Source organism: Paraburkholderia sp. J69-1 (assembly GCF_905220255.1).
In the GTDB taxonomy this organism is placed as follows: Bacteria; Pseudomonadota; Gammaproteobacteria; order Burkholderiales; family Burkholderiaceae; genus Paraburkholderia.
Window position 1 is genome coordinate 57,277 of the sequence record NZ_CAJMZG010000018.1, and the last position, 55,391, is coordinate 112,667.

The following is a 55,391-nucleotide window of genomic DNA, read 5'->3' on the forward strand; positions in this document are numbered from 1 at the left end:
TCGGCGCGGCGATGGCGGCGGTGCTGATTGCGCTTGCCATCGTGCGTCGGCATATTCCTGCCGATCAGGCGCGCTGAAAGCGGCCGCGCGCCCGTGCTCTGGCGAGACGGGCGCGCGGCGCTTTGAAGCGTGGCGCCTACGCCGCCAGTTCCACGCGCTTGATTTCCTTCACGATCACGAGATAGCTGAACACCGTGATCGCCGCATTCACGCCTACGAAGGCGAGCGCGCTGTCGAACGAGCCGGTCTTCGCCACGAGGTAGCCGATCACGATCGGCGTGACGATGCCGGCCACATTGCCGAACATATTGAAGATCGAGCCGGACAGGCCGATCGCTTCCTTGGGCGCCGTATCCGCCACCACGGCCCAGCCGAGCGCGCCCAGACCCTTGCCGAAGAATGCCAGCGACATCAGCGCAACCACCAGCCAGTCGCTATGCACATAGTTGCAGCCGACGATACACGCCGACAGCGCCATGCCGCCGACAATCGGCGCCTTGCGCGCGAGCGTGAGCGAAGCGCCGCCGCGAATCAGCGAATCGGACAGCACGCCACCCAGCACGCCGCCGAGGAAACCGCACACCGCCGGTAGCGACGCCACGAGTCCCGCCTGCAGGATCGTCATGCCGCGCGCCTGCACGAGGTAGATCGGGAACCACGTGAGGAAGAAGTAGGTGATGACGTTGATGCAGTACTGCGCGAGATAAACGCCCAGCAGCATGCGGTTGGTGAGCAACTGGCGCATCAGCTGCCAGCCGCCATTCGCCTTGCGTTCTTCCTGTGTGCGGCGCTGATGGCCGTTCACGAGGCCGCCGCCTTGCTCGATGTAGTCGAGTTCCTGGCGGTTCACATGCGGATGGTTGGCCGGATTCTTCATGACCTTGAGCCAGACGACGGCAAGCACCAGTCCGCCCACGCCCATCATCAGATAGACGTGATGCCAGCCGTAGGCGTGCGTGACCCATGCCATCAACGGCGTGAACACGACGGCGGCGAAGTATTGCGCCGAATTGAAGATCGCCGATGCGGTGCCGCGCTCTTTGGTGGGGAACCAGCTTGCGACCACCTTGGCGTTGGCCGGGAAGGCCGGCGCTTCGGCCGCGCCCATCACGAAGCGCAGTGCGAACAGCGCGGCCACGGCGGCCGCGGCGCTGCCGAGTACGCCAATCGCGCTTTGCAGCAGCGTGAACAGCGACCAGAGGAAGATGCTGGCCGCGTAGACGCGCCGCGCGCCGAAGCGGTCGAGAATCCAGCCCGCCGGCAGTTGCGAGAGCACATAGGCCCAACTGAACGCGGAAAAGATATAGCCCATGCGGATGGCGTCGAAACCGAATTCGGCGCGCATGGCGGAACCGGTCACCGACAGCGTGGCGCGATCCGCGTAATTGAGCGTGGTGATGATGAAGATCAGCGCGAGGATGACGTAGCGGACTTTCGTGCGCGTCGCGGCATCGGCAGCGGCCGGATTGGCGGTACGGCTCAACGGCATGGTGATGAACCCTTCGGTGTGCGGGAAGCTGGGCTTCCCTGTCTCAATACTGCACTTGTTGTCATACGTCTTTGCAACTTGTAAGAGGCAATCGTACCGCGCCTGTCAGCGCAGGATCAATCGAGTTGCACGCTATTTCGTTGATATTCAGGGTAAACGTGGATTTGTGCGGGCTGCACGCGTGTGGGATCGTCGCGAAAGTTGTTCGACAACATGGGCGCCATGGCCGATGCGGCAGACGCAACTGCACATGGCGCGACACGGAGAAGAAGGCAAAACATGAACAGAAAGGTGGTGCAGGGGATGGTGGGCGCGATGATCGGACTCGCAGGCGCGGCGTTGACAACCCAGGCGGCGCAGGCGGCGACTTACGTCTATGTGTCGAACGCGGATAGCCAGGATATTTCGGTGTTCCGCATGGACGAGGGCAATGGCGCGCTGGCCGCCGTGGAAACCGTGCCCGTCGGCGGCACGGTGATGCCGATGGCGCTGTCGCCCGATCATCGGCGGCTTTATGCGGGGCTGCGCTCGCAGCCGTATCGCGTGGTGAGTTTCGCGATCAATCCGCTCGACGGACGCCTCGACGAACTGGGCCGCGCGCCGCTGGCGGAAAGCATGGCGTATCTCTCGACGGATGCGACGGGGCGCTATCTGCTGTCCGCGTCCTATGGCGGCAACCAGCTTGCGGTGAACCGCATCGGCGCGGATGGCGTGGCGGGCGCGGTGCAGCAGACCATCAAGACCGGGCCGATGGCGCATGCGATTCGCGTGTCGGCGGATAACCGTTACGCGTTTGCTTCGGTGCTGGGTTCGGATGCGTGGCTGCGTCTGCGCTTCGACGCCACGACGGGCCAACTGACGGAAGACGCCGCGCCCGCTTACGCGCTGCCGGAAAAATCCGGCCCGCGCCATTTCGTGTTCGCGGCGGATGGGCGCTTCGTTTATCTGATCGACGAACTCGACGGCAAACTGCACGTGCTCGCCTTCGACCGCACGCACGATACGGTCAAGCCGATCCAGACGATTTCGATCCTGCCGGCCGATTTCCACGGCGACAAACCGTGGGGCGCGGATCTGCATCTGACGCCCGATGGGCGCTTCCTGTATGCGTCGGAGCGCACCTCGAGCACGCTGGCGGCGTATCGCGTGGATGCGGCCACGGGCAAGCTCGAACGCATCGGCACGTATGCCACGCAGAAGCAGCCGCGCGGCTTCAATATCGATCCTTCGGGGCGTTATCTATTCGCAGTTGGCCAGTTGTCGCCGACGATGAGCGTCTATCGCATCGACGCGAAGACGGGCGCGCTGCACGAGACCGGGCAGGCTCCGGTGGGCAAGGGCGCGAACTGGGTCGAGGTGGTGAACTACGCGGGATCGAACGAGTAAGTCCGGGCGATCCCGCCTGTGGCTAGCGCTCGCCGCTCAACTGGGTGGCGAGCACTTCCATCCACACCGCGCCGACGGCTTCGAGCGCGGTTTCAACGGACGTTCCGGCGTCCAGCGCCACGAGCCGGCACGGATGGCCCGTGACCGAACCGAGCCAGTCGAGTTGCTCCACGTGCGCGCTGCACAGCGCGAGCAGACAACCCGGCGGCAGCGGCGCGAGCAGGCGATCGGCATCGGCGTGCGCGCGTTTGAAATCCGCGCCCGGCTTGCTGAACGACGCCAGCCAGTCGGCATGCAACTGCGCGACATCGTGCAACTCGAGCACGCAACACTGCGGCGCGGTGCCAAAGCGCTCGCACAACGCGCGGGCGATCGCCGGCGGCGTGGTGCCGTCGATGACCGCGCAAACCTGCGTCAGCGAACAGGGCGCGCGCAGCCACGCCCAGCGCGACGAATCGACTTCGATGGCGGCGCGCATGGCGATCAGCCGTCGCGGAACAGGAAGCTGTACGCATTGAGCGCGGGCACGCCGCCCAGATGCGCGTACAGCACCTTCGAGCCTGCCGGAAACTCGCCCAGCCGCACCTTGTCGATCATGCCGTGCATGGATTTCCCCTCGTAGACTGGATCGGTCAACATGCCTTCCAGGCGCGCGCATAAGCGAATCGCCTCCAGCGTGCCGTCGTTCGGCAGACCGTATTCCGGGCCGCCGTAGCGCGTATCGAGCACGATGTCCGTATCGCGAATCGGCTTGCCTAGATCGACGATCTCCGCCGTATGGCGCGCGATGCGGGCGATCTGGTCGCGCGTCTGCGCGGGTTTGGCCGAGGCGTCGATGCCGATCACGCGGTCGGCGCGGCCGTCGTGCGCGAAACCCACCACCATGCCCGCCTGCGTGCTGCCCGTCACCGAACACACGACGATGTAGTCGAACTTGAAACCCAGTGCCTTTTCCTGCTCGCGCACTTCCTCGGCAAAGCGCACGAAACCCAGACCGCCGAGCGGATGTTCCGAACAACCGGCCGGAATCGGGAACGGCTTGCCGCCTGCTTGGCGCACGCTTTCGAGCGCGTTTTCCCAACTCGGACGAATGCCGATATCGAAACCGTCCGGCACCAGCCGCACATCGGCGCCCAGGATGCGCGACATTTCGATATTGCCGACGCGGTCATACACCGCGTCGTGATAGTTCACCCAGTTCTCCTGCACGAGCACGCACTTGAGACCGAGATGCGCGGCGACGGCCGCTACCTGGCGCGTCTGGTTCGACTGAATTCCGCCGATCGACACCAGCGTGTCGCAACCCTGGGCGAGCGCTTCGGGAATCAGATATTCGAGCTTGCGCGTCTTGTTGCCGCCGAATGCCAGGCCGCTGTTGCAGTCCTCGCGTTTCGCATAAAGCTCGACCTTGCCGCCCAGGTGCGCGGAAAGCCGGGGTAGCGGCTGGATCGGGCTCGGGCCGAAAGTCAGCGGATGGCGGGGAAATCGATCGAGATTCATGCGGCGCTCCTTGATGTCGATGAGGGTTCGTACTGTCGCGATAAAAGAATGATAAAAACGTGCGCAAAAAATGAGCTTGCGAAATAAATATCGATTACTTACTTTGACTGCGTGAGATGTTCTGCGGAAACACTTTTTGTTCGTCTAGCTGGAGCAACACGCAATGAAATTAAGCCGAAAGACCGACGCCGGCGTGCCAGCCGCGCCTGCGCTGGATCGCATCGATCGGGCCATCCTGCGTCAGATGCAGACCGATGCGTCGATCTCGAATGTCAGCCTGGCGGCGAAGGTGAAGCTGAGCGCGCCCGCCTGTTTGCGGCGCGTGGAACGGCTCAAGGAGATGGGGCTGATCCGCAGCGTGGTGGCGCTGCTCGATCCGAAGGCGCTGGGCGCGGGGATGGTGGTGGTGATCGGCTTCGTGCTCGATCGCTCGACGCCGGAGGCTTTCGCGGAATTCGAGAAAGCCGCGCGCAAGGTGTCCGGCTGTATGGAGTGCCACGTGGTCACGGGCGAATTCGATTACTTCATGCTCGTGCGCACGCGCGACAGCGAGAGCTTCAACCGGCTTCATGCCGAGCAGTTGCTGTATCTGCCGGGCGTGCGGCAGGTGCGCTCGTTCATGGTGCTCAAGGAGATTCTGTCGACGCATGCGCTGCCGATATGAAGCGGCTATGAAGCGGCCGCGCATGCGTCGTGGAGGCGTCAGCGCAGCGAGCAGTTGAGCCAGTGCGAAATGCGCTCGCCATCGAGACGCGAACCTTCGGCGCTCGCGCTATCGAGCATCGTGACGATCACGGGACGGCGGCCGTGGACCATCACGCGCATCACCATGTTGTGCCCCGACTCGTTGATAAAGCCGGTTTTCTGCACGCTCGCCTGCACGCGGCCATAACGCACGAGGCGGTTGCTGCTCACATATTGGAGCTCGCCGTGGCCGGTCGGTACGAGTTGTTCGTTGTCGGTCGAATAACGACGGATCAGAGGATAACCGTTGGCCGCGCGCACCAGCGACGCCAGTTCGCGCGCCGTCGATACGTTGTGCGGCGAAAGCCCCGTGGCGTTGACGAAGTGCGTGCTCGTCATGCCGAGCTGCCGCGCCTTGGCGTTCATCGCCGCCACGAATGCGGGGCGGCCGCCCGGATAGTCGCGCGAGAGCGCCGCCGCCGCGCGATTCTCCGACGACATCAGCGCGATATGCAGCATGTCGGCGCGCGTGAGGCGCGAACCGACCGTGAGGCGCGAACTGGTGAACTTGAGCGTGTCGAGATCGGCGCTGGTTACGCCGATGCGTTGCGCGTAAGCGGAGTGGTGCTGGTCGAGCCAGACCACGGCCATCATCAGCTTGGAAACCGAGGCGATGGGCGCGACGTGATCGGCGTTGCGGGCATAGAGCTGCGTGTGCGTCTGTTCGTCGACGACATAGACGTTGCGCGAAAAGAGCCGCGTGCGCGAAGCCATCGTGAAGCCGCAGCGCGCAAGCAGGTGCGGTTTGTTCGCGGCTGTGGGCGTTGCCGTTGCCGTGGTCGTGGCGCGAACGGGCGCGCGCACCGATGCATGAACCGACGCCCGCGAAGGCGGCGCGCCATGCGGCGTGTGCTTCGATTTCGTGCGTCGGGCCTGTTTCGCGCGCCGTTTGGCCTCGGGCAGTTTGCTGGCGGCGACGGCGGGCGTGGCGCGATGCACCGAACGCGGCTTGCGCGTGAGCTTCGTTTTCTTCGCCGTGACGTGCGTATGCGCGCGCGCAGTAGCGTGATGCGCGTGCGATGTGGCGGCGAAACTGGTGGTCGCCGTGACGCTGGCGAAGAACAGGGCGGAAAGGGCGATCGAAATTCGGGAAAGGGAAATCACCGGCAGAGGCAGTTGAAGCAGGTACGAATGGACTGAATGCGCGGCGCACGCGCGGGCGGACCTCCATATTACATGTCATGTAAGGCGCGGAGCTGGTTCTTGTAGGATGAACGGGGAGAAAGTGCTGAAGCTCGGCGCAGGCGCATGCGTGTTACCGGTCTCAGGGTTATCGCGGATGCTTGTGTCAGGAGGCGCTTTTAGAATGTTTTTCTACCGATACTGCGTAATTACGCTTGTTCCTGGAGTGTTCGATGCCTCGCTTTGCCGCCAATCTTTCGATGATGCATACCGAGCACGCTTTTCTGGACCGCTTCGAGGCGGCGGCGCGTGACGGTTTCGAGGCCGTCGAATATCTGTTTCCCTACGAGCACACGCCCGCAGAACTGAAGGCGCGTCTCGACGATGCGGGTCTTGCGCAGGTGCTGTTCAACGCGCCGCCCGGAGACTGGGCGAGCGGCGAGCGCGGGATCGCGTCGCTGCCGGGCCGCGAGGACGAATTCCGCCGCGGCATCGACACCGCGCTGGGCTACGTGCGCGTGCTCGGCAATCGCAAGTTGCATGTGATGGCGGGCATCGTCGCATCGCCGGACACTCGCGCCGCGCAACGCGAAACGTATCTGAAGAATCTCGCGTTCGCGGCGCAGGCCGCTCAGGCCGAAGACGTCACGATCCTGATCGAGCCGATCAACCCGCGCGACATGCCCGGCTATCTGCTCAACCGTCAGGACGACGCGCAGGCCATCTGCAAGGCCATCGGCGCGCCCAACCTTCAGGTGCAGTTCGACTGCTATCACTGCCAGATCGTCGAAGGCGATCTCAGCGTGAAGCTCGAACGCGATATGGCGAACATCGGCCATATCCAGATCGCGGGCGTGCCCGAACGTCACGAGCCCGATCGTGGCGAGCTCAACTATCCCTGGTTGTTCGAGCGCATCGACGCGCTTGGCTATAACGGCTGGATCGGCTGCGAGTATCGTCCGCGCACGACGGCGTCGGCGGGACTCGACTGGGTCCGGCCTTATCTGCCCGCGCGTGGCTAAACGCCCGTCGCCGGGCGTCGTCGCGCAGGGCCATAACCAGTTGTCGCTTTCCCACAGGCATGAACGGAGCAATCGAACATGAAAGTGCTGATTACCGGTGGTGCGGGGTTTCTGGGTCAACGTCTTGCGCGCGATCTGCTCGCGCGCGGCGCGTTGCGCAAGACATTGCAGGGCAGTGGCGGCACGCCCGAGCCGATTACCGAGCTGGTGCTGCTCGACACCACGCCGGCGGCCTCGCCGGTACCTGACGATGCGCGCGTGCGCGTCGAAACCGGCGATGTGGCGGATCGCGCGGTGCTGGAGCGCCTGATCGACACGGATACCGCCGTGATCTTCCATCTGGCCGCCATTCTCAGCGCCGAAGCGGAAGCCGAATTCGATCTGGGCATGCGCATCAATATCGACGGCACGCGCGCGCTGCTCGAAGTGTGCCGCGCGCGCGGGCACCGTCCGCGTCTGGTGTTCACGAGCTCGGTGGCCGTGTATGGCGGCAATCTGCCCGAAGAAGTGCAGGACGATACGGCGCTCGATCCGCAATCTTCGTACGGCGTGCAGAAGGCGATGGCCGAACTGCTGATCGGCGATTATTCGCGGCGCGATTTTGTCGATGGGCGCGTGCTGCGTCTGCCGACTGTCGCGGTGCGGCCGGGGCGTCCGAGCGGCGCGGCGTCGTCGTTTGCGAGCGGCATTGTGCGCGAGGCGCTCAACGGCGAGACCGCCGTGTGCCCCGTGAGCGGATCGACCAGCATCTGGCTGCTGTCGCCGCGCAAGGCGGTGCAATGCCTCGTGACGGCCAGCGAAATGGAAGGCGAGGTGCTGGGTACGCGACGCATCGTCAACCTGCCGGGCGTTTCGACGACCGTCGACGAAATGATCGAGGAGCTGAGCAAGTTCGGCGGCTCGAAGGCGGTCGGCCGCGTGGAGTGGGTGCCGGACGACGTGATCGAGCGCATCGTCAGTAGCTGGCCGTCGAGCTGGAACGTCACGCGCGCGAAGAAGCTGGGCTTTTCGGGCGACGCGTCGTTTCACGCCATCGTCAAGGTCTATGTGGAAGATGAACTCCCTTGGGCGGAAAAGAAGCGCGCATGAATCGCCACGACTACGAAGTGCACGATGCGCGCTTTCGCTCGCTGATTCAGGCGAACGCGCCGCTGGAAAAGATCGCCGGCGATTGCCTTTGGACCGAGGGGCCGGCGTATTTTCCGGCGGCGGACATGCTCGTGTGGAGCGACATTCCGAACAATCGCCTGATGCGCTGGGCGCCCGGTCTGGGCGCGGGCGTGTTTCGCGTCAACGCCAATTTCAGCAACGGCAATACGCGCGATAACGAAGGGCGGCTCGTGAGTTGCGAGCATGGGCGGCGCTGCATTTCGCGCACCGAGCATGACGGCAGCGTGGTCGTGCTGGTATCGCACTACGAGGGCAAGCGCTTTAATTCGCCGAACGACCTGATCGTCGATACACAGGGCACGATTTGGTTCTCGGACCCCGACTACGGGATCATGAGCGACTACGAAGGGTTTCGGGCCGAAGGGGAAATCGGCGGCTGTCACGTCTATGCGCTTGCGAGCGGAGAACGCGAAGCGCGCCGTGTCGCCGACGATTTCGTGAAGCCGAATGGGCTGGCGTTTTCGCCGGACGAGTCGCGGCTGTATATCGCCGATTCGGGGGCGTCGCACGTGGAAGGCGGCCCGCACCATATCCGCGTGTTCGACGTCGAGCGCGGCGCGCTGCGCAATGGCCGCGTGTTCATCGAGATGACGAACGGCGTGCCGGACGGTTTTCGCGTGGACGAGCACGGCAACGTCTGGACCAGCGCCGAAGACGGCGTGCACTGCTATTCGCCGCAGGGCGAACTGCTGGGCAAGATCCTGCTGCCGGAAGTGGTGTCGAACCTCACGTTCGGCGGGCTGAACCGCAACCGGCTGTTTATTACCGCGACGTCGTCGGTTTATTCAGTGTACGTTGGCGTGCGCGGTGCGGGGCGCTGAGCGGCGCCCGCTACCTTTTCCTTTGCCTTACGCGGTGGTCGAGATCAGGCCAGTGGTTTGACCGCTGGCCAGCATCAATTGCACGAGTTCGGCCTCCGCGGTCTGCAGCGACGATTCGATCTGGCTGGCCTGCGAGAGCTTCGCGCTCTGCTGCGCCGAGGCGTCCGATTTCGCCGTGGTCGCGGCCGCGTTGCCGGTCTGGCTGCCGTCCGACGAACCTGACGTGCCCGATTGCGAAGCCCCCGACGTTGCCGCCGACGACGATCCGCCCGAATTCTGCACCTGCGCCAGTTGCGCTTCGAGTGACTTGATCAGCGCCTTGAGCTTGTCGATGGCGGTCGTGGTCGCATCGCTCGTCGACGATGACGAACCGCCGCCACCTCCGCCTCCACCGCCGCCCGATTTTTTCGCGCTCGACGTCGATGTCGTAGACGTGCCCGACGAAGTCGAACTGCTGCTGGACGTGCCGCTCGTGTCCGTGCTGTTCGTGCTGCTGGTGCTGCTGGTGCTCGCGGTCGAATTCGATGCGCTCGTGTTGCCCGTGGTGCTGGCGTTGCTATTGGCCCCGGCAGTACTGGTGCTGGTCGTCGCGGTGGCGTAAGTGGCCGCGCTGGTTGGCTGGATCTGCATGGATTCCGGTCCTTGAAATGGTGCGGCGCCGCTGGCGAGCGCGATAAATACCCCTGATCCGGATTACGGCCGTGTAAGAGCAGGCCTTGAGCGCTAATATGTTACGGGTGTTTACCAGAAGTTGTGCGCGAGTAAGGTTGAGGTCGTGCCTCCCCGCATTCGGTTCCGGCCCCACTCCGGCGTATGATTCGATGTCGCGCCTACGCGCCCAACCGAACGCTTTCGCCACGGTATCCGCCGGGCTTTCTCAGGCATGCAACTTCCCGGCTCTACCGTTCCGATCTCGCTCGTTGCAGGTTTTCTCGCGGCTGCGCGCGCGCAGCCCGAAGTCGTCGAGCGCTATCTGGAGGAGGCGGGCATTCCCGGCGAGCTGCTGGACGAACCCGGCGCACGCGTGACCGAGGAGCAGTTCTCCACGCTCTACCGCATGCTGGCGATCGAGATCGACGACGAAATGCCGGGCGTTTTCAGTCGTCCGTTTCGCAGTGGCACGCTGAAGTTTCTCTGTTTGAGCCTGCTCGATGCGCGCAATCTGGAAACGGCGCTGCATCGCTTTGGCCAGTTTTTCCATATCGTTCTCGACGATTTCCGGCTCGAATCGCGACGCAGCGAATTGCTGGCCCAGGTGGAACTGCGCCCGCATCCGGCCTTTGGCGCGCTCAGCCCGCTCGGTCAGGAACTGATGCTCAAGCTCGCGCATGGTGTGTCGTCCTGGCTGATCGGCCAGAAGATTCCGTTTCTGCAAGTCGATCTGGCCTGCGAGCGGCCGGCGCACGCGCACGATCATCGCTACTTCTTTTCCGGGCCGGTGCGCTTCGGTTGTGAAACGGCGTTGTTCCGCTTCAGCGCCGCCTATCTGGACATGCCGATCCGGCAGAGCAAGCGCAATCTGCGCCAGTTTCTCGCGCGCTCGCCCGGCGACTGGATTTTCGAATCGTTCAGCGAGCAACTGGTCAGCCATCAGGTGCGTCAATATCTGGCCAGCACGCTGCCGGAAATGCCGACCATCGAAGCCGCTTCCGATCATCTGCATTGCTCGGTGCGCACACTCTGCCGCAGACTGGCCGCCGAAGACACCTCGTTCCAGGCGCTCAAGGACGAACTGCGCCGCGACGTGGCGATCCAGCGCCTGACCGATACGCAGGACACCATCGCGGCCATTGGCGCCGATATCGGCTTCGACGACCCCAGCGCCTTTCACCGCGCGTTCCGTCACTGGACCGGCAGCACGCCCGGCACCTATCGCGGCCGCGATTGACGCGCACCCCCTCATCTGGGTGGGGCAGGCGGCAAACACACCAGGATGAACCCTGGTCACCCTTTTAAACACGCGTTCTTCAGGCAGAGTGTGGCCAGATTTGTCACTAGATGGGCCGGTTTGGACAGTCCATCTGCGCGCCTTTGCCGCTACGATGGGTCGGACATTGCCCCTGTCGCTGCGCTTATGCCGCGCAGCTGCAACCGGATAACCGGCTGCTGGCAGGGCTTCCCCGATCTACCGCGTGATTGAAAGGTTCGCCATGAGCTTTACTGCCCCCGTCAAGGACATGCTGTTCGTATTGAAAGAGCTGGCTGGCATCGACGCTGTCGCTGCGCTGCCCGGCTACGACGATGCCGGCTTCGAAACCGCCCAGGCGGTGCTCGAGGAAGCGGCGAAGCTCTGTGGCGAAGTCATCGCGCCGCTGAACGTGGAAGGCGACCGCGCGCCCAGCAGCTGGCGCGACGGCGAAGTCACGGCCACGCCGGGCTTCAAGGCCGCGTTCGAGCAATTTGCCGAGGGCGGTTGGCAAGGTTTGCAACATCCGGTCGAATACGGCGGCCAGGGTCTGCCCAAGCTGATCGGCACGCCTTGCAACGAAATGACCAACGCGGCGAACCTCTCGTTCGCGCTGTGCCCGCTGCTGACCGACGGCGCGATCGAAGCGCTTCTCACGGCCGGCACGGAAGAACAGAAGCAGCGCTATGTGCCGAAGCTGATTTCGGGCGAATGGACCGGCACGATGAATCTGACCGAGCCGCAAGCCGGCTCCGATCTCGCGCTGGTGCGCTCGCGCGCCGAGCCGCAGGCCGACGGTTCGTACAAGGTGTTCGGCACCAAGATCTTCATTACCTGGGGCGAACACGACATGGCCGATAACATCGTCCATCTCGTGCTGGCGCGCGTGCCGAATGCACCCGAAGGCGTGAAGGGCATCTCGCTCTTTATCGTGCCGAAGTTCCTGATCAACGAAGACGGCACGCTGGGCGCGCGCAACGACGTGCATTGCGTGTCGATCGAACACAAGCTCGGCATCAAGGCGAGCCCGACCGCGGTGCTCCAGTACGGCGATAACGGTGGCGCGATCGGCTATCTGATCGGCGAACAAAATCGCGGCCTCGAATACATGTTCATCATGATGAACGCGGCGCGCTTCGGCGTGGGCACGCAAGGCGTGGCGATCGCCGAGCGCGCGTATCAGCAGGCTGTGGGTTATGCGAAGGAGCGTGTGCAGAGCCGCCCGGTCGACGGTTCGGCGAAGCAGTCGGTGACGATCGTGCATCACCCCGACGTGCGCCGCATGCTTGCGACCATGCGCTCGATGACCGAAGGCGCCCGCGCGCTCGCCTACGTAGCGGCCGGTCACGCCGATATCGCCCACCGTCACGCCGATGAAGCCGTGCGTGCGCGTCATCAGGCGATCTACGAATTCCTCGTGCCGATCGTCAAGGGCTGGAGCACGGAGATGGCCAACGACGTCACGAGCCTGGGCGTGCAGGTGCATGGCGGCATGGGTTTCATCGAGGAAACCGGCGCGGCGCAACACTATCGCGACGCGCGCATTCTCGCGATCTACGAAGGCACCACGGCGATTCAGGCGAACGATCTGATCGGCCGCAAGACGGCGCGTGACGGCGGTGCGGTGGCAAAGGCGCTGCTCGACGAGGTGGCGCAAACCATCGAAGCGCTCGGTCAGGCTGAAGGTGCCGCCGCGGCATCGTTGCGCGCGCAACTGGAATTCGGCGTGCAGGCGCTGTCGCGCGTGATCGACTTCGTGCTGGAAAACGTCAAGCGCGATCCGAACGCGGTGTTCGGCGGCAGCGTGCCGTATCTGAAGCTCGCGGGCATCGTGCTGTGCGGCTGGCAGATGGCGCGCGCCTTGCTGGCGGCGCAGCGCAATCTCGCCGACGATCCCGCGTTCTACGGCGCGAAGATCGCCATCGCGCAGTTCTACGGCGAACACGTGCTCTCGCAGGCGGGCGCTCTCGCGACGGCAGTGCTGACTGCGCGCGGCGATCAAGGCATCCTCGCACTCGCCGAAGACCAGTTCTGATGTTCTGATTTGCCCGGCGCGGCGGCCACAGACGCCGCGCCGGAAGATGGGGGAGACGCAGTATGAATGCGAACAACGTAAACGAATTGATTGCGCAGTACGGTCCGCGCGAATCGATGGAATATGACGTGGTGATCGTCGGCGGCGGGCCTGCGGGTTTGTCGGCGGCGATTCGCCTGAAGCAACTGGCCGCGGAAAAAGGCGCCGAAATCGGCGTGTGCGTGCTGGAAAAAGGCTCGGAGATTGGCGCGCATATTCTGTCGGGCGCTGTCATGGACCCGCGCGCGATCACCGAACTCTTTCCCGACTGGAAAGAGCAGGGCGCGCCGCTGAATGTGCCGGTAGCCGAGGACAAGTTTTTGTTCCTTTCGGAGAGCGGCGCGAAATCGGTGCCGAACTGGGCGCTGCCCGATAACTTCAAGAATCACGGCAATTACGTCATCAGCCTCGCGAATGTGACGCGCTGGCTGGGTCAGCAGGCCGAAGCGCTGGGCGTTGAGATTTTCCCGGGCTTTCCGGCCGCGGAAATTCTCTATCACGACGATGGCTCGGTGAAAGGCGTGGCCACCGGCAATATGGGCATCGGCAAAGATGGCGAGCCGACCGAGAATTTCCAGCTCGGCATGGAATTGCACGCGAAATACACGCTGTTTTGCGAAGGCGCGCGCGGGCATCTGGGTCGTCAACTGAATGAGGCGTTCAAGCTTGGCAAGGACGCCGATCCGCAGGTGTATGGCATCGGCATCAAGGAGCTTTGGGAGATCGATCCTGCGAAGCATCAACCGGGGCTCGTCGTGCATACCGCCGGTTGGCCGCTGGAAAACGATACCTATGGCGGCTCGTATCTCTATCACACGGAAAACAACCAGGTGATGGTGGGTTTTATCGTCGGGTTGGCGTATACAAATCCGTATTTGTCGCCGTTCGAGGAATTCCAGCGTTACAAGACGCATCCGGCGATCCGCAAGTATCTGGAAGGCGGCAAGCGTGTTTCGTATGGCGCGCGCGCGATTACGGCGGGCGGTCTGATGTCGCTGCCGAAGCTGGTTTTCCCCGGCGGCGCGCTGGTGGGCGACGATGCGGGTTTCCTGAATGTCTCGCGTATCAAGGGCAGCCACGCGGCAATCAAGTCTGGCATGCTGGCAGCCGAAGCGGCATTCGAAGCAGTGCAGGCGGGCCGTCAAAGCGATGAACTGACTGCTTACCCGCAAGCGTTCAAGCAGTCGTGGCTGCATGAAGAACTGCATAAGGCCCGTAATTTTAAGCAGTGGCTGAGCAAGGGCTTGTACCTTGGCACGCTGATGGTCGGTCTCGAACAGAAGGTGCTGGGCGGCAAGGTGCCCTGGACGCTGCATCATCAGCATCGCGACCACGAGACGCTCAAGCCCGCGTCGCAATGCAAACCGATCGTCTATCCTAAACCTGACGGCAAGCTCACATTCGACCGGCTTTCTTCGGTGTTTATTTCGAACACGAATCACGAAGAGAATCAGCCCGCGCATTTGACGCTCAAAGACGCGAATGTGCCGGTCGGCATCAATCTCACGACTTACGCCGGACCGGAAGCGCGTTTCTGCCCGGCAGGCGTTTATGAATTTGTGAAGGACGATGCGGACGCAGACCGTTTGCAGATCAACGCGCAGAACTGCGTGCACTGCAAAACCTGCGATATCAAAGATCCGACGCAGAACATTGTCTGGGTCACGCCCGAAGGCGGCGGCGGTCCCAACTATCCGAACATGTAATGCCCGCCGCGCTCAGGCGCGGGGACCATCGAACGAGGAGTGCATATGAGCAAGGAAGTCGTAGTCGTCGGCGGTGTACGGACCGCCATCGGTAAGTTCGGCGGCAGCCTGAAGGACATGGCGCCGACTGAACTGGGCGCTCTGGTGCTGCGCGAACTGCTCGCACGCAGCGAAGTGAAGCCCGAAGACGTGGGCCATGTGGTGTTCGGCAATGTGATCGCGACGGAGCCGAAGGATCTGTATCTCTCGCGCGTGGCGGCCATCGACGCGGGCATCCCGGAATCGACGCCCGCTTTCAACGTGAACCGTCTGTGCGGTTCGGGCCTGCAGGCGATCGTATCGGCCGCGCAGACCATCATGCTGGGCGACGCCGGTGTCGCGATCGGCGCGGGTGCCGAGAACATGAGCCGCGCGCCCTATATCACGCCCGATGCGCGTTTTGGTGCACGCATGGGCGATGTGCGTCTGGTCGACATGATGCTCGGCGCGCTCAACGATCCGTTCCATACGGTGCCGATGGGCGTGACAGCCGAAAACGTCGCGCGCAAGTTCGATATCTCGCGCGAGCGTCAGGATGCGCTGGCGCTCGAATCGCATCGCCGCGCGGCGCAGGCGATTGCCGAAGGCCGTTTTGCTGGCCAGATCGTGCCGGTCAAGCGCACGGTGAAAGGCCGCGAAGTCGTCTTCGATACCGACGAGCATCTGCGCACCGACGCAACGATTGAAGATTTTTCGAAGCTCAAGCCGGTGTTCGCGAAGGAAAACGGCACGGTCACGGCGGGCAATGCGTCGGGTATCAACGACGCTGCCGCCGCTGTGCTGCTGATGTCGCGCGAAGCCGCCGAGCAGCGCGGCATTGCGCCGATGGCGCGCCTCGTGGCCTACGCGCATGCGGGCGTCGATCCGCTGCATATGGGCATCGGCCCTGTGCCGGCCACGCGCATTGCGCTGGAGCGTGCTGGTCTGCGTATCGAAGACCTCGACGTGATCGAATCGAACGAAGCGTTCGCAGCGCAAGCCTGCGCCGTGACGCAGGAACTCGGCCTCGATCCGGCCAAAGTGAATCCGAACGGTTCGGGGATTTCGCTGGGCCATCCGATCGGCGCGACGGGTACGCTCATCACGGTGAAGGCGCTGCATGAACTGCAACGCGTGAATGGTCGCTATGCGCTGGTGGCGATGTGTATCGGCGGCGGTCAGGGTATTGCAGCGATTTTCGAGAATCTGCGCTAAATCGGTTAGCGTTGTACGGCACGAGACTGGAGACACACATGCAACACGAGGCGATTCAAGCGAACGACGCGGATGATGTGAACGAGGACGCGTCGTCGGCCTATGCCTATCCGCTGCTGATCAAACGCCTCCTGCAGACGCCGCTGTCGCATGCGCGCGACCAGGAGATCGTCTATCGCGGCAAGGTGCGCATCACTTATGCGCAGATGTTCGAGCGTATCGCGCGCCTCGCGAATGGCCTGCAAGGGCTGGGCGTGAAGAAGGGCACGACGGTGGCGGTGATGGATTGGGACAGCCACCGTTACCTGGAGTGTTACTTCGCAGTGCCAATGATGGGGGCGGTGCTGCAGACCGTAAACATCCGTCTTTCGCAGGCCGAGATTGCCTATACGATCGATCATGCTCGTGCCGAAGTCGTGCTGGTGCATGCAGATTTTCTGCCGGTGCTGGATGCGATCCGCGAAAAGCTGCCGCGTGTGCACACCTTCATTCTGATCGACGATGAAGGCAACGTGACGCCGCAGCCGGGTATCGAATTCGCCGACGAATACGAGCGTTTGCTCGCATCCAGCGGCACGCATTTCGATTTCCCCGACTTCGACGAAAACACGCGCGCCACCACTTTCTACACGACCGGCACGACCGGTCTGCCGAAGGGCGTGTATTTCTCGCATCGGCAACTGGTTTTGCACACCATCACGGTGATGGCGGCGCTCACGAGTCCGGAGAGCGGCCAGCGCGTGCATCGCGGCGACGTCTATATGCCGCTTACGCCGATGTTCCACGTGCACGCGTGGGGCATGCCGTATATCGCCACGTTGATGGGCGTGAAGCAGGTGTATCCGGGCCGTTATGTGCCGGATCGTATCGTGGAGTTGCTGCGCGACGAAGGCGTGACTTACTCGCATTGCGTCGGCACGATCCTGCATATGCTGCTGAGCTGCCCGCAGGCCAAAACGGCTGATTTCAGCAAGTGGAAGGTGGTGATCGGCGGCGGCGCGCTGCCGCATGGTCTAGCGCGCGCGGCGCTCGAACGCGGCATCGACATTTTCACGGGCTATGGCATGTCCGAAACGTGCCCGGTGCTCACGCTCGCGCAGTTGATGCCGTCGCGCGAACCGCGCAGCCTGGACGAAGAAGTGAGTCTGCGTTGCCGTACGGGCTTGCCGATTCCGCTTGTCGATCTGCGTATCGTCGATACCGAAATGCGCGACGTGCCGCATGACGGCGTGGCGAGCGGCGAAGTGGTGGTGCGCGCGCCGTGGCTCACGCAAGGGTATCTGCACAATCCGGAAGCATCGAAGGTGCTGTGGGAAGGCGGTTATCTGCACACGCAGGACGTGGCGCGTATTGGCACGGACGGCTATCTGCAGATAACGGATCGTATCAAGGACGTGATCAAGACCGGCGGTGAATGGGTGTCGTCGCTCGATATCGAAAGCCTGATTTCGCAGCATCCGGCCGTGGCCGAAGTGGCGGTGATCGGCATCAAGAGCGAGAAATGGGGCGAGCGTCCTGCTGCTGTGATCGTGCTGCGCGAGGAGCGCGACGCACCGGTCAGCGCCGAGGATATTCGCACGCACGTGATGCAATTCGTCGAGACCGGCAAGATCTCGAAGTATGCGGTGCCGGAAGTGGTGAAGTTCGTCGACGCACTGGAGAAAACCAGCGTGGGCAAACTGAACAAGAAATGGCTGCGTGAGAATTTCAATTGATGTAGCGGCAGGGTTCCGGCGCCACGGTAGCAGGCCACGGTGGCGCCGGAGAAGTGCAGCGATCGTTCATGCGCGCCTTGGGCGCGCTTTTTTTTCGTCCGTACTTGACTTAAGTCGGACGCGCCTGGCGTGCCCACGGCAGGCGGCGTTTCGCCGACGTATCGAGACGCGGCCACTGCATGCGCTCCACGGTGATCTGGCGACGCGGCGCATCGGCGATAAAGCGGTCGAGCGTTTCGCGGATATCCCGGTCGACGAAATCGGCGCGCTCGGCGTCGATCAATACGGTCGCGCGATCGGGAATGCGTGCGAGGCAGCGCATCAGCATAGGCTTCGCAAGAAATGAGGCATCCTTACGAAATGACAGCAGGTAGTGGTCGTCATGTTCGGCGAGCGCGAAGGTATCGTCGAGATTGGCGCGCATCGCCAGCAGCATGCTGACGGTAATGCCGATTCCGATGCCGATCAACAGATCGGTCATCAGCACGCCCACGATGGTAGCGATGAAAGGAATCAGGCGCTCCACGCCTTCGCGCATCATCGCCACGAACAGCGCGGGCTTCGCGAGCTTGTAGCCGGTCTGGATCAGGATCGCCGCGAGGCAGGCCAACGGGATCAGGTTCAGCACGCTCGTGAGCGCGAATACGCTCACGAGCAGCAGCACTCCATGCACGAAGGCGGAAAACCGCGTGCGTGCGCCCGCGTTGAGGTTCGCGGAGCTACGCACGATCACCGCTGTGATCGGCAGGCCGCCCAGCGCGCCGGCGATCATATTGCCGACGCCCTGCGCCTTGAGTTCGCGGTCGGGCGAGGCGCGGCGGCGTTGCGGGTCCATCTGCTCGACGGCTTCGAGGCTCAGCAGCGTTTCCAGGCTCGCGACCACGGCGAGCGTGAGCGCAACGCGCCAGACATCGGCATCGACGAACTGGGTGAAATCCGGCAGCGCGAGTGCGCCTGCCAGCGCATCGAACGAGGCGAGCGAATCCAGCGCGACGCGTTGCTCGACCGGCAGCGCAAATGCGGGCGCGAAGGCGTCGAGCAGAACCGTCACGCCGATACCCAGCGCGACCACGGCGAGCGGTCCGGGCACCGCGCGCACCAGCGCAAAGCGTTTCGCACGCGGCGATTCCCATGCGAACAGCAAGGCGACGGAAACGACGGCGAGCACGAGTGCGGGCACAAGCACCGGGCCGAACGCAGTATCGATCGCGGCGGAAGCGTGGGTGGTAGAAGCGGTGGTGGAAGCGGCGTGCGCGCCGACACCCATCGCCAGCGGCACCTGTTTGACGATCAGCAGCAAGCCAATCGATGCCAGCATGCCCTTGATGACGGGCACCGGCACGAAGCTCGCCAGTTGCCCGGCGCGCAGCAGACCGAACACGACTTGCAGCGAGCCCGCGAGCAGCACCGCGCACAGAAACGCCGAAAAACTGCCGAGCGTGCCGATGGCGGACACCACGATCACGACGAGACCGGCGGCCGGGCCGCTCACGCTCAGATGCGAACCGCTGAGCAGCGCCACCACAAGGCCGCCGACGATGCCGGACAGCAGGCCGGCGAACGGCTCGACGCCGGACGCCGTGGCGATGCCGAGACACAGCGGCAGCGCGACGAGAAAGACCACGATGCCAGCGAACAGATCGCTGCGCAGGGTCGCGAAGTCGATGGAACGAGATTTCGGCATGGAAATTCCAGAGTGGGGAGTTCGGTCCAAAGGTCTTTCAGGCGGCGACGGCGGCGTTGTGCGCGTCGTGCAGTTGCAGCAGCCGGCCTTCGCGCAGGCCGAAAACCCAGCCGTGCACTTGCGGCCGGCGTTTGGCGTCGCGCAGGATCGGCGAGGCTTCGAGGCGCGCGACCTGCTCGATCACATTGAGTTCGGCGAGACGGTCGACGCGTGCATCCATGTCGCCGATGGCGTCGAGTTCCGCGCGATGTCGCGCGGCCAGTTCGCGCAGCCCGGCGATGCGGCGGTTCACGAGCGGCAGCGCGGGCGAGGGCGCCGAAAGCGCGGCGCGCACGCCGCCGCAATGGTGATGGCCGCACACGATGATGTGTTCGACTTCGAGTGCATGCACGGCGTATTCGACCACGCTGGAGGCGTTGGCGTCATCGGCGGCGAACAGGTTGGCAATATTACGGTGTACGAACAGTTCGCCCGGCCGGGCGTTGATGATGCGCTCGGCGGGCACGCGGCTGTCCGAACAACCGATCCAGAGTACGCGCGGCTGCTGGCCCTGTGCGAGTTGGGTAAAGAAGTCCGGTTCTCGGGCCGCTATTTCGCTGGACCACGCGAGGTTGGCGAGCAGGAAGCGTTTCGGAGGGTTCATCGTTTCAGACTCCAGGTCGGCGGGGGAAGTGAGTTTACGAATAGCTTTCGATAGGATGGTTCCGAAAATAAATCGCGTGCGACGAAAAAAAATCGAAAAATATTCAGCTTGGATGTTTTGTTAAATTCGCATGCGCGGGATGGCGTTTGGGGCATCGAAACCTGGCGTATCGACGCTCTAATCGATTTCCTTTTATGCCTCTTGTAGATTTAACAATTTGACGTTATATTTTTTATAACAATAGAACCTGAGAGAGCACCGCAGCGACGCGGCGCGCCTGTGTATCGTTCTGGCGCGCCGCGATCGCCCGGATTGTCGTATGGCTTCATCCGATATCTGGTTGGTCCGTTATCCGTTATTCCGTGAAGCGCTGTTTCATGGCGCCATGCCGCTTGGCGCGCTGCCGCCCCAGGCGCGCGCGGTCATCGCCCAGCGCGTGTTTGCGGGAGGTGCTGCGGGAGACATTGCCGGGAGCACCGCCCGGCACGTTGTAAGCGATGTGCGCGTGGCGTACGTCGAACTGCCCATGACGCTCGTCGACGAGGCAGTGCGCGCTCATTGCGAACTCGGTGAGGGCGAGAATCTGGACGCCGCGATCGGCGAAACCCGTTTGCACTATCCGCGCGTGGCGCGTCCACCGTGTCTGCTGATGCCCGGGCAGGGCGTTTTTCTCGATAGCTGGATGCGCTTTCTTGCCTATCGGGCGCGCGGCGATATCACCGTGCCCGTGCTGGCCGTCGACTGGTTCACGCTTTACGAACGCATTGCGCGGATGCTCGAAGGCGAGCAGGCCGCAACGCCTTACTCGCGCCTCGCGGCCGATCGTTGTGAAGCGCGCGAGCCTGGTTTCATCGAATAGACACAATTAGAAGAAAGCCTGCGGGAGATCGGCGCCAGATCGCCGGAGCGAAAGCGGTTATGGGTTTATCGGCGCGGTAAAATGCATCGCATTCCCTTGCGCACGACGTGTTGGGAATGTCCGAGCAGTCGACGATAGGCGAATTTCCCACCATGACGCGCCCTGCTGATATCTACTTCCGTTTTCTGCAATTGGCAGACGCGCTGCGAGGTCTGCCCACGCTGCCGGCGCTCGATCCGCTCGAGCAACGCATCCTCGAATGCGTGGCGCGCGTTGCGCAGACGAACGAGCGTCTTTCGGTGCGGGACATCATGGCCAAAAGCGAACTGGGTTCGCCGGCCACGCTGCATGCGCGTCTGACTTCGATGCGCGGGAAAGGCTGGGTGCGTCTGGGCGATACCGAGGACGCGCGCCGCAAACAGGTCGAACTCACGCCCGCCGCGCTGCGCCACTTCGATAAACTCTCCGAAGCGTTTCTGCGCGCCGCGAAAGACGAATAACGCGCGGCTGGCGCTTTTTCATCGTCTTCTCGCCGTCTCCTTCCATTTCGATGATTCACAAAATTCTAGTCAGCGCGTGTCTGCTCGGCAGCCCGGTTCGATACAACGGCGCGGCGAAGACGCTGGCGCATCCGCTGCTCGACGCATGGCAGCGCGAAGGGCGCATCGTCTCGGTGTGCCCGGAGCTGATGGGCGGATTTGGCGTGCCGCGGCCGGCGGCTGAGATCGCATTCGCGCGGCAAGGCGCCGATGTGCTGGCGGGCGGCGCGCAGGTGGTCGATCTTTCCGGTGCGGATGTTTCGGCGTTGTTCGTGGCTGGTGCGCAGGCGGCGCTGGCTGCCGCGCGCGAGCACGACTGCCGCTTCGCCTTGCTGATCGATGGCAGTCCCTCGTGTGGGAGCGGATTCATCTACGACGGCAGTTTTTCCGGGCAGCGCCACGCCGGGGCAGGGGTGACGGCGGCCTTGCTGCGCACGAACGCTATCGAAGTATTCGCCGATTCGGAAATCGAAGCGCTGGCCGAGCGGTTGGCGCGCGAAGAAGGCTGAGATCGATTGAAACGGTTCGTGCCGCCGGATTCGAAAGCGCACGTTGTTCTCTTCCGCGCTTCACGTTGATATCGGCTCGCGCTCCGCGAGCATCGAAAATTCCTGATTTTCCAACCTCGGCACGTTCTCAGCGATGCTTCACGGCTGAAATACGAACATTATAAAAGTAATGTCAAAATATGAACTCTGCGAGGTAGAAAATAGACGGTTTACGTTGTAATATTAACGAATCAAATATGCACGCAAATACCATGTCAGACGTCGCCCCCGAAGAAGTCCGCATCAGCGCTGAAATCGAGCGTCTCAAGGCTGAGTTCCCCAAGACGCGCGAGCTCTATCGCGAGGTGTGCGCTCTCTTGTTTTTCCGCTTCGGCATAACGCCTACCGCGAACCGTCTTTATCAACTGGTTCATCGCGGCAGCATGGGCACGCCTACGGCGGTGCTGTCCGAGTTCTGGGCGGAATTGCGCGAAAAGAGCCGCGTGCGCATCGAGCATGCTGACCTGCCGGAAGAGTTGCAGGGCGCGGCGGGCGAACTGGTCGCCGCGTTGTGGACGCGCGCCACGGCGGCTGCGCAGGCTTCGCTCGAAGCGTTGCGCGTGGAAGTCGAAGCGGTGCGCCACGAAGCCGAAACGCGCGTCGCGACCTTGCAGAACGATCTGGTGCGTACGGAAACCGCGCTGGAGCAACGCACGACAGCCTTGCTGGCCGCGCAGGTGCGCATTCACGAACTGGAGCAGGTACAGGCCGCAGGCGAAGCCACGCGCGTGGCGCTCGAAGGGCAGGTTACGGGCTTGCAGCAGGAAGGCCGCGAGCGTGACGCGGCGCTCGTCCAGGCGCGTGCCGATTTCGCCGCCGAACTCGACAAACTGCGCGCAGGCGCCGAACTGGCGGAAACGCGTTTGCAGGCGTCGGAAAAGCGTGCGCTGCTGGAAATCGAGCGCGAGCGGGCGACGAGTACGCGCCTGCAGCGCGATCTGGACGCCGCCACGAAGCGAGCGACACAAGCGGAAGAGTCCGCCCGCGCCGAAGCGCAGGCACTACAGGCGCAACTGGGCGATCTGCGCCATCAGGCCGGGATGCTCGAAGGCCGTCTGGAAGCGCAGCGCATCGCGCACGCAGCGCAGACGCAGGAAGTGGAAGCATTGCGCACCAGGGCTAGCGCAGCGGCGGCGGCCAATGCCGTGCCCGGCACGCGTCGTACGCCGCGGCGTGCGGCAAGATCGGTGGAAGTCGCTGCGAAGCCTTTGCGCGTGCCGCGCAAGAAAGCGGTGCAAAACTGATCGACATCGACGCGCCCCGTGGCCCTACACATCCTTGCCATGCTGGATCTACTCATGGGGCCACGACTTCGCTAACGTAATCGGCTTTCCCCCACCAGAAAGCAGGAGAAGCCGAGGATGTCCGAGAGCGAGAACAACAATAACAACAACGAAACCGATTCCGTCGCCCGCCAAAGCGTGCCGACGCCGCGCACGCGCGTGCGCCGCATCGCCGAGCGCGCGCAATACGATCGCGACACGCTGTACGCGATTCTCGACGCCGCGTACGTCTGCCACGTCGCCTTCGCGGACGATCATGGCGTGCATTGCATTCCTACCGCATGCTGGCGCGAAGGCGATCATCTCTACATCCACGGCTCCAATGGCAGCCGCATGCTCAAACTCGCCGCCGATGGCGCGCAGGTCTGCGTGACGATCACGCATCTCGACGGCCTCGTGCTCGCGCGCTCGGCCTTCAATCACTCGATGAACTATCGCTCGGCGATGATCTATGGCGCGTTCGAAGTGGTCGCGAACGAGCACAAGGCGGCTGCGCTCGACGCGTTCATGGAGCACATCGCACCCGGGCGCCTGCACGAAGCGCGCGCGGGCAATCGCAATGAACTGGCCGCGACGACCGTGCTGCGTCTGCCGCTCGACGAATCGGTTGCCAAGGTGCGTGCGAAAGGCCCGGAAGACGACGAGGAAGATCTCGATCGTCCGGTCTGGGCAGGCGTGTTGCCGATGGCGCTCAAGCCGCTCGCGCCTGAACGGGACGGCGCGTTGCCTGAAAGCGGCGAACCCGCCTACGTGAGCGAATGGGCGAAACGCGCCGCAAGCTGATGGTTTTCGGCCGCGCCGCCGGGTTGCCCGGCGGCGCAGAATCTCATTGCGTGATCGCCGAAGTCGATTTAGCAGGCTGCGGCGCGAACGCCATCTCCCGGATCGCATCGCCTTCGACGCGATAGCGAATCCACTCGCTTTGCGCCTTCGCGCCGAGCGATTCGTAGAACTGGATCGCCGGTTCGTTCCAGTCCAGCACGCTCCATTCGAAGCGTCCGCAGCCTTTTTCCCACGCAATCGCCGCGAGATGCTGCAGCAGGCGTTTGCCTGCGCCAAGTCCGCGCGCGTCGGGAGAAACGTACAGATCTTCCAGATACAGACCGGCTTTGGCCTGCCACGTCGAATACGAGAAAAAGTACACCGCGTAGCCGATTGCCTTGCCGTCGAGTTCGCAGATCAAGGCCTTCGAAGGCGATTCCGCACCGAATAGCGAAGCGACGATGCTTTGCGTCGTCGCGGCAACCTGGTCTTCGGCCTTCTCGTAGATGGCGAGTTCGGTAATGAAATGGAGGATGAGCGCCGCGTCGTCAGCGACGGCGGGTCGGATAGTCAGTGCCATGATGATGATTCGGTTCCAGGGAAGCAAGGGAGTAGCAGGCTGACGATGTTAGTCGAAATGCAATCTGCGTATACTGCATTTTCCTCATTGCCGAATGAACGTTATGCATCATGACCTGCGTCGTCTCGACCTGAACCTGCTGCTGGTATTCGACGCGCTCGTGCGGCACCGCTCGGTGACGCTGGCGGCCGACGAGTTGTCCATGAGCGCATCGGCGTTGAGCCATGCGCTGGCGCGTCTGCGCGATGCGCTCGCGGACGAACTGTTCGTGCGCGTCGGCAATGAAATGCGCCCGACGGCGGCCGCCGAACGCATCATGCGACCGGTTGGCGAGGCGCTCGATCTGCTGCACGCAGGGCTCGCGCCGGTGCGTCAGTTCGATCCCGCCGCGAGCGAGCGCACATTTGTGTTCGCCGCGACCGACTACACGGCGTTCGCCATCCTTCCTGCCTTTATCGCGCGGATGCAGCAGGCCGCGCCGAGTTTGCGTTTCAAGGTGGTGTATTCGCGCGGGCGGGAGTCTGCCGACGAACTCGCTTCCGGGCGCATCGATTTTGCGCTCGGCTATGACGAAGAGGCGTTGCCGTTGCCCGCCGGTGTCGAAAGCGCGGACTGGTTTTCCGATGAATACGTGGTGATCGCCAGCCGTCAGCATCCGTCGATTCGTCGCAAGCTGAGCATGGCGCAATATCTCGCCGCGCAGCATGTGGTCGTGACGCCGTGGGACGAGTCGCGCGGCTCGATCGATCTCGTGCTCGACCGCCTGGGCGTGGCGCGCGACGTGGCGGTGCAATTGCCGTCCGTGCTCGTCGCGCCTTTTATCGTCGCGAATTCCAGCCTGCTGATGACGGTGCCGCGTCACGCCGCGCGCGTGTTGCGCGATGCCGCGCCGGTGACGATCTATCCCACGCCGTTCGCGCCGCCGCGTTATACGCTGAAGATCTATCAACACAGGCGGCACGCGGGGACGCCCGCGCATCAATGGATACGCGATCAGTTGCTGCGGTCCGTGCCCAGTCGGGTGGGCTAAAGCTCATCCGTTTATTGCCGTTAACTGCTTATTGTTCGCAAGAAATGAGAGGTCGGGGGAGTGGGTTGCAATAGCAATAGCAATAGAACGAAAAAAACGGGAATTAACGCGATAGTCATGATCATGGGGTGTTCGCTGGCAACTCAGGCAGCCCATGCGATCGCGCAGACCAAGGTCCATCACGTCCAGCAAACGCATCATTCGAAAGTCGCGGCGTCGTCGCACGAACATCACCTGCCTGAGCGCTTCCAGCACGTTGGGCACTCGAAACACGAGGAACGGGCGAAACATACGCGTGGGTTGATGGCCCATCCAGAGGCACGCCGATATACGCATCGCGTGCGCTTTCACCAGCACCCGATTCACCACGGTCCATGGGCGCCCCGCGCGGTTCACCATATTCATCGGGCGCGATCCGAGCAGGAAATGTGGCCCACCCAGACCACACACGCTCCCACGTGGGTTCTCCCTCCCGTCTGCGAGCAGGTCGTGAACTACACCGGCGCGTGTCAGCCAGCGGTGCTGGAAAGTCTTCGCGTTCTCGGTGTCCAGGCGCCGAATGTGGAAGACCGTGAGCGGATGGCCCAGCATCTCCAGTCGATGCTGGATCGCGAGGGCCTGGACCGCGTGCAGGCCGAATGCCAGTCTTTGTTGGCGGAGGATCAGCGCAAGATCGGCGGGCTTCAGACGCTGCTGGCTCGCGCCCATGTCGTCCCCTCGGATGACTGCTCCCAGGCGGTTCAGAATCTGGCCGGCGAGCAACTGACGGCTCAGGCCAACGCGGCACAGGTTCAGTCTGCGTCCGCTGCCGCGGGTGCGTCCGGCGCTGCGCAGGCGCCCGTGGCCTCGTCCGAACCGCAGAACGTGCAGCCGTAGAAACGGTGCTGTTCACCAATCCTGGCGGGTCTCCAGTGCCCGCAACCGGCTGCCTGCTTCCCCGATCTGCGGGATAACGCGTAGGCACGCCCGACTTGCACCCGTGAAATTGCCGTGCTAATTTTTCATGAAATTTGCACGATAAAATTTCACGGATGCCGCCATGTTCGTCGAGTCGACCCAGCATGTTGAGAGCTACTACGCCCAAACCCTGCCAGCCGCCGCGCCTGCGCGCCCGGCGCTGGAAGAGGATTGCGATGTCGATGTCCTGATCGTCGGCGCGGGGTTTAGCGGCTTGCATACGGCGCTGCGGCTGGCGCAGGCGGGCAAGCGCGTCGCCGTGGTGGAAGCCAGCCGCGTGGCGTGGGCCGCATCTGGCCGCAACGGCGGGCAGGCGCTGCTCGGCTGGTCGTGCGATATGGCGCCGCTCGAGCATTCGCTGGGCGTCGAGCGTGCCCGCGAGCTATGGGACAGCATGCGCTGGGCTGCGCGCGAAGTGCGCGAGTTGCCCGCGCGTCATGGTTTCGATATCGATTACCGGCCGGGAAGTCTCTGGGCCGCCGTGAAACCCAGCCGTGTTGCCCTGCTCGACGAAGCACGCGACGAAGCCGCGCAGAAGTGGGGCTACGACGCGCTGCGCGTGATTGAACAACGCGATATGCCAGAGTGGATCGGTAGCCCGCGCTATCGCGCCGCGCTCTACGATCCCGAGGCAGGGCATCTGAATCCGCTCAAACTCGCGCTCGGCATCTCGGCTGCCATCGAACAGGCTGGCGGCAAGATTTTCGAGCAGACGCGTGTGCAGTCGTGGCGCGAAGCGCCGTCCGGGTTTATCGCGACCACCGCGCAAGGCACGATTCGCGCCGATACGCTCGTACTCGCCTGCAACGCCTATATCGATCGCCTCGATCGCGAACTCGCGCGTCGCGTGCTGCCGGTCGGCACGTATCAGGTGGCGACCGCGCCGCTCGATCCGGCGCTCGCGCAGTCGCTGCTGCCGCGTAATAGTTGCGTGATCGACAATCAGTTTGTACCCGACTACTTCCGCCTGAGCCCTGATCATCGGCTGCTGTTTGGCGGCGCATGTACGTATCTGGGCGGCATCCCGAAGGATATCCGCGCGGCGATTCGCCCGAGCCTGGACCGGGCGTTTCCGCTACTGCGCGATGTCGCGCTCGAGTTCGCGTGGGGCGGCCATATCGATATCAGCATTCGACGCACGCCCGATCTCGGTCACGCGCGCGGGCGCTATTGGTTGCAGGGGTTTTCCGGGCACGGCGTATTGCCGACGCTTGCAGCGGCGCGCGCGGTCTCCGACGCGATCCTCGGCGATACGCGCTTGCTCTCGCACTACGAGGCCATCCATAATCCGCGTTTTCCGGGCGGCGACGCGCTGGCCGCGCCGCTGGAGGCGCTGGGCAAGCTCTGGTATCGCCTGCGCGACGTCGTTTGATGGAGTAAAACCGGCATGGACAGGCAGGAAGAGATCGAAGGGCTCGCGATCCTGATTCGCGATCTGCGCAAGCACAAGAAGGTCACGCTGGCGGAACTGGCGGAGCGCATCGGGCGCTCGGTGGGTTTTCTTTCGCAGGTCGAGCGCGGGCTGTCGCGGCCGACCGTGGCGGATCTCACCGCGATCGGCGAGGCGCTGCAGACGCCCACCACGTATTTTTACAGCGTCAGCAAGCCGCGCGCGTTGCCGTGGGTGACGCGACCGGCTGAGCGGCGCACGCTTTATTACGGCGGCGGCATTACGGACGTGCTGGTGTCGCCGAGCATGTCGTCGGGCTTTTCGATGCTGGAAAGCCTGCTGGAACCGGGCGCGACCAGCGGCGAGCGCCCGGTGGACGATAGCGACGAACAGGGCGGTTTCGTGCTCGACGGCGAACTGACCATTTGGCTCGACGCCGATGGCGAAGCCGTCACGCTCAAGACCGGCGACAGCTTCCAGCTACCTTCGCGCTGCCGCTTCAGCTACGCGAATCTTTCGGAGCAGCCTGCGCGCGTGCTCTGGGTTTTCACCTGATCTAGCCGTTTCAGCGCGCATCGCACTGCATGCGTTTTTTCTTGATGATCTGCATTCCTGATTAAAAAAATTCACTCGCGCCAACAAGGACCCTGACGTGACAGCCATCGCCTCCGATCTCCTGAGCGAAGTACGCGCCTTTCGAGCGGCGCATCCCGACGTGCAATACGTCGATCTGATCAGCCTCGATCTGCCGGGCCATTTCTACGGCAAGCGCTATCCCATCGGCATGCTCGAAAAAGTGGCCGCGGGCGCGATGCTCAAGCTGCCGCAGAACACGATCCTGCTCGGCGCGCAGGGCGGCGTGTATCCGATCGGCGATTATTGCTTTCACGACGGCGATCCAGACGCGGCGCGCCGGCTCGTGCCGGGCACGCTCAAACGGGTACGCTGGGAGCCGCAACCGCTCGCGCAGATGCTCATCACGTCGGACGGCACGGCGGCGCCCATCGGCTTCGAGCCACGCGAGGTGCTCGCGCGCGTGCTGAAGCGTTTCGCGCGGCGCGGGCTCAAGCCGGTCGTCGCGTTCGAGCTGGAGTTCTATCTCTTCGATGCGAAGCTGCGCGAAGGTTTGCCGCAACACGCGCGCGACACGCTGAGCAACGACGCCGACGATCAGCCGAACATGCATATCGAACGGCTTGCGCGTTTTTCGCCGGTGCTGCACGAGATGGTGGAGGCGGCGCGCGAACAGGGTGTCGACGCAACGGTCATCACCGCCGAACTCGGGCCGGGGCAGTTCGAGATCAATTTCGGCCATTGCGACGATGCGTTGCGTGCCGCCGACTGGTCTGCGCTTTTCTGCCGCAGCACGCGCGGCGTAGCGATGCAGCACGGCTATCGCGCGAGTTTCATGTCGAAACCCTGGCTCGACGCGCCGGGCAGCGGCATGCATGTGCACGTCAGTCTTTACGACGAGGCGGGGCGCAACGTGCTGGCGGCGAATGAGCGGCGCGGCTTGCGTCATGCCGTGGCCGGATGTCTTGCGCTGCTGCCGCATTGCATGCCGATTTTCGCGGCGAATCACAACGCGTTTCGCCGCTACGGAGCGATGGTCAACGCGGCGAGCCGGGCGAGCTGGGGCTTCGAAGATCGCGACGCCTGCATCCGCATTCCAGAGTCGGACGAGGCGAATCTGCGCATCGAACATCGCCTGGCGGGCGCCGACGCGAACCCCTATCTGGTGCTCGCGGCGATCCTCGCGGGCATCGAATCCGGCCTCGACGCGGGCCGGGAACCCATCGCGCCGCTCAACGAAAACCGTGCAAGCGGCATCGATTTTCCCGGCGATATGCTGACCGCCGTCAGCGCGATGCGGGGCCACGCAGGGGTGCGCGAAGCGCTCGGCGAGGACTTTGTGATGGTCTATTGCGAAAATAAACGTCAGGACCATCTCGATTTTATGCACGCGATTGCCGCACGCGAATACCGGTGGTTTTTGTAAAAATACGCGAAATAGTCACTAAATAGGCGAGAAAATCGCCTTGCATGAATCATTCCCGGTGCTCGCAACCGTCTGTAAGCCCCGTGCGTGTTACGTTTCGATATGCAACGCGATTTGCCTGTTTTGCCCGCGTGAGGTAGGGTATGCAGGTTTTCTCAACTCAACACAGGTAGCAGATGAACAAACAGGAACTCATTGACGCAGTCGCCGCAAGCACGGGCGAGACCAAGGCAGCCACGGGCGCGGCAATCGACGCGATCCTCGAAGTGGTCACCAAGGCGGTCACGTCGGGCGATTCCGTGCAGCTCGTCGGCTTCGGTTCGTTCTCGACCGGTCAACGTGCAGCACGCGTCGGCCGCAACCCGGCCACCGGCGCTGAAATCCAGATCGCCGCTGCCAAGACCGTGAAGTTCACGGCTGGTAAGGCCTTCAAGGACGCAGTCAACGCGTCGTGATGCCGGCAGCCGTCGCACGGCGCGCACGCTGGATGGCATGACAGGGGCGGCTTCGCGCCGTCCTTACATGTGATCTGACGTGCGCCTTTCGCGTGGCCGCAAGCTGCGCACGTGCGTCGGCATGACGTATCACAAGCCGGGAGCGAGGCGCTTTGCGTCGCGCTCCCGGTTGCCGTTTACGTCGGAATTCGCTTGCTATTGGCGCGGCAGCCGCGCTTAAAGCTCGCCCTTGCGCGGCTTGTTGCGCAGATCCACCGGCTCCGCACCATTGCGTGCGAGTTCGTTGCGCCGGCGCTTCGCCTCGTACATCGCCGCATCCGCGGCACGCAACATCAGTTCCACACTTTCGCCTTCCGCACAGCTGTCCCAGCCGAGCGAAAAGCTCAAACGCGGGCCGCCATAGAACTGGTTGTTCAGTTCGACCAGCTTGCCGAGGCTATCCGCGACAATTTCCGCGTCGCGCGCGTCCGCGCCCGGCATCAGCACCGCGAATTCGTCGCCACCGATGCGCGCCGCGTGATACGGCTTCTGGATGGCTTTCGCGAGCACTTCGCCTGCACGGCGCAGCAGCGCGTCGCCAGCCGCATGACCCAACTGGTCGTTGACGGCCTTGAGGTTGTCCATGTCCAGCACGATCGCGCTGACCGGGAACGGCCCTTTGCGTTGCAGACGGTTCAATTCATCGACGTAAAACGAGCGGTTCTTGAGCTTCGTCAGCACATCATGTTTGCCGAGGAATTCGAGGTAGGCTTCGGCTTTCTTGCGCGCCGTGATGTCGGTGAGCGCGAGCAGCACGAGATCCCAGCGCTCCTCGTGGCCGGGAAAAACCGAAAATTGCAGATGGACGTTGAGCTCGCTGCCGTCGAGCGCGTAGTTGATCACCTCGCGCTGCTGGAACAGGCGGCCTTCCCATAGATCGAGCAACTGCTCGCGAAAATGCGGGCGCATTTCGTCGCGGAAAATCTGCGGCAGGCGCGCGAGCAGGGTGGCTTTGTCCGGCGCGCGATACATCCCGAGCGTGTAGTGATTGACGTCGAGCACCTGGATTTCGCTCATGCAGCGCTCGACGAACTCGGGATGCACGTCGGTAAAAGTGCGGAAATCGACGATACCCTGCATGCGCACTTCGTCCAGCAACTCGCGGATCGCCGAGAAATTCTCGACCCAGAGCGACACCGGCGCGTGTTCGAAAACACCCAGCGCGTATTGTTCGCTGGCCGTCGCGCGATGACGGGCTTCTTCGAGCGCCGAAACATCTTCGATCGACACCAGCACGCGGCTCCAGTCGTTTTCGTGGCCCGGCAGGATCACGCCGCGCAGGAGGATGTCCATGCGCCGGCCGCCGAGCGTGTAATTCACGCTCTTGCTTTCGAAGGTGCTGCTGCCTTGCCACATCTGTTCGAGCTCGCCCACGTGCGCCTGGAACATGTCGTCGCGCAGGACTTCGGCCAGATGTTCGGTCAGTTCGTCGTGGCTGCGCGCGCCGTAGAGCGCGAGCGTATGGCGGTTGACCTTGAGTACGCGGATGCAGGCCGAGCATTCGGCAACGCGGCGCGGATCTTCTTCGAGCCACGCACGGATATTCGTGACGCCAGCTTCGCGCCAGCGCTCGAACAGGGCGCGTAGCTGGCTATAGTCCTCAAGCCACAGCGAAGTGGGGGTGACGTCGAAGAAGTCGAGCAGATCGACGCCCATACTGGCAAAGCTGGCGGCGGTGGCCGGAGTGCCTTGTTGCATGTCGTTTGCGCAGAAAGAGGTTGAGGCGCGGCACGGAACGCGCCGCGCGCACTACCCGAATCCTACCCGAATACCGGACGCATGAAACTGCGTTCATAACTCACGATGCAGCGTGTGTCGTTTGCATACTGGAACGCTGCCTGGCAGTCGGCGTCATGCTGCGATTGCTGGCGATAGGTTTCGTAGGCGGCGAGGCTCGGGAACGAGAACAGCGCGAGCGCGATATTGTTCGCGCCTTCGCTGGGCAGAAAATAGCCGTGATGCTGGCCGCCGAAGCGCTCGACCAAAGGAATCCACATCTTTGCGTAGGCTTCGAATTCGGCGAGTCGATACGGGTCGATGACGTAGCGCAGCGTGCAGGTGATCATGATCGGGCGATGGCCTCGGTGGTTTGGGTGATCTGCGATTCTAGTTCGATCCGCGCAAAATTTTGCTCGGACCAGCGCGTGATGCTGACCGTCATGATCTTTCAACGATTCCCTTCTCTGTCATAGAATCGGTTATGGACATTCGTTATGTGCAGAGTTTTGTCGCCGTGGTGGAGAGTGGGTCTATCGCCGAAGCAGCGCGACGCCTTGGGCTGACGGCAACTGCGGTTGCCGCGCGAATTCGTTCACTCGAAGAAAGCCTGGGAACCACGCTGATTCAACGCTCAGGACGCAACGTTGGACCCACTGCCGAAGGCGTAAAGGTGTTGGACAGCGCGCATGCACTTCTTCGCGCTGTGAGGGATATGCAGGCCATTGCACAAGATGGCCAGATGCAAATTGGCGAACTGAGGGTGGGCGTGTTCCAGTCGGCGATGGTCAGCATACTGCCGTCGGTCCTGCAGGGTGTGTATGCCACGTATCCCGATCTGAAGATCTTTGTCGATACGGGAAGTTCGGTCGACCTTTGCAAGAAGGTCTGCGCGGGTGAGCTCGATGTCGCCATCGTTGTCGAACCACAATTCGCCATGCCCAAAACGTGCGAATGGCATCCGCTGACTGAAGAGCCACTAATCGTGGTAGCGCACGAATCGATGAGAGGGCGTGATGCCCACGAACTTCTGACTTCCGAGCCATTCGTTCGTTACGCTCGTTCTGTCCTCGGCGGTCAATTGGCCGATCGCTACTTGCGAGACAACGATTTACACCCGAGGCAGAGACTTGAAATTGACGGATTGCTCGCCATTGCGACGCTCGTGGCCAAAGGGCTGGGCGTATCGTTGGTGCCCGACTGGCCCTCGTTATGGACGAGCGGGCTTGCGATCACGCGTATTGTGCTCCCCGAACGCGCACCGGTACGTCGGATCGGACTTGTGATCGCACGACATTCACCTCGATTCGCGTTGGTGAAGTTGTTCGCGCAGGCAGCCGCGAGTACTTTCAACCGGCCTCATGACGACGCACTGGCGTGAAGCGAGCCTGCGCGGAGAAGCCGCAAACATCACGGCAGGGCACGCGCCGGTGGTTGATCGACTCGCTTCGTAAGCTGGCGCGGTCCGAGGCATCGTGTGTTGCCCCGGACCGGCATGTTCAATCGGTTGGAGTGTCTTTCTGAAGGCTGGCTGCTCGCAGGAAGTCGAAGTCTACCCCTTCGTCCGCCTGCGTTACGGTCTGCAGGAAGAGCTTGCGGTAGCCACGATCCGCCGTCGGTCGGGTAATGGGCGTTTCCACTGCGCGCTGTTTCAACGCTTCATCGGCGACGAGAAGCGATACCTCTCGATTCAAGACGCTGAGGCGAATGCGGTCCCCGTTGCGAACATAGGCCAACGTTCCCCCGGCGGCTGCTTCGGGCGTAACGTGCAAGACGATCGTGCCAAATGCGGTTCCGCTCATCCGACCGTCGGAAATTCGGACCATGTCTTTCACTCCGGTACGCGCAAGCTTTCGTGGGATGGGGATGTAGCCGGCTTCCGGCATGCCAGGCGCACCCACCGGTCCGATGTTCTTGAGCACGAGGATGTCGTCGGCATTCACGTCCAAGGATTCGTCGTCGATGCGATTGATCAGGTCTTCGACGTTTTCGAACACGACAGCGCGGCCCTCGTGTTCCATCAGTTTCGGGTCGGCAGCAGACTGTTTAATGATTGCGCCGCCCGGAGCGAGATTGCCGCGGAGAACGGCCAGGCCACCTTGTGGGTAGATCGGTTGCGAAAAAGACCGCACCACATCCTGCTGGAACCCCGGGCCACTTGCCTCAATCTGCTCACCCAGCGTGTGACCGCTTACCGTTAATGCATCGAGATGCAGCAGCGGCTTCAGCTCGCGAAGCAGGGTGGCGACGCCACCTGCCTTATGAAAATCCTCCATATAGTGCTGCCCCGTCGGCTTGAGGTCGAGCAGGACGGGCGTTTCCTTGCCCATCTGGTCGAGCGTATCGAGGTCAATCTTGTGACCAAGGCGGCCGGCGATCGCGCTAAGGTGAACTATCGCGTTGGTGGAGCCGCCGATAGCGAGCAGCACGCGCATTGCGTTCTCGAACGCCTTTGGCGTGAGGATCTTGTCGATGGTCAATCGTTCTTTTGCCAGCGTGACGGCGGTCGTGCCGGTTTGCTCTGCCACGCGGATGCGGTCTGCCGTTACCGCGGGAGGCGTTGCGCCGCCAGGCACCGTCATGCCCAGGGCTTCGGCGATACATGCCATGGTGCTCGCCGTACCCATGACGGAGCAAGTGCCCACGCTCGCAACGAGTTGGTTATTGACATCGTCGACCTCTTCCTGGTCGATTTCGTTCGCACGGAACTTGCCCCAGTACCGGCGGCAGTCCGTACATGCCCCCACACGTTCGCTCCGATGCGAGCCCGTGAGCATGGAGCCGGTGATAAGTTGAATGGCGGGCATACCGGCCGAGGCGGCACCCATCAATTGGGCAGGCACCGTTTTGTCGCAACCGCCGATCAGTACGACCGCATCCATCGGCTGCGCGCGAATCATTTCTTCCGTGTCCATCGACATCAGATTGCGCAGATACATCGACGTCGGTGACGAGAAGCTCTCGTGAATCGAGATGGTCGGAAAGTCAATCGGCAAACCGCCTGCGAGCATGACACCCCGCTTCACCGCCTCAACGAGTTGCGGCATGTTTCCATGGCATGCATTGAAGCCGCTGCCGGTGTTGACGATTCCGATGACCGGACGGTCAAGCGCCTGATCCGTATAACCGGCACCTTTGATAAACGCTTTGCGAAGGAACAGCGAGAATCCCTGGTCACCGTAGGAGGTCAATCCGCGCTTCATGCCAGTAACATCGGCGGGTGTTTGCGGACTATCTTTTTTGTCAGCCATGACTTTCTCCAAAATTTGCACTTGCTATCTGCCGCTTAATCTTTCGATCCGTCCCGTCAGTGAAACGAACTCAGTCAGACGTAGAGGGCGGTTGACTCATGTCGATGAGGTGGCTATGCCTGCATTCCGATATGCAGCCTCGGCCGCTTTCTGCGAACCTGCACGCGTCATCGGTTCACCACCTTGGCCGGAAGGAATACCAGAATCAATACCGCAGAGAGCGTCAGGCTTCCCGCGACAAGGTATAAGCCGGAGGTCAAGGAATGCGTCTCGGTTTTTAGCCAGCCCATGACCGATGGGCTGACGAATCCGGCGAGATTGCCGGTCGAATTGATGAGCGCGATACCGGCTGCTGCAGCGGTGCCACCGAGGAACGAGGTGGGAAGCGCCCAAAACATCGGCAGGGCGGAAACGATGCCCGCTGCAGCGAGTGACAGGCCAATCATCGCGGGCACAAGCTGATGGTCGCTGAGCGCACAGAGACAGAATCCCATCGCAGCGACGAGCGCGGGAGCGCTAACATGCCAACGACGCTCGCGCATGCGGTCGGCACTGCGCGCAACCAGAATCATTGAAATAAGCGCGCAGGTGTAAGGAATCATCGTGAGCAAGCCGACCGTCAGCGGGTCATTGACGCCGGACGCCTTGATAATGGTCGGCTGCCAGAAGCCGATTGCGTACGATCCCATGATGATGCCGAAAAGGATAAGGCAGAGTAGCCAAACCCAACCGGACGAGAATGCATCCTTGACCGAGCCATGAGTGCGACTGACCGCGTCACCATCGATCTCCCGTGTGATTTGCGCTTTCTCTTCGCCACTGAGCCAGTTCGCGTCTTTCACGCGGTCGTCGAGAAAGAAGAAGACGATGATGCCAAGCGCGATTGCCGGCATGGCCTCGATAATGAAAAGCCACTGCCAGCCGCTATGACCTGCGACTCCCGCGAAAGAGTGCATGATGAATCCCGAGAGGGGACCGCCGAGCATGCCGGAGACCGGATTGCCGGCCGTAAGCACGGCCATCATCTTCCCGCGCCGATGGGAAGGAAACCAGTAGGTCAGGTACAGAATCATGCCGGGATAAAACCCAGCTTCTGCAACGCCTAGAAGGAAGCGGACGATGTAAAACATGGTCGGCGTGGTAACCCACGCGGTAGCGAGCGAGAGGATTGCCCAGGTCACCATGATGCGCGCGATCCAGCGGCGCGCACCCACACGATGAAGCAGCAGATTGCTAGGGACTTCGAACAAAAAATAGCCGACGAAAAACAGGCCTGCTCCAAGACCGTAGACTGCCTCGCTGAAGTTGAGGTCGTTCAACATCTGGAGTTTGGCAAACCCCACATTCACCCGATCAAGGTAGGCGACCACGTAACAGACGAACAGAAGCGGCATGAAGCGCCACGCTGCTTTTCGAAACGTAGCATCCGCGGATGTGCGCGTGGCATCCGCAGGTATGGCTGGATGTGAGGACATCGTTGTCTCCTGATTTATCGTCGTGATGGGCACGCGACGTCGGCATGCCGCCCCTCGTGAGCGGAGGCGTTCGCCTGCATTGTTGATGTTCGTATCTCGCTGACCAGGTACTGCGTTCAGCGGCTTACGATCCGTGTCGAGAATATGCAGGAGCGCGTGCCGGCATTGAAGTCGATGGCATTGGGTTCAGAACGAAAAGATTTTTCGGTGTGCCACGGTCTGCATATCGATTGGGGACAGAACTCGCCGTTTGGCCGCGCCTTGTGCCGTCGACGTTTAGCGATACGCCGGCGCGCCTGCCGGGATGACCACGATGAATCGTTACAATGTCTCGCTGAGTTCTCTGCGACAGAATCGAATGCGAAATACCTTGACCTCCTTTTTCTGGAGCGGCGACGCCATCCGCAGTCGCCGCGTCAGTGACATCGTTTTATCCGGAACGCTCGATCTGCCGGCGCCTTCTGCGGCCGTGCTTGCGGATTGGCAAAGAGAGATAGATGTGCGGCTCGCTCTGGAGCCTGGAGACGTCGAGGTGATGCCGCTGGCGCGCACGCAAATGCGCTGGCCGGACTACAAGCGCTGCGTGCAGGCGACGTCTGAGTGGACCGGCACCCTCGGGCTGCCCGCACTGATTGCAGATTGCGACATGGCGCTGATGGGCTGTCGTGGCGCGAGGTATCACCATGACGGCGAACAATACGGCGGTAACGCTTTCTGCAATCTCTTCCTGACTGAAGATAAGGGTCTGGACTTGCACTTTCCCTTGACGGACCAACGCATTCCCATCAAGCGGGGAACAGCCGTGATTTTCGATCCGGTTCAGCCGCACGGGGTCATTCAGCGCAGCAGCGACAGTTTCTCGGCGGCCGATTTCGCCCCGGGCCAGGACTTTGCCCAGATTTTCCTGACGTGGGAACTTCCCATCGAAGACGCCAATATTGCTAGCGCGCTGAAGATCGCTTTCGATGTTGCTCCCTCGACATCGCTGCAACTCGAGAATGAGCAAGTCTGGTCTAACGGCTCACCAGCCGCCGTGTGCCCGGAATCGGGCCGCTTGCTTCGCGTTGACTAGCATTCGGGTCACGGCCCGGTAGCGTGTGAGTGCGCTGACCTAAATCGGAACTCGCGTGTGGTTGCCCGCAGGTCCGCGCGGCGCCAGGAAGCGGACGTTCTGCGACGGAGGGATTTGCATAGGAAATGTCTGGGAGCACGGCGTCGGAAGCAGCAGGGTGCTTGTGCCGATTTCGTCGCTCCATTTTCCTTAATGGCAGCTTTCAAGGACGCGGCGATAACCGCAACGATGCGCTGGAACCTTCGATTCTATTCGCTTCTCTGCGTACAGCAAGGCATCCGTTGTTTCGAACGCAAACCCCATGTACGTTGTCCGGCAGCTTTGTTCCGGTTGTGCAACGATAGCCGTGCAACTCGCAACGGTCTGCAGGTTTTAGATAGCCGAACGGGGAGGATAGATGAGAGAAGATGCCACCACATTATTTGTCGCTTCCGAGGACATTGGAACAGCGCTGAATTTGCTGGAGAGCGTTGAGATTGAGGTCGGCTTCGATAGCGACGATCCGGAGAGCGTCGAGCAGGCGATTCTCGCCGTCGAGGAAGCGATCAATACTCGCCTGATGGCCTATCGTGGAGACGATCGCATTGAATCTGCGATCCTTCGCGTCAAGTTCGACTTCCGGTGCGCAATACTTGACCACGCCTCGTCCGAGGATGCCGATGAGGAGGAGATCAGCAGCGTTCACTTCTTGCATTGACGATCGCGGGTGGGGACCAGATGAACCGCCACGGAGAGCAGAACTGGAACCCGACGCCGGATGCAACTGTCCGGGCGGCAATCCCGCATGGGGTGCCGCCCGAGCAACGCGTTCGTTTTCTCCGAAGGACAGCGATTGCTACGCGCGATGCCTTACGTTCTGCGGAATTGGTTGAGCAGCGGCAACAGCGGTGCAGCAATGGGCCAGTGTCTTCTCGAGGTCGGCAAGCTTTGCGTCCGGTGACTTGCGGTGCGCGAAGAGCGCGAGTGAGGGAAGGGCGCAAGCCAATCGGTTTCGTTTATGTTCATGGATGCGCAGGCCGATGTGGCCGGGCCTTGCTGGCGGGCGAGGCTGGCGGTGTTGGGGGAGCGGATTGCCACAGCGCGCGGGCGATTCGAAAAGCTTATTAAGGTATCGAATCAGTTTATTGACACGTATTTTCAGGCGTGTTTTAGCGATACTTGCGGTACCGGTTATGACGCATGTACCGAAAGCTTTGCCCACTCTCATTCCCGATCGGCGCCGTGCAACGGCTGAAGTCCGTGCACCACGTCGAATCCGCGCACCCGGAAGGTAACGATGATCATCGACATCCACGGCCACTACACGACCGCCCCCAAGGCACTCGAAGCGTGGCGCAACCGTCAGATTGCAGGTATCAATAGCCCTGCGGAAATGCCCGCTGTGTCCGAGCTGAAGATCAGCGACGACGAGCTGCGCGAGTCGATCGAGCAGAACCAGCTGCGCCTGATGCGCGAGCGCGGTCTCGACCTCACGGTGTTCAGCCCGCGCGCCAGCTTCATGGCGCACCACATCGGCGATTTCGAAGTGTCCGCCACGTGGGCCGCGATCTGCAACGAGCTTTGCTACCGCGTGAGCGAGCTGTTCCCGGAGCATTTCATTCCGGCTGCAATGCTGCCGCAAAGCCCCGGCGTGGATGTCGCCACCTGCATTCCTGAACTCGTGAAGTGCGTGGAGCAGTACGGCAATGTCGCGATCAATCTGAATCCCGATCCGTCGGGCGGCCACTGGACGAGCCCGCCGCTCTCCGACCGCTCGTGGTATCCGATCTACGAAAAGATGGTCGAGTACGACATTCCGGCGATGGTGCACGTGAGCACGAGCTGCAATGCGTGCTTCCACACCACGGGCGCGCACTATCTGAACGCCGACACCACGGCGTTCATGCAATGCCTCACGTCGGATCTGTTCCGCGACTTCCCCACGCTGAAGTTCGTGATTCCGCACGGCGGCGGCGCGGTGCCGTATCACTGGGGCCGTTTCCGCGGTCTTGCGCAGGAAATGAAGAAGCCGCTGCTCGAAGAGCATCTGCTCAAGAACATTTTCTTCGACACCTGCGTGTATCACCAGCCGGGCATCGATCTGCTCACGAAGGTGATTCCGGTCGACAACATTCTGTTCGCGAGCGAAATGATCGGCGCGGTGCGCGGCATCGATCCGCAAACCGGCCACTATTTCGACGATACGAAGCGCTACGTGGAAGCCGCGGACATGAACCCGGACCAGCGCTACAAGATTTACGAAGGCAATGCGCGTCGCGTGTATTCGCGCCTCGACGCCACCCTCAAGGCACAAGGACGTTGATCATGACTGAACTCGGAGTGGTTTATCGCAACATTGCGCGCGCAGACCGCCGCGCGGCCGACGAACTCGGCGCGCTCGGCAGCGCGACGGTGCACGAAGCCATGGGCCGTGTCGGCCTGATGAAGCCGTATATGCGTCCGATCTACGCGGGTGCGCCGGTGAGCGGCACTGCCGTGACGGTGCTGCTGCATCCCGGCGACAACTGGATGATGCACGTGGCCGCCGAACAGATTCAGCCCGGCGACATCGTGGTTGCGGCCATCACGGCCGAATGCACCGACGGTTACTTCGGCGATCTGCTTGCCACAAGCTTCAAGGCGCGCGGCGCGCGTGCGCTGATCATCGACGGCGGCGTGCGCGATATCAGCGTGCTGCAGGAAATGGGCTTTCCGGTGTGGAGTAAGGCTGTGTCCGCGAAAGGCTGCATCAAGGCGACGCTCGGCTCGGTCAATATTCCCGTGGTGTGCGCGGGCGCGCTCGTGAATCCGGGCGACGTGATCGTCGCGGATAACGATGGCGTGGTTGTCGTTCCCTCGCAGAAAGCAGTGGAGACGCTCGATAAGGCCGCTGCGCGGGAATCGTTCGAGGAAGAGAAGCGCTTGAAGCTGGCATCGGGCGTGCTCGGTCTCGATATGTACAAAATGCGCGAACCGCTCGAAAAGCTCGGTTTGCGCTATATCGACTAGAAAGCCGAGGGCCGCAAACATGACGCTAGCGAACGACACAAGCGGGATTGCCGGGATTTCGTCCATGGCGACGAGACATGTCCTGGGTGAACTCGCCGCGAGCTATCGCGCGCGAACGGGCCAGGTGGTGTCGATCGAATCGGTCGGCGGTGTCGAAGCGGCCCGGCGACTGGAAAACGGCGAGTCGTTCGACTTCGCGGTGCTGGCAAAAGATGCCATGCTGCGCCTGGCGGACGCTGGCTTTATCGACGCGGCTACGCTCGTTGACGTTGCACAGTCCGGCGTCGCCATCGCGGTTGTTGCTGGTGCGATCCGTCCCGAACTCGGTAGCGAGGACGCGGTGCGACGGGCCGTTGAGAACGCCAGGGCGATTGGCTATTCGACGGGGCCGAGCGGCACCCATCTGATGACGCTACTCGAGCGCTGGGGTATCGCAGAGCAAGTCACGCCGCGGCTTGTTCGTGCGCCCGCAGGGGTGCCGGTCGCCAGTCTTTTGACCACGGGCGAGGTCGAACTCGGGTTTCAGCAACTCAGCGAGCTGATCAACGTCGATGGCATTAGCATCGTCGGTGAGCTTCCTGCCGAAATCCAGCGGGAAACGGTTTTTGCCGCAGGAATCTGCAGCCAATCTGCCAGCGCTCCCGCGGTGCTCTCATGGCTTTCGTCACTGCGCTCGGACGAAGCCGGAGTGGTGAAGCGTCGTCACGGTATGGTCTGATATCGCGAGCGATGGCGCGCGTGCCGGTTCTTGGCAAAGGCGCCGCTGCATCAACAGGCGCCCTGGTCGCATCGCGGGTTTGCTGGCAAAGCAGGGCGATTTTCCCGCGACTAGCCAGTGGTTGCCGTGGCTGAATTGGTAGCGCCGGACCTGGCCGCCTGCGCATTCCCGCTCAACTCAAATGCCTCATCCAGCCAGCCCGTGATGCCGCCCGTCATGATCTTGACCGGGCGCCCGAGCCGCGCAAGCCGGATCGCGCCACGCGCGGCGCCATTGCAATGCGGCCCTGCGCAGTAGGTGACGAAAAGCGTTTCGGGTGGATAAGCGGCGAGCTTCGATTCGACGATCTTCCCGTGCGGCAGGTTGACCGCGCCGGGGACATGGCCGCGTTCGAACAGTGCCGGGCCGCGCACGTCGAGCAGCACGAAATCGGGCGGCGCGCTGCCGGTGAGCGCCGCGTGGACGTCGGAGCAATCGGTTTCGTAGGCCAGCGAGGCGCTGAAATGGGCGAGAGCCTCTGGGCTGGCGGCGGCGGGGACTTCGGATACGGATGACATGCGCGCTTCCTTGTTGGGGTGTCGATGACTGTCATTTTCGCTTTCCCGCATGGCCGGCGACAGTGGCGCGATTGCCAATCTCCGGTAACATCGCGCCATGGCCGATTTTTCCCGCTCATCCGCTCATCTTGTTGTCGCGCTTGCCTACGACCGTCTTTGCACGTTCGAATTCGGCTGCGTGACGGAGTTGTTCGCGCTCGAACGTCCCGAGCTTGACGTCGACTGGTATCGATTCGCCGTTTGCGCTGCCGAACGCGGTCCGCTGCGCGCGGCGGGCGGCATCACCGTGTCCGCGCCTTACACGCTGGCGATGCTCGACCGCGCGCAAACCATCGTGATACCGGGCTGGCGCGACCCGGACGAACGGCCGCCCGAAGCGCTGCTCAAGAAGATACGCAGCGCTTATGCGCGCGGCGCGCGGCTGTGTTCGATCTGTTCGGGCGTGTTCGTGCTGGCGGCCGCCGGTGTGCTGGACGGCAAACGCGTGACCACGCACTGGCGTTACGCCGAGTGTTTGCAGCAGCGTTATCCCGCGCTGCACGTGGAGCCCGACGCGCTTTATATCGACGAAGGCCAGTTGCTGACTTCAGCCGGTTCGGCGGCCGGTATCGACATGCTGCTGCATCTGGTGCGCCGCGACCACGGCGGCGCGGTCGCTAACCGTGTCGCGCAGCGCCTGGTCGTGCCGCCGCATCGCGAGGGCGGGCAGGCGCAATTCGTCCCCCGGCCGATGCCGCGTGACGAAGCCAGTCCGCTGGCCAGACTGATGGACTGGGTGCGGGCGAATCCGCGTCTGGACCATAGCGTCGCCTCGCTGGCGGCGCAGGCCGCGATGAGCGCGCGCACGCTGCAGCGGCAATTCCTCGATGCAACCGGTATGGGTCCGTATGCGTGGGTTGTGCGCGAGCGCGTGAGTATCGCGCGCGATCTGCTCGAATCGCGGCCCGATCTGCCGATGGAGCGCGTGGCGGATCTATCGGGCTTCGGCTCGGAAGAGTCGTTGCGGCGGCACTTCCGCCGTATCGCGCTGACAAGCCCGGCCGCCTATCGTGAACAATTCGCGCGCGGTTCGGATGGTTCGGAGGGTTCGTATCGTTCGCACGCGTGCGATTGATCGATCAGTATTCCAGAACGATTTTGCCGAAGTGTCCGCCAGCCTGTTGCAGGCGGAACGCGTCGCCAATCCCTTCGAGCGGGAACGAGCGGTCGATCACGGGCTTGACGCCCGTCGCGTCGATGGCGCGCACGAGATCGATCTGGTGCTGGCGGCTGCCGACGATCAAGCCTTGCAGGCGCTGCTGGCGGCGCATCATCGTGCCCGTCGGCACCTGGCCTTCGATGCCGGTGAGCACGCCGATCAACGCAATATGACCGCCCACGCGCGTCGCCAGAATCGATTGCTCGAGCGTGCCAGGGCCACCCACTTCCACGACATGATCGACACCCAGACCGTTCGTGTACTCCAGCACCTGGCGCGACCATTGCGGCTCGCGCTTGTAGTTGATCACGTGGTCCGCGCCCAGTTGCTTCGCGCGTTCGAGCTTGTCGTCGGAGGAAGAGGTGGCGATGACCGTCGCGCCCATCGCCTTGGCGAACTGCAGCGCGAAGATCGACACGCCGCCCGTGCCGAGCACCAGCACAGTTGCGCCCGCCTTGATCGCGCCGTCCACCACCAGCGCGCGCCAGGCGGTCAAACCCGCGGTCGTGAGCGTGGCCGCTTCGGCATGGGTGTAGCCGCGCGGGCTGCGCGTGAAGGCCGTGGCTGGCGCGACCACGGCTTCGCGCGCATAGCCGTCCACGCCGTCGCCGGGCGTGGTGGAAAAGTCGGGAATCGTGGGCGCGCCGTCGATCCAGGTCGGGAAGAAGGTCGATACCACGTGATCGCCCACGGCGAATTCGCTTACGCACGGGCCGACCGCTTCCACGACTCCCGCGCCATCCGACATCGGAATCCGGCCACCGGCGGCGCCCATGCGGCCGAGCACCACGCCCAGATCGTGATAGTTGAGCGAACTGGCGTGCACGCGCACACGAATTTCGCCAGATCTGGGTTCGCCGGGCGCGGCAATGTCGACGAGCTTGAGGTTGTCGAGCCCGGCGGGCGCGATCAGCTTGATGGCTTGCATGAATTTCTCCGGAAGACCTTGCAGGACAATGGAAGCGGCCAGACGCCCTAAAGTTCCTCGATCGAATCCACGCGATCCGGATAGAACGCCAGATGATCCTTGATCTGCGCGACAGCTTCGTACGGCGTTTCGTAAGTCCAGACCGCGTTGATCGAGCGGTCGCCGCCCGGATTGATCGTGTAATAAGAACAGTCGCCCTTATAAGGGCAGTAGGTGGTGTGATCGGTACGCGAGAGCAGCGTCATATCGGCGTCGTCGCGCGGGATGTAGAGCACGCCCGGGTAGTTCGCTTCGCGCAGCGTCAGGGCGTGGCGCGTATCCGCGATGGTCTGGCCCGCCACTTTCACGACGATCCGCGCCGGATTGCGCTCGATTGTGATCGGATGATCCGGGCCGGGAATCTTGACGGGTTTCGCGCTCATGGCGGTACTCCTTTCCTGTCGGTTGCGGTGGCGACTCCGTAGTGTAGGACGAAAAACCGATACCGGCTTGGGAGGCGACACGAGGAAAGGAGGGCGTGATGCGCGGGGAGGTGATGCGGGTGTTGGCGGGCTCGAGCCGCGCCAACACCGCGTTGGTCATGAAACGGTTTTAAGCGGCCGGACCCCGCCGCCAAAGTTTGCTTTACTGCTGCGGCGCGCCGTTCCAGGCGGGCAACGTGGTGCCGTGATACACCGCGTTGATCTTTGCCGCCACGTTAGCCTGCTGATAGCTGGCCACGAGATCGCGCACCCAGGGCGCATTGGCGTCTTTCTCGTTCACGGCGATAAAGTTGCGATACGGGCTGCCGTCCACTTTCTCCTGCGCAATACGTTCCTGCGGAATGCGGATACCCGCCTTGACCGCCCAGTCGGTATTGACCACGGCGGCGTCCAGATCGCCAATCGCACGGCCGACGATGCCCGCATCGAGTTCCTTGATCTTCAGTTGTTTCGGATTGCTTGCGATATCGCGCGCGGTCGGCAGAAGGCCGACGTTGTCGCGCAGTTTGATCAGTCCATACGATTGCAGCAGCAACAGCGCGCGGCCTTCATTGCTCGGGTCGTTCGGCACGCCGATCGACGCGCCTGTCGGCAATGCCGCGACCGAAGGATGCTTGCGCGAATACAGACCGATAGGCTGCACATAGGTGAAGCCCACAGGCACGATCGTGTAGTGGCGCGCGGCAATCTGCGCGTCCAGATACGGCTTGTGCTGGAACGAATTGGCGTCCAGATCGTGCTGCGAAAGCGCTTCGTTGGGCTGGGTGTAATCGGAGAACGTCGTCACCTTGACGTCGATGCCATGCTGCGCGGCATTGGCGGCAACCACGCGCCACACGTCTTCATCCTCGCCCGACATGATGCCCACGCGCACCGTATGTTGAGCGGCTGCAGCCGTCTGGCCGAACGGCACGAGCGCGGCGCCCGCGATCAGCGCGATCGAAGCCAGCCCCGTTGCCAGCAGTGTTCTCTTGTTCTTGTTCATGATTGTGCGACCGTGACGTGGTGAATGATGGGGCGATGCTAGGGTGCAAGTGCATCATTACCAAACAATTTCGCGCGCGTTGTTTATCGCAGGGATCGTGATAAGCACTTTACGTGGCGTGCTAAGGCGGGTGCGCTCCGCATCGACGATATCCCTGTTTTTGTTCCCCATGCTTGCGGCGCCACGCGCGCGCATAGCCGGTTTCGTCATATGCAATCGCGGAAAAACTGGTAGGGGATTGGCGTTCGCGCTGTTCAAATGTTTGGCATGACCCGCGCAACATGCAGGCGGGACGCCATTCAAAATCAGTCGATTCGCCATGCCCACTAGTGAATTTTCCAATGCCGCAGCGCGTGTGCCGCGGCTTCCCGATCCGCGCCGCGTGCGGCGTATTGCGAACGATGCCGAAGCACTCGAAGCGGCTCGCGAACTTGCGCGATTCGCCGCGCCAGGCGCTTCGCAACGCGACCGCGAGCGTGCGCTGCCGTGGGACGAACTCGAGCGCTGGTCCGAAAGCGGGCTGGGTGCGATGACCGTGCCGCGTGAATATGGCGGTGCGGAAGTCTCGTATGCCACGCTTGCCGAAGTGTTCGTGCTGCTTTGCGCTGCCGATCCCGCTTTCGGCCAGATTCCGCAGAATCACTTTGGCGTGCTGGGCCTGTTGCGCGAAAGCGGCTCGCCTGCGCAGAAAGCGCGCTTCTATGCGCAGGCGCTGGCGGGGCATCGATTCGGCAATGCCGGACCCGAACGCCGCTCGGCCGCTTCGCCCACCATCCTGCAAGGCGCGACGCGTCTCTCATCGACGCCGGACGGCCTGCGCCTGAACGGCGAGCGTTTCTATTCGACGGGCGCGCTGTTCGCGCATCGCGTCCCCACGCGCGCCATCGACGATGAAGGTCGCGCCGTGCAGGTCTGGGTGCCGCACGATGCAGCTGGTCTCACCGTCATTGACGACTGGAGTTCCTTCGGACAGCGAACGACTGCGAGCGGCACGGTACGTTTCGACAATGTCGCGATCGATCCACAGGACGTGTTGCCGCTCTGGCAACTCGCCGACAAACCCGGCCTGTTCGGCCCGACTTCTCAGATCATTCAGGCGGCGATCGATCAAGGTATCGCCGAAGCCGCCGTGGCCGATGCCATTGCATTCGTGCGTGATCGCGCGCGGCCGTGGATGGATTCGGGCGTCGCCCGCGCGGCCGACGATCCCTACATCATCGCCGATATCGGCCGTCTGCAGATCGACCTGCACGCCGCACGCGAAGTGCTGCTCGATGCGGGCCGCACGCTTGATGCGCTGGCCGTGGAAGCGTTTGGCAATGGCCTGAGCGAGCAAGGCAGCGCGCGTGCTTCGGTGGCGGTTGCCGCGGCGAAAGTGCTGACTACGCGCATCGCGCTGGAAGCGAGCGAAAAGCTCTTCGAACTCGCGGGATCATCGGCCACGCGTGCGGCGCACAACCTCGACCGCCATTGGCGCAACGCGCGCACTCATACGCTGCACGACCCTGTGCGCTGGAAACTGCATCTGCTGGGCAACTATCACCTGAATGACGCGCTGCCTGCGCGACATTCGTGGAATTGAGCGGCGAAAGATCGGGAATAGATCGGGAATAGACGCATGAATGTCGATATCTCTGCCGCGCTCCTGGAGCGCGATGACGAACACGCTGCGCAAACGCCCGCACGCATCGAAAGCGATGCGCAGGCGATCGAGGCGGCGCAGCGCCTGGCGAATGCCTTTGCGCAGGAAGCCGCGCTACGCGATCGCCAACGCCGTCTGCCCTGGGCCGAACTCGATGCCTTCGTGGCCAGCGGTCTCTGGACGATTACGGTGCCGCGCGAATTCGGCGGCCCTGGCGTGCGAAACGGCACGCTGGCCGAAGTCACGGCCACCATCGCCGCAGCGGACGGTTCGCTCGGCCAGATTCCGCAGAATCATTTCTACGCGCTCGAAGTGCTGCGCGTGGGCGGCAGCGTGGAGCAACAGCGGTTCTTCTACGGGCGCGTACTCGCAGGCGAGCGCTTTGGCAATGCACTCGCCGAAATCGGTCATAAGGATTTTCTGCGCCGCACGCGGCTTTCGCGCGACGCGCAGGGCTGGCGTATCGATGGCCGCAAGTTCTATTGCACCGGCGCGCTCTACGCGCACTGGATTCCCACGCTCGTCGTGCGCGAAGAGGACGGACGCGATGTGACCTATCTCGTGTTCGTGCCGCGCTCCGCTCAAGGCGTGACGATTACCGACGACTGGGACGGTTTCGGCCAGCGTGTTACCGGCAGCGGCTCGGTGCAGTTCGACGGCGTGCGCGTGGAGCCGCAATGGATTGTGCCATTCCAGACGTCGTTCGAGCGTGCGACCACCATCGGCCCGCTTGCGCAGATCATTCATGCGGCCATCGATCTCGGTCAGGCGCGCGGCGCGTTCGACGCGGCGCTGCGTTTCGTGCGCGAACGCTCGCGCCCGTGGATCGACGCCAGGGTCGAGCGCGCCGCGGATGATCCGCTCACGATTGCGCAATTCGGCGATCTTTACGCGCGCCTGAGTGCCGCCGAGGCGCTGGTGCGTCGCGCGGGCCGCTATGTGGATGCGGCCCAGGCCGCGCCGGGCGAGCAATCGGTCGCCGAAGCCTCGATCGCCGTCGCCGAAGCCCGTGCGCTCACCACGACGATTGCGCTCGACGCCGGTTCGCGTCTGTTCGAACTCGCGGGCACGGCGGCCACGCTCGACGGCCTCGGGCTCGACCGTTTCTGGCGCAACGCGCGCACGCACACGCTGCATGATCCGGTGCGCTGGAAGTATCACGCGATCGGCAATTTCTATCTGAACGATGCGCTGCCGCCGCGCCACGGAGCCTTGTAATGCCGCAAACCCGCAAGAAGCCCATTCTGCTCAACGCGTTCAACATGAATTGCGTGAGCCATATCAATCACGGTTTGTGGACGCATCCGCGCGACCGTTCGGCGGATTACCGCAAGATCGCTTACTGGACCGATCTCGCGCGCACGCTCGAACGCGGTCTGTTCGACGGGCTGTTTCTGGCCGATATCGTCGGTGTCTACGATGTGTATCAGCGCAATGTCGATGTGACGCTGCGCGAGTCGATCCAGTTGCCTGTGAACGATCCCACGCTGCTCGTGCCGGCGATGGCGGCGGTCACGCAGCATCTGGGTTTCGGCGTGACGGTCAATCTCACTTATGAGGCGCCGTATCTGCTGGCGCGGCGTTTTTCCACGCTCGATCATCTGACGCAAGGGCGCATCGGCTGGAATATCGTCACGGGCTATCTCGACAGCGCGGCGCGTGCGATGGGCGTGGCCGGACAGTTGCCGCACGACGAGCGCTACGAGCGCGCCGACGAATATCTCGACGTGCTCTACAAGCTCTGGGAAGGCAGTTGGGAAGCCGATGCCGTGCGGCGCGACAAGGCCGCGCGCGTCTATGCGGACCCGGCGAAGGTGCATCGCGTGCAGCATGCGGGGCGCTATTACAAGGTCGATGGCTATCATCTGGCCGAGCCGTCGCCGCAACGCACGCCGGTGCTGTTCCAGGCGGGCAGTTCCGGGCGCGGGCAGCGTTTTGCCGCGCGTCACGCCGAATGCGTGTTCATCTCGCCGCCCAACCGCGCGGTGGGGCGCGAGACGGTGCGCGCGCTGCGCGAGCAACTGGTGCGCGCAGGGCGGCGTCCCGACGATGTGAAGGTGTTCGTGGGCGCGGCGGTGGTCACGGGCGCAACTGAGCGCGAGGCGCAGGAAAAGTTCGCGGATTACCAGCGCTACGTGAGCCGCGAGGCGGGGCTCGCGCATTTCGCGGCGAGCACGGGCATCGACTACGCGCAATACGATCTGGACGAGCCGGTCGATTACACGCCCGGCAATGCGATCGAATCGGCCACGCGCACGGCGAAGCAGCACGGCTGGACGCGTCGCGCGCTGCTGGAGATGTTCGAGCTGGGCGGGCGCTATCCGGCCATCGTCGGCAGTCCGGCGCAGGTCGCGGACGAGCTTCAGGCCTGGGTCGACGAAGCCGATGTGGACGGTTTCAATCTGAGCCGCACGGTGGCTCCCGAGAGTTACGAGGATTTCGTCGATCTGATCGTGCCCGAATTGCAGAATCGCGGTATCTACAAGACGGCGTACGAAGAGGGCACGCTGCGCCAGAAGCTGTTCAAGGAAGGCGATACGCTGCCGCAGCGCCATGCGGGCGCGTCGTTCCGCCGGGAGGCCGCGGTGCTGGCCTGATCGGGCAGCTTTTTCCGATATCATCGATAGCGATATTTCCTGTTTATGCGTGTCAGCGATATTGCGTGAATATCGCCCACAGGCATATAATAATTTTATGCTTCACAGGAATATCGCATGAAGATCATCGTCCACACGCCGGCCGGGCTTGCCGAGATTCTGCAATCGGCGAGAAAAGAACGCGGCCTGACCCAGACGCAGGCCGCCGCTTCGCTCGGCATCGGCCAGCCGCGGCTTTCCGCGCTGGAAACCACTGGCACGGCCAGCATCTCGCTGGAGCAGATGCTCGCGCTGTTCGCGCTCTACGAGCTCGAACTCTGCGTGCAGCCGCGCGACGACGAAGACCCGGAATACGAGCTGCGCGAAAAACGCGTGGAGTGGTAAGCGATGGGCCGCAAGTCGCATTCGCGCACCCTGTCGATCTGGGCCAATGGCGAGCGCGTCGGCACGTGGACGCTAACGGGTTCCGGCGACGCCGAACTGCGCTACGACGCGGGCTGGAAAGCCTCGGACGCAGGGCGCCCGTTGTCGCTTTCGCTGCCGTTTGGCCTGGGCGAGCGGCCCTTGCGCGGCACGCGCGTCTATCACTATTTCGACAATCTGCTGCCCGATAGCGCGGTGATCCGCCGGCGCATCGCCGCGCGCTTTCGCACCGAATCCATCGACGCCTTCGATCTGCTCAAGGCGATCGGGCGCGATTGCGTGGGCGCGGTCCAACTGCTCGACGAGGACGAAACGCCCGCGCCGCTCGCGCGTATCGACGGCACGCCGCTCGACGATGCCGCCATCGAAAGGCTGCTGCTGGAGACATCCGGCGCGGTGCTGCCAGGCGCAGGCGACGCTGAAGAAGAGCTGCGCATTTCGCTGGCCGGCGCGCAGGAAAAGACCGCGCTGCTTTATCACGACGGCCGCTGGCTGCTGCCGCACGGCGCCACGCCCACCACGCACATTCTCAAGCTGCCGCTGGGTTTTATCGGCCATCGCAAGGTCGATTTCAATACGTCGGTGGAAAACGAGTGGCTGTGCCTGGCCGTGCTCAAGGCGTATGGATTGCCGGTGTCTAACGCGCGCATCGTCACGTTCGGCGCGCAGAAGGTGCTGGCGGTGGAGCGCTTCGACCGCGCCGTGTCGCGCAGCGGCGCGCTGCTGCGTCTGCCGCAGGAGGATTTTTGCCAGGCGCTGGGCGTTGCGCCGCATTTCAAGTACGAAGCGCAGGGCGGCCCCGGCGTGCGCGAGATTGCGGATCTGCTGCGTCAGTCGCAATCGGCGCGCGAGGACATCGAAACCTTTCTCGCCGCGCAGATCGCCTTCTGGATGATGGCCGCGCCCGACGGCCACGCGAAGAATTTCAGCCTGCGTCTGCTGCCGGGCGGGCGGTTTCAACTCGCGCCGCTCTACGACGTCATGTCGATCTGGCCCGTGGAAGGCGATGGCGGCAATCAGTGGTCGTGGCACAAGGCCACGCTGGCGATGGCGGTGTGGGGCAAGAGCCGCCATTACCGCATGCGCGACGTGAAGCGCGCCCATTTCGACGCCACCGCGCAGCTTTGCCACTATGGCCCCGATGCCGCGCCGATCATCGAGCGTCTCGTGGCGCGCACGCCCCAGGTGATCGAAACCGTCGGCGCGAACCTGCCCGAAGGCTTTCCCGCACGCGTGGCCGAACGGCTGTTCGACGGGCTGCGTTTGAGCGCGCAACGGCTCATTGCGTCGTGATCGGCGTGACCAGGGCAAAATAGTCGTTTTCATACGCGCCGCATCTTTTTGCCTGACACGCTTTGCCATTGAATTTTCAGCAGAAACCCGTTTGCCGGCACGTTGATCGTTGCCTTGCCGTCCCCGGAGGCGCACCCGATGTCCGATCCTGAATTCCAGGTCCTGCTGGTCGACGACGACGAAGCGCTGCGCGATCTTCTGCGCGCCTTCTTCCAGCAACGCAATATCGAATTTTCCGTGCTGCACGATGCAATGCAGCTCGAACGCCGGCTCGAACGCGAGCGGCCTTCGGTCATCGTTCTCGACGTGATGATGCCGGGCGTCGACGGCCTCACGGCTCTCAAGGAACTGCGCGGGCGCGGCGACCGCATTCCCGTCATCATGCTCACGGCGCGCGCCGATGGCACCGATCGCGTGGTCGGCCTCGAACTGGGCGCAGACGATTACCTCGGCAAGCCGTTTATGCCGCAGGAACTGCTCGCGCGCATCCGCGCGGTGCTGCGCCGCCAGGGCGATCCCGACCGCGGCGCGCCCGCCGAGCGGCGCGCGCCGTGCCGCTTTGGTCCGTTCGAGCTGAACTTCGCCACGCGCACGCTGCTGCGCGAGGGCGAGCCGGTCAAACTGACCGGCGCCGAATACGCCATGCTCGAAGTGTTCGCCCAGCACCCGATGGAAACGCTCTCGCGCGCGCGTCTGCTCGATCTGCTGCACGGCCCGGGCGCCGAAGTGACCGAGCGCGGCATCGATGTGCCGGTCTGGCGTCTGCGTCGTCTGATCGAAGTCGATCCGTCCAACCCGCGCCGCCTGCAGACCATGCGCGGCGTCGGCTACATGTTTGTTCCCGACGAAGACGACGCCGATGAAGCGGACCTTTGACACGCTGTTCATCCGTCTTTCGCTGATGACGGTGGGCCTGATCGTGGCCGTGCATTTCATGGCGCTGCTGCTGATCGATCAGGCGCGCGCGAAGATCGATGCGCAGCGCTCGCTCAACAATATGATGGTGGCCGCGCAGGTGCGCGAGCGTGATCCCGTGCTCGCCGACCAGGTCGCGCAAACGCTGGGCATCCGCTATGTCAGCGCGGAGCATGCCGTGGCCGAAGGTTGCCCCGCGCCGTGCACGGATTCGTCGGGGCCGCTGGAAGAGACGTTGCGGCCGCGACTCGGGCCGGGCGGCCATGTGGTGGTCGAGCCGGATAACGGCAACGTCTGGATACGCAGGCAGAACGCGCCGTACTGGATCATGATGCCGGGCTTCATGCCGCCGCTCAGCCATTTCATGGGCTTTTCGGCGCTCACACTGATTGCCGCCGTGATCGTCGCGGTGATTTTTGCCTGGCAGGTGCAGCGGCCTGTGCGTTCGCTTGCGCGGGCGGCGCGCGAATATCGCATCGGCCGGGGCGTGCATCGTGTGGCTGAAGCGGGGCCGCGCGAATTGCGCGAACTCGCCAGCGATTTCAACGATATGGTGAGCGAACTGGCGGAAGCGGAGCGCGAGCGCTCGGTCATGCTGGCGGGCATCGCGCACGATCTGCGCACGCCTATTACGCGCATGCAGTTACGCGCTGATCTGCTCACCACCGACACCGACCGCGCCGCCTTGCTGCGCGAAACCGAATCGATGTCGCGCATCGTCACGCAGTTTCTGGACTTCGCGCGCGAGAGCGTGAATCAGTCGGCTTTCGTGGGAGTGGACGAGCATTGCCGCCGCGATTACGGCGCGCAACAGGACGACGATGCGCTGGTGAAACTCGATCTGCGTGCAGGCGAAGGCTTCCAGTTGCCCGCCGTCGATCTCGACCGCATGCTGTCGAATCTGATCGAAAACGCGCTCACTTATGGCGAGCCGCCCGTGGAAGTATCGACGTCAAAAGAAGAGGGCCGTTACGTGCTGCGCGTGCGCGATCACGGCGCGGGCGTGCCCGAAGACGACTTGCATCGCGTGCAGCGGCCGTTCGTGCGTCTCGACGCGGCGCGCAGCGGCGAAGCGCATTGCGGGCTGGGTCTTGCGATCGTGCGCCGGCTCGTGCGTCAGCACGACGGCACGATGGACGTGTCCAACGCCGCGCAAGGCGGCCTCGTCGTAACGATGAGTTTTCCCTATCCGCGCAAGGCGGCTTGAACGGTCATGCCCGGGCGGTACACGGGCTGCTGGGAAAGATGATCGGGAGTGCTGAGCTGTACGCAGCAGAGCACCGTTTCCACCACGCGCGCGACGAGCAGATCGTCGGCGCCGGGCTGGCCGCCCGCAAGCTGGCGGCAGAAGAAACCGGTGAGCGCTGCATAGATGAATCGCGCTGACGCCGGCATATCCAGCGACATGTCGATCTCGCCGCAGCGCGCGGCATCGCCGAGCACATCGGCGATTTTCAGTTCGGCAACCGCTACCGCGGCTTCCATGCGTTTGGCGAGTGCGGCATTGCGACGCACCGATTCGGCATCGGCGAGCGCGATGCCGTAAAGACGGCGCGCCGAGCGGTTGCCCAGCATGCGTTTGAGCTTGCTGCGCAGCTCCTGCGCGAGCCACGCCATCGGCCGGATAGAAGCGGGACGCAAGCCCAGATCGAAGGGCGCGAGCGTGAGATCGGGCCGCTCGAACAGCGCTTCGAACACTTCGGCCTTGCTCTTGAAGTGCACGTAAATCGCGCCACGCGTCACGCCGGCTTTCGCGGCGATTTCGTCGAGCGTGGTCTGCGCAAAGCCCTTGCGCGCGAAAATCTGCTCCGCGCAATCGAGTAGCGTTTTACGCAATGCCAGCGACTGCTCTCTCGTCCTTCTCATATCAAACAACCCTTCAAATCGTCCGTGTGACGTGCCTGAACTGCGCACGCAACCGGAATCCGACCCCGCCGCGTAGCCCTTTTGACAAGGCGTACACGCATGCCGGGCATCAAGTCGGGCCGATCTTATCAGTCCGTTTTCGGCGTTTGCTTAGTGAATCTTACGGAGCGTTTGTACCGTAACCCGGCGCTTTGTTTTGCCGCGTACATTGCGCGTGAAGCAATGTTTAAGGGATTGGTAAGCCAGCAGGGCCGCAAGCCCGCCGCGCCTCAAGCGAATATGACAAGACATTCAGGAATTCACGCCATCACACCGGGAACGCCCATCATCCGCGCCATCGCACTCGTGTGCGCCACCATCGGTCTTGCCGCCTGTTCGGACAAGCCGCAATCCACGGCCGCCGCCACGCCCGAAGTCAACGTGATGCGCGTGCAGACCACCGCCGTACCTGTTTCCGTCGAACTGCCGGGCCGCGTGAGCGCGCATCTGGTCGCCGAAGTGCAGGCGCGTGCGACGGGCATCGTGCTCAAGCGCACCTTCGTCGAAGGCAGCCAGGTGAAGGCCGGGCAACTGCTTTATCAGATCGATCCCGCGCCGTATCAGGCCACGCTCGACAACGCCAAGGCGAC

At 63.0% G+C, this 55,391-nt stretch carries 54 protein-coding genes and 1 pseudogene (2 of these 55 only partly in view); 37 read left to right on the plus strand and 18 right to left on the minus strand.

All coding sequences use genetic code 11. The features are described 5' to 3' along the window. Positions 1 to 59 (plus strand): annotated as a pseudogene (locus U5A67_RS28230) (MFS transporter) (its annotated part extends 634 nt beyond the left edge of the window); the annotation flags it as partial. Between the two features lie 77 nt (positions 60 to 136). Here the strand turns inward: U5A67_RS28230 and U5A67_RS28235 are convergent. Then, on the minus strand, positions 137 to 1,489 hold the full coding sequence (locus U5A67_RS28235) for an MFS transporter (RefSeq protein ID WP_321816863.1): 1,353 nt from the start codon (positions 1,487 to 1,489) through the stop codon (positions 137 to 139). 303 nt (positions 1,490 to 1,792) lie between these two features. Here U5A67_RS28235 and U5A67_RS28240 point away from each other — a divergent pair, with 303 nt between their 5' ends. Continuing rightward, on the plus strand, positions 1,793 to 2,875 hold the full coding sequence (locus U5A67_RS28240) for a lactonase family protein (RefSeq protein ID WP_321816952.1): 1,083 nt from the start codon (positions 1,793 to 1,795) through the stop codon (positions 2,873 to 2,875). A 22-nt stretch (positions 2,876 to 2,897) separates the two neighbouring features. Here the strand turns inward: U5A67_RS28240 and U5A67_RS28245 are convergent, their stop codons facing one another. Beyond that, on the minus strand, positions 2,898 to 3,353 hold the full coding sequence (locus U5A67_RS28245; protein ID WP_321816864.1) for a hypothetical protein: 456 nt from the start codon (positions 3,351 to 3,353) through the stop codon (positions 2,898 to 2,900). Between the two features lie 5 nt (positions 3,354 to 3,358). Beyond that, positions 3,359 to 4,375, minus strand: coding sequence for a 1-aminocyclopropane-1-carboxylate deaminase (locus tag U5A67_RS28250; RefSeq protein ID WP_205985288.1), 1,017 nt, complete (start codon positions 4,373 to 4,375; stop codon positions 3,359 to 3,361). A 163-nt stretch (positions 4,376 to 4,538) separates the two neighbouring features. On the opposite strand from U5A67_RS28250, the gene U5A67_RS28255 reads away from it, so the two are divergent. Then, positions 4,539 to 5,039: an Lrp/AsnC family transcriptional regulator gene (locus U5A67_RS28255; protein WP_321816865.1), complete on the plus strand. Its 501-nt coding sequence runs from the start codon at positions 4,539 to 4,541 to the stop codon at positions 5,037 to 5,039. A 38-nt stretch (positions 5,040 to 5,077) separates the two neighbouring features. On the opposite strand, the gene U5A67_RS28260 is transcribed toward U5A67_RS28255, so the two are convergent. Beyond that, positions 5,078 to 6,223: a serine hydrolase gene (locus U5A67_RS28260; RefSeq protein WP_321816866.1), complete on the minus strand. Its 1,146-nt coding sequence runs from the start codon at positions 6,221 to 6,223 to the stop codon at positions 5,078 to 5,080. A 251-nt stretch (positions 6,224 to 6,474) separates the two neighbouring features. Here U5A67_RS28260 and otnI point away from each other — a divergent pair, with 251 nt between their 5' ends. From otnI to U5A67_RS28275, 3 genes are all read left to right on the plus strand, one after another. Continuing rightward, the gene (gene otnI, locus U5A67_RS28265) at positions 6,475 to 7,263 is read left to right on the plus strand and encodes a 2-oxo-tetronate isomerase (RefSeq protein WP_321816867.1); all 789 of its coding nucleotides are present in this window, start codon (positions 6,475 to 6,477) and stop codon (positions 7,261 to 7,263) included. 78 nt (positions 7,264 to 7,341) lie between these two features. Further along, the gene (gene denD / locus U5A67_RS28270) at positions 7,342 to 8,352 is read left to right on the plus strand and encodes a D-erythronate dehydrogenase (protein WP_321816868.1); all 1,011 of its coding nucleotides are present in this window, start codon (positions 7,342 to 7,344) and stop codon (positions 8,350 to 8,352) included. Next, positions 8,349 to 9,254 carry an SMP-30/gluconolactonase/LRE family protein gene (locus tag U5A67_RS28275; protein WP_321816869.1) on the plus strand — a complete coding sequence of 302 codons (906 nt, stop codon included), beginning with the start codon at positions 8,349 to 8,351 and terminating at the stop codon, positions 9,252 to 9,254. The genes denD and U5A67_RS28275 overlap by 4 nt, the downstream gene beginning before the upstream one ends. Positions 9,255 to 9,281: 27 nt before the next feature. Here the strand turns inward: U5A67_RS28275 and U5A67_RS28280 are convergent, their stop codons facing one another. Next, entirely contained in the window at positions 9,282 to 9,884 is a 603-nt protein-coding gene (locus tag U5A67_RS28280; protein ID WP_321816870.1) for a hypothetical protein, read from the minus strand. 253 nt (positions 9,885 to 10,137) lie between these two features. Between U5A67_RS28280 and U5A67_RS28285 the strand changes: the two genes are divergently transcribed. The 5 genes from U5A67_RS28285 to U5A67_RS28305 all read left to right on the plus strand — a co-directional run bounded on the left by U5A67_RS28285 (position 10,138) and on the right by U5A67_RS28305 (position 17,888). Next, on the plus strand, positions 10,138 to 11,142 hold the full coding sequence (locus tag U5A67_RS28285) for an AraC family transcriptional regulator (RefSeq protein WP_205985282.1): 1,005 nt from the start codon (positions 10,138 to 10,140) through the stop codon (positions 11,140 to 11,142). 262 nt (positions 11,143 to 11,404) lie between these two features. Further along, positions 11,405 to 13,195 (plus strand): acyl-CoA dehydrogenase, encoded by a 1,791-nt coding sequence (locus tag U5A67_RS28290; protein ID WP_321816871.1) that lies wholly within the window; start codon positions 11,405 to 11,407, stop codon positions 13,193 to 13,195. A 62-nt stretch (positions 13,196 to 13,257) separates the two neighbouring features. Continuing rightward, on the plus strand, positions 13,258 to 14,940 hold the full coding sequence (locus tag U5A67_RS28295) for an electron transfer flavoprotein-ubiquinone oxidoreductase (protein ID WP_321816872.1): 1,683 nt from the start codon (positions 13,258 to 13,260) through the stop codon (positions 14,938 to 14,940). A 45-nt stretch (positions 14,941 to 14,985) separates the two neighbouring features. Then, positions 14,986 to 16,173, plus strand: coding sequence for a beta-ketothiolase BktB (gene bktB, locus U5A67_RS28300; RefSeq protein ID WP_321816873.1), 1,188 nt, complete (start codon positions 14,986 to 14,988; stop codon positions 16,171 to 16,173). A 38-nt stretch (positions 16,174 to 16,211) separates the two neighbouring features. Further along, a complete protein-coding gene (locus tag U5A67_RS28305) occupies positions 16,212 to 17,888 on the plus strand; it encodes a fatty acid--CoA ligase (RefSeq protein ID WP_321816874.1) in 1,677 nt (558 codons plus the stop codon). Between the two features lie 109 nt (positions 17,889 to 17,997). On the opposite strand, the gene U5A67_RS28310 is transcribed toward U5A67_RS28305, so the two are convergent. Next, positions 17,998 to 19,572: a SulP family inorganic anion transporter gene (locus U5A67_RS28310; protein WP_321816875.1), complete on the minus strand. Its 1,575-nt coding sequence runs from the start codon at positions 19,570 to 19,572 to the stop codon at positions 17,998 to 18,000. A 37-nt stretch (positions 19,573 to 19,609) separates the two neighbouring features. Beyond that, positions 19,610 to 20,215: a carbonic anhydrase gene (locus tag U5A67_RS28315; protein WP_321816876.1), complete on the minus strand. Its 606-nt coding sequence runs from the start codon at positions 20,213 to 20,215 to the stop codon at positions 19,610 to 19,612. A 319-nt stretch (positions 20,216 to 20,534) separates the two neighbouring features. On the opposite strand from U5A67_RS28315, the gene U5A67_RS28320 reads away from it, so the two are divergent. From U5A67_RS28320 to U5A67_RS28340, 5 genes are all read left to right on the plus strand, one after another. Further along, a complete protein-coding gene (locus U5A67_RS28320) occupies positions 20,535 to 21,074 on the plus strand; it encodes a hypothetical protein (protein ID WP_321816877.1) in 540 nt (179 codons plus the stop codon). A 152-nt stretch (positions 21,075 to 21,226) separates the two neighbouring features. Then, positions 21,227 to 21,574, plus strand: coding sequence for a winged helix-turn-helix domain-containing protein (locus U5A67_RS28325; RefSeq protein WP_321816878.1), 348 nt, complete (start codon positions 21,227 to 21,229; stop codon positions 21,572 to 21,574). Positions 21,575 to 21,624: 50 nt separating this feature from the next. Further along, the gene (locus U5A67_RS28330) at positions 21,625 to 22,122 is read left to right on the plus strand and encodes a DUF523 domain-containing protein (protein ID WP_321816879.1); all 498 of its coding nucleotides are present in this window, start codon (positions 21,625 to 21,627) and stop codon (positions 22,120 to 22,122) included. A gap of 251 nt (positions 22,123 to 22,373) precedes the next feature. Next, on the plus strand, positions 22,374 to 23,405 hold the full coding sequence (locus tag U5A67_RS28335) for a DNA-binding protein (protein ID WP_321816880.1): 1,032 nt from the start codon (positions 22,374 to 22,376) through the stop codon (positions 23,403 to 23,405). Between the two features lie 117 nt (positions 23,406 to 23,522). After that, a complete protein-coding gene (locus U5A67_RS28340) occupies positions 23,523 to 24,227 on the plus strand; it encodes a pyridoxamine 5'-phosphate oxidase family protein (protein WP_321816881.1) in 705 nt (234 codons plus the stop codon). Between the two features lie 43 nt (positions 24,228 to 24,270). On the opposite strand, the gene U5A67_RS28345 is transcribed toward U5A67_RS28340, so the two are convergent. Then, positions 24,271 to 24,786, minus strand: a complete 516-nt coding sequence (locus U5A67_RS28345) for a GNAT family N-acetyltransferase (RefSeq protein WP_321816882.1) — start codon at positions 24,784 to 24,786, stop codon at positions 24,271 to 24,273. 103 nt (positions 24,787 to 24,889) lie between these two features. Between U5A67_RS28345 and U5A67_RS28350 the strand changes: the two genes are divergently transcribed. Further along, positions 24,890 to 25,816, plus strand: coding sequence for a LysR family transcriptional regulator (locus tag U5A67_RS28350; protein ID WP_321816883.1), 927 nt, complete (start codon positions 24,890 to 24,892; stop codon positions 25,814 to 25,816). A gap of 3 nt (positions 25,817 to 25,819) precedes the next feature. Here the strand turns inward: U5A67_RS28350 and U5A67_RS28355 are convergent, their stop codons facing one another. Further along, complete coding sequence (locus U5A67_RS28355) at positions 25,820 to 26,221, minus strand: hypothetical protein (protein WP_321816884.1); 402 nt, start codon at positions 26,219 to 26,221, stop codon at positions 25,820 to 25,822. Between the two features lie 84 nt (positions 26,222 to 26,305). Between U5A67_RS28355 and U5A67_RS28360 the strand changes: the two genes are divergently transcribed. The 5 genes from U5A67_RS28360 to U5A67_RS28380 all read left to right on the plus strand — a co-directional run bounded on the left by U5A67_RS28360 (position 26,306) and on the right by U5A67_RS28380 (position 30,617). Next, positions 26,306 to 26,692: a hypothetical protein gene (locus tag U5A67_RS28360; RefSeq protein WP_321816885.1), complete on the plus strand. Its 387-nt coding sequence runs from the start codon at positions 26,306 to 26,308 to the stop codon at positions 26,690 to 26,692. Positions 26,693 to 26,855: 163 nt separating this feature from the next. Continuing rightward, on the plus strand, positions 26,856 to 28,145 hold the full coding sequence (locus U5A67_RS28365; RefSeq protein WP_321816886.1) for an FAD-binding oxidoreductase: 1,290 nt from the start codon (positions 26,856 to 26,858) through the stop codon (positions 28,143 to 28,145). Positions 28,146 to 28,160: 15 nt separating this feature from the next. Further along, a complete protein-coding gene (locus U5A67_RS28370) occupies positions 28,161 to 28,718 on the plus strand; it encodes a helix-turn-helix domain-containing protein (RefSeq protein ID WP_205985265.1) in 558 nt (185 codons plus the stop codon). A 97-nt stretch (positions 28,719 to 28,815) separates the two neighbouring features. Further along, complete coding sequence (locus U5A67_RS28375) at positions 28,816 to 30,162, plus strand: glutamine synthetase family protein (protein WP_321816887.1); 1,347 nt, start codon at positions 28,816 to 28,818, stop codon at positions 30,160 to 30,162. A 176-nt stretch (positions 30,163 to 30,338) separates the two neighbouring features. Then, on the plus strand, positions 30,339 to 30,617 hold the full coding sequence (locus tag U5A67_RS28380) for an HU family DNA-binding protein (RefSeq protein ID WP_027818693.1): 279 nt from the start codon (positions 30,339 to 30,341) through the stop codon (positions 30,615 to 30,617). 216 nt (positions 30,618 to 30,833) lie between these two features. Here the strand turns inward: U5A67_RS28380 and U5A67_RS28385 are convergent, their stop codons facing one another. Both U5A67_RS28385 and U5A67_RS28390 read right to left on the minus strand, forming a co-directional pair. Then, positions 30,834 to 32,354 carry a diguanylate cyclase domain-containing protein gene (locus U5A67_RS28385; protein WP_415767957.1) on the minus strand — a complete coding sequence of 507 codons (1,521 nt, stop codon included), beginning with the start codon at positions 32,352 to 32,354 and terminating at the stop codon, positions 30,834 to 30,836. 62 nt (positions 32,355 to 32,416) lie between these two features. Further along, positions 32,417 to 32,722, minus strand: a complete 306-nt coding sequence (locus tag U5A67_RS28390) for an NIPSNAP family protein (RefSeq protein ID WP_205985263.1) — start codon at positions 32,720 to 32,722, stop codon at positions 32,417 to 32,419. A 134-nt stretch (positions 32,723 to 32,856) separates the two neighbouring features. Between U5A67_RS28390 and U5A67_RS28395 the strand changes: the two genes are divergently transcribed. Beyond that, complete coding sequence (locus U5A67_RS28395; protein WP_321816888.1) at positions 32,857 to 33,753, plus strand: LysR family transcriptional regulator; 897 nt, start codon at positions 32,857 to 32,859, stop codon at positions 33,751 to 33,753. A 118-nt stretch (positions 33,754 to 33,871) separates the two neighbouring features. Here U5A67_RS28395 and U5A67_RS28400 read toward each other — a convergent pair whose 3' ends face one another. Together U5A67_RS28400 and U5A67_RS28405 are read right to left on the minus strand one after the other, a co-directional pair. Next, a complete protein-coding gene (locus U5A67_RS28400; RefSeq protein WP_321816889.1) occupies positions 33,872 to 35,623 on the minus strand; it encodes an IlvD/Edd family dehydratase in 1,752 nt (583 codons plus the stop codon). A gap of 167 nt (positions 35,624 to 35,790) precedes the next feature. Further along, on the minus strand, positions 35,791 to 37,098 hold the full coding sequence (locus U5A67_RS28405) for an MFS transporter (protein WP_321816890.1): 1,308 nt from the start codon (positions 37,096 to 37,098) through the stop codon (positions 35,791 to 35,793). A gap of 313 nt (positions 37,099 to 37,411) precedes the next feature. Between U5A67_RS28405 and U5A67_RS28410 the strand changes: the two genes are divergently transcribed. The 5 genes from U5A67_RS28410 (at position 37,412) to U5A67_RS28430 (ending at position 41,876) form a co-directional block, all read left to right on the plus strand. Beyond that, a complete protein-coding gene (locus U5A67_RS28410; protein WP_321816891.1) occupies positions 37,412 to 38,170 on the plus strand; it encodes a hypothetical protein in 759 nt (252 codons plus the stop codon). Positions 38,171 to 38,567: 397 nt separating this feature from the next. After that, positions 38,568 to 38,867, plus strand: coding sequence for a hypothetical protein (locus U5A67_RS28415; protein WP_205985259.1), 300 nt, complete (start codon positions 38,568 to 38,570; stop codon positions 38,865 to 38,867). Between the two features lie 579 nt (positions 38,868 to 39,446). Next, the gene (locus U5A67_RS28420; protein ID WP_321816892.1) at positions 39,447 to 40,472 is read left to right on the plus strand and encodes an amidohydrolase family protein; all 1,026 of its coding nucleotides are present in this window, start codon (positions 39,447 to 39,449) and stop codon (positions 40,470 to 40,472) included. A gap of 2 nt (positions 40,473 to 40,474) precedes the next feature. After that, positions 40,475 to 41,158, plus strand: coding sequence for a 4-carboxy-4-hydroxy-2-oxoadipate aldolase/oxaloacetate decarboxylase (gene ligK, locus U5A67_RS28425; protein WP_321816893.1), 684 nt, complete (start codon positions 40,475 to 40,477; stop codon positions 41,156 to 41,158). Between the two features lie 64 nt (positions 41,159 to 41,222). Continuing rightward, positions 41,223 to 41,876, plus strand: a complete 654-nt coding sequence (locus tag U5A67_RS28430) for a substrate-binding domain-containing protein (protein ID WP_321816894.1) — start codon at positions 41,223 to 41,225, stop codon at positions 41,874 to 41,876. A 110-nt stretch (positions 41,877 to 41,986) separates the two neighbouring features. On the opposite strand, the gene U5A67_RS28435 is transcribed toward U5A67_RS28430, so the two are convergent. Continuing rightward, positions 41,987 to 42,433: a rhodanese-like domain-containing protein gene (locus tag U5A67_RS28435; protein WP_321816895.1), complete on the minus strand. Its 447-nt coding sequence runs from the start codon at positions 42,431 to 42,433 to the stop codon at positions 41,987 to 41,989. A gap of 97 nt (positions 42,434 to 42,530) precedes the next feature. Between U5A67_RS28435 and ftrA the strand changes: the two genes are divergently transcribed. Further along, positions 42,531 to 43,547 carry a transcriptional regulator FtrA gene (gene ftrA, locus U5A67_RS28440; RefSeq protein WP_321816896.1) on the plus strand — a complete coding sequence of 339 codons (1,017 nt, stop codon included), beginning with the start codon at positions 42,531 to 42,533 and terminating at the stop codon, positions 43,545 to 43,547. Positions 43,548 to 43,551: 4 nt separating this feature from the next. Here the strand turns inward: ftrA and U5A67_RS28445 are convergent, their stop codons facing one another. The 3 genes from U5A67_RS28445 to U5A67_RS28455 all read right to left on the minus strand — a co-directional run bounded on the left by U5A67_RS28445 (position 43,552) and on the right by U5A67_RS28455 (position 46,026). Next, a complete protein-coding gene (locus U5A67_RS28445) occupies positions 43,552 to 44,559 on the minus strand; it encodes an NAD(P)-dependent alcohol dehydrogenase (protein WP_321816897.1) in 1,008 nt (335 codons plus the stop codon). Between the two features lie 47 nt (positions 44,560 to 44,606). After that, positions 44,607 to 44,981: a DUF427 domain-containing protein gene (locus U5A67_RS28450; protein WP_321816898.1), complete on the minus strand. Its 375-nt coding sequence runs from the start codon at positions 44,979 to 44,981 to the stop codon at positions 44,607 to 44,609. 202 nt (positions 44,982 to 45,183) lie between these two features. Then, positions 45,184 to 46,026, minus strand: a complete 843-nt coding sequence (locus U5A67_RS28455; RefSeq protein ID WP_205985249.1) for a MetQ/NlpA family ABC transporter substrate-binding protein — start codon at positions 46,024 to 46,026, stop codon at positions 45,184 to 45,186. 319 nt (positions 46,027 to 46,345) lie between these two features. Here U5A67_RS28455 and U5A67_RS28460 point away from each other — a divergent pair, with 319 nt between their 5' ends. The 7 genes from U5A67_RS28460 (at position 46,346) to U5A67_RS28490 (ending at position 54,103) form a co-directional block, all read left to right on the plus strand. After that, complete coding sequence (locus U5A67_RS28460) at positions 46,346 to 47,608, plus strand: SfnB family sulfur acquisition oxidoreductase (RefSeq protein WP_321816899.1); 1,263 nt, start codon at positions 46,346 to 46,348, stop codon at positions 47,606 to 47,608. 36 nt (positions 47,609 to 47,644) lie between these two features. Then, positions 47,645 to 48,886: an SfnB family sulfur acquisition oxidoreductase gene (locus U5A67_RS28465; RefSeq protein ID WP_321816900.1), complete on the plus strand. Its 1,242-nt coding sequence runs from the start codon at positions 47,645 to 47,647 to the stop codon at positions 48,884 to 48,886. Continuing rightward, positions 48,886 to 50,265 (plus strand): LLM class flavin-dependent oxidoreductase, encoded by a 1,380-nt coding sequence (locus U5A67_RS28470; RefSeq protein WP_321816901.1) that lies wholly within the window; start codon positions 48,886 to 48,888, stop codon positions 50,263 to 50,265. The genes U5A67_RS28465 and U5A67_RS28470 overlap by 1 nt, the downstream gene beginning before the upstream one ends. Before the next feature lie 117 nt (positions 50,266 to 50,382). Further along, a complete protein-coding gene (locus U5A67_RS28475) occupies positions 50,383 to 50,649 on the plus strand; it encodes a helix-turn-helix domain-containing protein (RefSeq protein WP_205985245.1) in 267 nt (88 codons plus the stop codon). A gap of 3 nt (positions 50,650 to 50,652) precedes the next feature. Then, complete coding sequence (locus tag U5A67_RS28480; RefSeq protein WP_321816902.1) at positions 50,653 to 51,981, plus strand: type II toxin-antitoxin system HipA family toxin; 1,329 nt, start codon at positions 50,653 to 50,655, stop codon at positions 51,979 to 51,981. A 138-nt stretch (positions 51,982 to 52,119) separates the two neighbouring features. Further along, positions 52,120 to 52,857: a response regulator gene (locus tag U5A67_RS28485; RefSeq protein WP_205985243.1), complete on the plus strand. Its 738-nt coding sequence runs from the start codon at positions 52,120 to 52,122 to the stop codon at positions 52,855 to 52,857. Further along, on the plus strand, positions 52,841 to 54,103 hold the full coding sequence (locus U5A67_RS28490) for an ATP-binding protein (protein ID WP_321816903.1): 1,263 nt from the start codon (positions 52,841 to 52,843) through the stop codon (positions 54,101 to 54,103). Before U5A67_RS28485 ends, U5A67_RS28490 begins: the two co-directional genes overlap by 17 nt. Here the strand turns inward: U5A67_RS28490 and U5A67_RS28495 are convergent. Then, positions 54,082 to 54,762 (minus strand): TetR/AcrR family transcriptional regulator, encoded by a 681-nt coding sequence (locus U5A67_RS28495; protein WP_321816904.1) that lies wholly within the window; start codon positions 54,760 to 54,762, stop codon positions 54,082 to 54,084. The two genes, U5A67_RS28490 and U5A67_RS28495, sit on opposite strands and share 22 nt — an antisense overlap. A 279-nt stretch (positions 54,763 to 55,041) precedes the next feature. Between U5A67_RS28495 and U5A67_RS28500 the strand changes: the two genes are divergently transcribed. Continuing rightward, positions 55,042 to 55,391: the beginning of an efflux RND transporter periplasmic adaptor subunit gene (locus tag U5A67_RS28500; protein WP_321816905.1), read on the plus strand. The gene runs 871 nt beyond the window's last position; only the first 350 of its 1,221 coding nucleotides appear in the window; its start codon is at positions 55,042 to 55,044; its stop codon lies off the right edge, out of view.

Excerpts from the sequence above, each read along its gene's own strand:
- U5A67_RS28340 (WP_321816881.1), top strand. The coding sequence starts at position 23,523 with ATGTCCGAGAGCGAGAACAACAATAACAACAACGAAACCGATTCCGTC.
- U5A67_RS28245 (WP_321816864.1), bottom strand. The coding sequence starts at position 3,353 with ATGCGCGCCGCCATCGAAGTCGATTCGTCGCGCTGGGCGTGGCTGCGC.
- U5A67_RS28240 (WP_321816952.1), top strand. The coding sequence starts at position 1,793 with ATGGTGGGCGCGATGATCGGACTCGCAGGCGCGGCGTTGACAACCCAG.
- U5A67_RS28285 (WP_205985282.1), top strand. The coding sequence starts at position 10,138 with ATGCAACTTCCCGGCTCTACCGTTCCGATCTCGCTCGTTGCAGGTTTT.
- U5A67_RS28350 (WP_321816883.1), top strand. The coding sequence starts at position 24,890 with ATGCATCATGACCTGCGTCGTCTCGACCTGAACCTGCTGCTGGTATTC.
- U5A67_RS28445 (WP_321816897.1), bottom strand. The coding sequence starts at position 44,559 with ATGCAAGCCATCAAGCTGATCGCGCCCGCCGGGCTCGACAACCTCAAG.
- U5A67_RS28455 (WP_205985249.1), bottom strand. The coding sequence starts at position 46,026 with ATGAACAAGAACAAGAGAACACTGCTGGCAACGGGGCTGGCTTCGATC.
- U5A67_RS28295 (WP_321816872.1), top strand. The coding sequence starts at position 13,258 with ATGAATGCGAACAACGTAAACGAATTGATTGCGCAGTACGGTCCGCGC.
- U5A67_RS28365 (WP_321816886.1), top strand. The coding sequence starts at position 26,856 with ATGTTCGTCGAGTCGACCCAGCATGTTGAGAGCTACTACGCCCAAACC.
- U5A67_RS28305 (WP_321816874.1), top strand. The coding sequence starts at position 16,212 with ATGCAACACGAGGCGATTCAAGCGAACGACGCGGATGATGTGAACGAG.
- U5A67_RS28315 (WP_321816876.1), bottom strand. The coding sequence starts at position 20,215 with ATGAACCCTCCGAAACGCTTCCTGCTCGCCAACCTCGCGTGGTCCAGC.
- bktB (WP_321816873.1), top strand. The coding sequence starts at position 14,986 with ATGAGCAAGGAAGTCGTAGTCGTCGGCGGTGTACGGACCGCCATCGGT.
- U5A67_RS28275 (WP_321816869.1), top strand. The coding sequence starts at position 8,349 with ATGAATCGCCACGACTACGAAGTGCACGATGCGCGCTTTCGCTCGCTG.
- U5A67_RS28480 (WP_321816902.1), top strand. The coding sequence starts at position 50,653 with ATGGGCCGCAAGTCGCATTCGCGCACCCTGTCGATCTGGGCCAATGGC.
- U5A67_RS28420 (WP_321816892.1), top strand. The coding sequence starts at position 39,447 with ATGATCATCGACATCCACGGCCACTACACGACCGCCCCCAAGGCACTC.
- U5A67_RS28435 (WP_321816895.1), bottom strand. The coding sequence starts at position 42,433 with ATGTCATCCGTATCCGAAGTCCCCGCCGCCGCCAGCCCAGAGGCTCTC.
- U5A67_RS28490 (WP_321816903.1), top strand. The coding sequence starts at position 52,841 with ATGAAGCGGACCTTTGACACGCTGTTCATCCGTCTTTCGCTGATGACG.
- U5A67_RS28290 (WP_321816871.1), top strand. The coding sequence starts at position 11,405 with ATGAGCTTTACTGCCCCCGTCAAGGACATGCTGTTCGTATTGAAAGAG.
- U5A67_RS28335 (WP_321816880.1), top strand. The coding sequence starts at position 22,374 with ATGTCAGACGTCGCCCCCGAAGAAGTCCGCATCAGCGCTGAAATCGAG.
- U5A67_RS28395 (WP_321816888.1), top strand. The coding sequence starts at position 32,857 with ATGGACATTCGTTATGTGCAGAGTTTTGTCGCCGTGGTGGAGAGTGGG.
- U5A67_RS28460 (WP_321816899.1), top strand. The coding sequence starts at position 46,346 with ATGCCCACTAGTGAATTTTCCAATGCCGCAGCGCGTGTGCCGCGGCTT.
- U5A67_RS28380 (WP_027818693.1), top strand. The coding sequence starts at position 30,339 with ATGAACAAACAGGAACTCATTGACGCAGTCGCCGCAAGCACGGGCGAG.
- U5A67_RS28320 (WP_321816877.1), top strand. The coding sequence starts at position 20,535 with ATGGCTTCATCCGATATCTGGTTGGTCCGTTATCCGTTATTCCGTGAA.
- U5A67_RS28430 (WP_321816894.1), top strand. The coding sequence starts at position 41,223 with ATGGCGACGAGACATGTCCTGGGTGAACTCGCCGCGAGCTATCGCGCG.
- U5A67_RS28370 (WP_205985265.1), top strand. The coding sequence starts at position 28,161 with ATGGACAGGCAGGAAGAGATCGAAGGGCTCGCGATCCTGATTCGCGAT.
- U5A67_RS28250 (WP_205985288.1), bottom strand. The coding sequence starts at position 4,375 with ATGAATCTCGATCGATTTCCCCGCCATCCGCTGACTTTCGGCCCGAGC.
- otnI (WP_321816867.1), top strand. The coding sequence starts at position 6,475 with ATGCCTCGCTTTGCCGCCAATCTTTCGATGATGCATACCGAGCACGCT.
- U5A67_RS28495 (WP_321816904.1), bottom strand. The coding sequence starts at position 54,762 with ATGAGAAGGACGAGAGAGCAGTCGCTGGCATTGCGTAAAACGCTACTC.
- U5A67_RS28410 (WP_321816891.1), top strand. The coding sequence starts at position 37,412 with ATGAATCGTTACAATGTCTCGCTGAGTTCTCTGCGACAGAATCGAATG.
- U5A67_RS28280 (WP_321816870.1), bottom strand. The coding sequence starts at position 9,884 with ATGCAGATCCAGCCAACCAGCGCGGCCACTTACGCCACCGCGACGACC.
- U5A67_RS28355 (WP_321816884.1), bottom strand. The coding sequence starts at position 26,221 with ATGAATATGGTGAACCGCGCGGGGCGCCCATGGACCGTGGTGAATCGG.
- U5A67_RS28255 (WP_321816865.1), top strand. The coding sequence starts at position 4,539 with ATGAAATTAAGCCGAAAGACCGACGCCGGCGTGCCAGCCGCGCCTGCG.
- U5A67_RS28470 (WP_321816901.1), top strand. The coding sequence starts at position 48,886 with ATGCCGCAAACCCGCAAGAAGCCCATTCTGCTCAACGCGTTCAACATG.
- denD (WP_321816868.1), top strand. The coding sequence starts at position 7,342 with ATGAAAGTGCTGATTACCGGTGGTGCGGGGTTTCTGGGTCAACGTCTT.
- U5A67_RS28390 (WP_205985263.1), bottom strand. The coding sequence starts at position 32,722 with ATGATCACCTGCACGCTGCGCTACGTCATCGACCCGTATCGACTCGCC.
- U5A67_RS28400 (WP_321816889.1), bottom strand. The coding sequence starts at position 35,623 with ATGGCTGACAAAAAAGATAGTCCGCAAACACCCGCCGATGTTACTGGC.
- U5A67_RS28310 (WP_321816875.1), bottom strand. The coding sequence starts at position 19,572 with ATGCCGAAATCTCGTTCCATCGACTTCGCGACCCTGCGCAGCGATCTG.
- U5A67_RS28475 (WP_205985245.1), top strand. The coding sequence starts at position 50,383 with ATGAAGATCATCGTCCACACGCCGGCCGGGCTTGCCGAGATTCTGCAA.
- U5A67_RS28405 (WP_321816890.1), bottom strand. The coding sequence starts at position 37,098 with ATGTCCTCACATCCAGCCATACCTGCGGATGCCACGCGCACATCCGCG.
- U5A67_RS28415 (WP_205985259.1), top strand. The coding sequence starts at position 38,568 with ATGAGAGAAGATGCCACCACATTATTTGTCGCTTCCGAGGACATTGGA.
- U5A67_RS28385 (WP_415767957.1), bottom strand. The coding sequence starts at position 32,354 with ATGCAACAAGGCACTCCGGCCACCGCCGCCAGCTTTGCCAGTATGGGC.
- ftrA (WP_321816896.1), top strand. The coding sequence starts at position 42,531 with ATGGCCGATTTTTCCCGCTCATCCGCTCATCTTGTTGTCGCGCTTGCC.
- U5A67_RS28450 (WP_321816898.1), bottom strand. The coding sequence starts at position 44,981 with ATGAGCGCGAAACCCGTCAAGATTCCCGGCCCGGATCATCCGATCACA.
- U5A67_RS28345 (WP_321816882.1), bottom strand. The coding sequence starts at position 24,786 with ATGGCACTGACTATCCGACCCGCCGTCGCTGACGACGCGGCGCTCATC.
- U5A67_RS28235 (WP_321816863.1), bottom strand. The coding sequence starts at position 1,489 with ATGCCGTTGAGCCGTACCGCCAATCCGGCCGCTGCCGATGCCGCGACG.
- U5A67_RS28325 (WP_321816878.1), top strand. The coding sequence starts at position 21,227 with ATGACGCGCCCTGCTGATATCTACTTCCGTTTTCTGCAATTGGCAGAC.
- ligK (WP_321816893.1), top strand. The coding sequence starts at position 40,475 with ATGACTGAACTCGGAGTGGTTTATCGCAACATTGCGCGCGCAGACCGC.
- U5A67_RS28485 (WP_205985243.1), top strand. The coding sequence starts at position 52,120 with ATGTCCGATCCTGAATTCCAGGTCCTGCTGGTCGACGACGACGAAGCG.
- U5A67_RS28330 (WP_321816879.1), top strand. The coding sequence starts at position 21,625 with ATGATTCACAAAATTCTAGTCAGCGCGTGTCTGCTCGGCAGCCCGGTT.
- U5A67_RS28465 (WP_321816900.1), top strand. The coding sequence starts at position 47,645 with ATGAATGTCGATATCTCTGCCGCGCTCCTGGAGCGCGATGACGAACAC.